We start from the raw sequence: 57,671 nt of genomic DNA, 5'->3' as shown, positions 1-57,671 counted from the left end.
GCGACGCGCTCGCGCTGCAGCACGCGGGCGCGCAACTGCTCGTGATCGAAGCGGTGCCGACGCTCGTGGCGCGCGAGGTCACGCAACAACTCGCGATTCCGACCATCGGCATCGGCGCGGGCATCGACTGTTCGGGACAGGTGCTGGTGCTGCACGACATGCTCGGCATTTTCCCCGGCAAGCGTCCGCGCTTCGTCAAGGATTTCATGCAGGGCCAGCCGAGCATTTTCGCGGCGGTCGAAGCCTACGTGAACGCGGTGAAGGACGGCAGCTTTCCCGGTCCCGAGCACACGTTCTGATCGTTTTTTCGATTTTTGCTTTGCGCCGTACTGCCCGCCCGTAAGCGCTGTCACGAACAGACCGAACTGGCGAGCTTCTTGCACACTAGGGTGAACCGTCAGCCAGGAGCGAGAAAGACCATGTGGCACGTCCTTCCCGATGAAACCGTCCGCGCGCAGCTTGCTGTCGGCGCGTTCGTGGCGCTCGGCGTGGCGCGCGTGGTCGCGGCGGTGCTGGGCGCGCAGCACGGCTGGCGCATCTCGATGGTGACGCGCGGTTTCATCGTGCTCGCGGTGGCGTTCTGCTTGCCGCAGATCCTCGATGTGCTCTTCGTCGCGGATTCGCATACTGCATTCGTCGAGCTTCAGGGCAAAGCGGCCGGATGCGCGCTCGCGCTCTTCTGCGCGCCTATCGTGAGCCATAAGCTCGGTTACGAGTGAGACGGCGCTCAAACCGCCAACCCGCTCAACCGCCCATCGCGAAACCCGGCAAGCTGTGCGACAGCACCGACGCCGCCACGAATACGCCCACCATCAGCACCGCTTCGACGCGCACCAGGTTGATGACCGTATGCGCGTCCGTCGTCGATGCCGTGCGTTGCAGGCGCGGTAGCGCCGACCAGCGGTTGAGCGCGCCGAGCAAGAGCGCCGCCGCAACGAACGCGAGTTTCACGATCAGCGCGTGACCCCAGCCGCTTTGCGTCAACGCCGCAGCCGCGCCGCCGGTGCCGCGCCATGCGTTGAAGAGACCCGTCGCGATGACGACCGCCACCGCGACCGTCGCCACGCTCGACATGCGCGCGACGACGCGCAATAACGCAGCGCGCGCAGCCGACGCGTCGAGCGCGGGCAGGACGACCGCGCCCGCGATCACGACGCCGCCCCACACGCCTGTCGCGAGCAAATGCAGCCACTGCACGCCTTCCGCGATGGAGAACGCACCCGCATCGGCGGCATGGCCGATCGCCGCTTTCCCCGATGCCGCGATCAACGCGCCGAGCACGGCGACGGCCACGCGGGCAGGACCGAAAGGACGGCTCGTCGCCATGGCGAGCGCGAGCAACACGCCGCCCGCGACCGACACCGCCCAGCCGATGCCCGCGTGCGTCGCGCTGGCGACGAGCCAGAGCGACGAACCCGCATCGACGATCGACGCACCGCTCATCGCGGCCGACTCCAACCACAGCGAAACGAAGCCGCACAGCACGAACGCGAGCGCCGCCGCGATGCCCACAAGCGACGCGCGCCGCCAGCCGCGCTGCGCCGGCGACACCGCCGCAGCCACGCGTTCGCGATGCAGCCACGCGCCGAGCAGCATCCCGCCGAGCGCGCACGCGAACGCCACATCCGATAGCGCGGCGAACGCCATCAGCAGAAACGACAACGAATCGCCGGTCATGATGCGGCGGTCATCGAGGCGTGAACGGGAATTGCTGTAAGGAGATCCGGGCGGGTCATCGGTGCGTCGGCAAGGGAAGCGGCTCGCGAAGTCTAAACGAACGCACGCAAACCGGAGCGCGCATCGCATCGGGCGCTACAGACTTCGGCGCAACGCGTATGACGGCGGTGTCGACTCTTTGTTGATAAGCAACGAATTCAATGCAATGTCAAAGTTCTCGTCTGTCGCGCGGCATTTTGTCGCGATTCCGCCTCAGAGCGCCCGAAAAGTTGTGTCAAATAGTCACCATCAGGCATCGATGATAGAATTCCGCGTCGCATCAGAGGCTCATCGAGCCGCTGTGGCTGTGGTCCGCCACCCTCCGCCACCCTACGCGTGGCCGTGGTTCGCCACCTTCGCACCGAGCCGCACGAAGCTCGGCAGGTCCCCGAATTTCATGGAGTGTCGCGTGTTTTCAAGACGCATTTTCCGTCCGCTGCTCGCCTTGGCACTGATCGGCAGCGCCGGCGTTCTCAGCGCGGGCCAGGCGCTCGCCCAGGCGCAAAACCAGCCTATCGCGCCGGATACCATGGCGGCCCGCGTGCAAGGCTGCACCGCATGTCACGGCGTGCACGGCGAAGGCACGGACAATGACTATTTCCCGCGTCTTGCCGGCAAGCCCGCCGACTACCTGTACAACCAGCTCCAGAACTTCCGCGAAGGGCGTCGCAAGTACCCGCCGATGAACTACCTCGTCACGTATCTCTCGGACGACTACCTTCATCAGATCGCGAATTACTTCTCGCAGCAGCGTCCGCCGTATCCGCCGCCCGCGAAGACGAACGTCTCGGGCACGACGCTCGCGCGCGGCTCGCAGATCGTGCTGAACGGCGATCCGTCGAAGAACATTCCCGCCTGCGCGGCTTGTCACGGCAAGGCGCTGACCGGCATGCAGCCGGCCATCCCGGGTCTCGTCGGCCTGCATTCGGACTACATCAGCGCGCAGGTCGGCGCATGGAAGTCGGGCACGCGCCACGCGAAGGCGCCCGACTGCATGCAGCAGATCGCTTCGCGCCTGTCGGATGACGACGTGACCGCCGTCGCCGCATGGCTCTCCACGCAAACCGCACCCGCCAACCCGGTGCCCGCGCCCGCTGGCTCGTTGAAGATGCCGCTCGTCTGCGGCAGCGAACCGCAATAAGGCGTCTGGAGCGACAACACAATGAAACGCAAGTCCCTGTTCGCACTTTCCTCGGCTGTCGTGGTGGCAGCCGTCGCAGCCGGCGCCGTCCTCTGGTCGGGCGGCGACAACCTCCATTCGGGCGGCGCGGTCGCGGCGACTCCGGCGGATCAGGCCGCGCTCGTCAAGCACGGTGAATATCTCGCCCGCGCCGGCGACTGTATCGCGTGCCACACGGTTCGCGGCGGCAAGCAGTTCGCGGGCGGCCTGCCCATGGCGACGCCCTTCGGCACCATGTTCACGCCGAACATCACGCCGGACGACAAGTACGGCATCGGCAAGTGGACCTCCGACGACTTCTATCGCGCAATGCACACCGGCCGCTCGAAGGACGGCAGCCTGCTGTACCCCGGCTTCCCGTTCACGAGCTACACGAAGGTGACGCGCGCCGACTCGGACGCGATCTACGCCTACCTGCGTTCGGTCCCGCCGGTTTCCGAGCCGAGCCGTCCGCATGAACTGCGCTTTCCGTTCAACAACCGCAATCTGCTGATCGGCTGGCGCACGCTGTTCTTCAGCGAAGGCGAGTACAAGCCGGACCCGACCAAATCGGTCGAATGGAACCGCGGCGCGTATCTCGTCGAAGGTCTCGGTCACTGCGGCATGTGCCATACGTCGATCAACGCAATGGGCGGCCCGGTCAACTCCGCGGCGTTCGCGGGCGGCCTGATTCCGCTGCAGAACTGGTACGCGCCGTCGCTCACGTCGAACAAGGAAGCCGGTCTCGGCGACTGGGACATCAAGGACATCAACGACCTGTTGAAGACCGGCGTGTCGCAGCGCGGCGCGGTGTTCGGCCCGATGGCCGAAGTGGTCCACAACAGCCTGCAGTACATGACCGACGCGGACATCAACGCGATCTCGACGTATCTCAAGTCGATCCCGCAGAAGAAGGAAGCGCCGGAACCGCTGCAGCTGGAAACGTCCGAGAAGTTCGGCGGCGAGCTTCTGACCATGGGCAAGAAGGTCTACACCGAGAACTGCGCGAAGTGTCACGCGGAGAACGGTCTCGGCAAGCCGCCCGCTTACCCGCCGCTCGCGAACAATCAGTCGATCCAGATGCCGTCGGCCGTCAACCCGATCCGCATGACGCTCAACGGCGGCTATCCGCCGAGCACGGACGGCAATCCGATGCCGCACGGCATGCCGCCGTTCGCGCAGTCGCTGTCGGATACGGAAGTGGCTGCGGTCGTGACGTACATCCGTATGTCGTGGGGCAACCACGGCACGCCGGTGTCGCCGCAACAGGTGAGCAACCTGCGTTCGGCGCCGCTCGACTGACATTCGCGCGAGACAGTACAATACGCAGTGGGCGCAGCCTTCATGTTGGGGCTGCGCCTTTTGTCTTTGGTGGACCAGTCATGCACGCAGGCGAGCGTTTCAACAGCATCAGCCATCTGATCGGCGTCGTTCTGTCCGTCGCGGGACTCGCGACGCTCGTCACGATGGGCGCGCTCGATGGCGACGCCTACAAGGTCGTGAGCTTCGCGATCTACGGCGCCATGCTGTGCACGCTGTACCTGATCTCGACGCTGTACCACTGTGCGCGCACGCCGCGCATGAAAGCGGTCTTGCAAAAGTGCGACCACTCGGCCATCTACTTGTTGATAGCCGGCAGCTACACACCCTATACACTGGTGACCTTGCGCGGCCCGTGGGGCTGGTCGCTGTTTGGCGTGAGCTGGGGGCTTGCTGTGCTCGGCATCACGCAGGAACTCACGCTCGGGCGAAGAACCCGCAGCGTTTCGATGGTGCTGTACGTGTTGATGGGCTGGCTCGCGCTCGTAGCCGTTCATCCGCTCTTGACGGCGCTGCCGCCCGCAGGCACTGCGTGGCTGGTGGCAGGCGGTCTGATCTACACCGCCGGCATCTGGTTTTTCATCAACGACGAGCGCATCCGGCACGGCCACGGTATCTGGCATCTGTTCGTGCTGGCGGGCAGTCTGTGTCAGTTCGTGAGCGTCGCGCGATATGTCGCGTGAGCCTTGAACGGGGCAAAGCGCCCGCATCGCGAAGCAACGCGATGCAACTTACAGCCAGCCGGCGTGTCTTGATAGCGCGTCGAACCTTGCGGCACAGCCAGGCGGTCCGAGACCGCGCACCAAGGCCGCCGCCCGATTCATTGCGAGCGTCGTACATCATCGCCGCTGATATCAGCCGCCTGCGCGCCGTTCGCCACAACGATTCGAACATCTATTTATGTCTTTTGATTCACTCGGTCTGTCAGAACCTCTCCTTCGCGCAGTCAACGAACTCGGCTACACGAATCCCACTCCTATCCAGCTTCAGGCCATTCCGGCCGTCCTGAAGGGCGGCGATCTGCTCGCCGGCGCGCAAACGGGCACCGGCAAGACGGCGGGCTTCACGCTGCCGATCCTGCAACGTCTCTCGCAAATGACACCGTCCGCGGCCGGCAGCAAGCGCCCGGTGCGCGCGCTGATTCTCACGCCGACGCGCGAACTCGCGGCGCAGGTCGAAGAAAGCGTGCGCGCTTACGGCAAGTATCTGAAGCTGCGCTCGACCGTGATGTTCGGCGGCGTCGGCATCAATCCGCAAATCGACGCGCTGCGCCGTGGCGTCGATATCGTCGTCGCGACGCCGGGCCGTTTGCTCGATCACATGCAGCAGAAGACCATCGACGTTTCGCAGCTCGAAATTCTCGTGCTCGACGAAGCCGACCGCATGCTCGACATGGGCTTCATCCACGACATCAAGCGCGTGCTGGCGCGTCTGCCGCAGAAGCGCCAGAACCTGCTGTTCTCGGCCACGTTCTCGGACGAAATCAAGGCGCTCGCCGACAGCCTGCTCGATTCGCCCGCGCTGATCGAAGTCGCGCGCCGCAATACGACGGCCGAGCGCATCGAACAGAAGATCCACCCGGTCGACCGTGATCGCAAGCGCGAACTGCTCACCCATCTGATTCGCCAGCACGACTGGTTTCAGGTGCTCGTCTTCACGCGCACGAAGCACGGCGCGAACCGTCTTGCCGAGCAACTGACGAAGGACGGCATCAGCGCGCTCGCCATCCACGGCAACAAGAGCCAGTCCGCGCGCACGCGGGCGCTCGCCGAATTCAAGGATCAGACGCTGCAGGTGCTCGTCGCGACCGATATCGCGGCGCGCGGCATCGACATCGACCAGTTGCCGCACGTCGTGAACTTCGACCTGCCGAACGTGCCGGAAGACTATGTGCACCGCATCGGCCGCACGGGCCGCGCGGGCGCGGAAGGCGAAGCGGTGTCGCTCGTGTGCGTCGACGAACTGCAATTGCTGAAGGACATCGAGCGCCTCATCAAGCGGCCGATTCCGCAGGAAGTGATTGCCGGTTTCGAGCCCGACCCGAACGCGAAACCCGAGCCGATTCAACGCCGCAGCCAGGGGCGCGGCGGTCCGCGCGAAGGCGGCCGCGCGCATGGCGGGTCGCAGGATCAGGCGCGCGCGCCGAAAGCGGGCAACGGCGGCGGTCAGGGTCAGCGCGACGGCCGCGGCTCGAAGCCGGCCAGCGCCAAACCGGCCGGCCACGCCAACGCGGGCGTCAAGGCGGCGCCGCGCCGTCCCGAAGCCGCGCACGCAGCCGGCCACGCGCCGGCCCCGCGCGCCAAAGCCGGCAATCCCGGCGCGCTGCTCGGCGGGAAGTCGCGGAACGATAACGGCGGCGCGCGCCGCGACGGCATGCGCACGGGCGGACGCGGGCGCTGAGCGTCGGCGACGTCATGTCGAAAGCGAGCCGCCAACGCGAGCGGCTCGCGAAAGAAACAAGCAATTAGGCAGCGGCGCTCGCCGCCTGCTTCAGCCAGTCCAGTTGCTCGCGCCAGCGCGCGATAACTTGCTCGGTGTCCGTCAGTTCGAACGTGATGCCGCCTGTCAGCCGCGCATACGGCACGCGCTGAATCTCCCCGCTTTCAATGGTCCCGACGAAGCACGCGAGCGGCACGTCGTCCAGCGCGACGCGGCGCGCGTCGATCTGCACCTGATGGAACGCCTCGTCGAATACGAAAGCGAGCGTTGCGCTCGCGCCCGACGCGATCGCCCGCGCGGTTCGCGACGACGGCCACAGCGCAAAACACAGCGTACGCGCGTCCGGGGCAAGCAGTTCGCCCGCGCTCAAGAGAGCGGTGCGGATGCGCCCGGCCTCATCCACGGCGGACAGCGACGCCGTGAAGCCGCTCGGCGCGCCCGTCAGCGTACCGTCGAACAACGCGCGCAGATCGGAGGGCCATTCGTCGAAGACGGTCTGCAAAGACAGCGTCTTCGCTGCGGTGGAGTCGGTCATTGACGTAGGCTCGGTGCGTGAAACGGCGTGACGCCGCTGCACGCATTGAGGGTTAGCGGAAGAAGAGTTGCGTGATTTTGGCGAGCGGATAGTGAACGCCCGGCTGGATGCGCGCCGGCAAATCGAGCGGCTTCAGAAGCATCTTGATGCACTGATCAGCCGACAAGTTCCGCCGAACCAGCGCATTGACCTGCGCGAAGAGTTCGCGATTGTAGGTCGAATCCTTGACGCGCTCGGGGTATCGAATGGCGAAGACGTGCCGCAGCGCGATCTCCGAGTCCTCGCTCTTCAACTCGGCCACGCGGCGCACCAGCGCGCCGAGCACGGCCAGGCGGCCGTTGCCTTCGATCTTGTTCCACTTCTTGAAGAAGCGGAAGAAATGCTTGTAGTGGCGCACTTCGTCGATCCGGATATTGTCCGTGATCTCCTTGAGCACCGGCTCGTCCGAGCATTCGTTGATGGCCCGATACAGCGTGGCCGTTCCTGTCTCGATGACACAGCGCGCCACCATCTCCAGCGCGCGCTTTTTCTCGAACTGCTCGTACGAACACGTGAGCGAATATTCGGCGAAGAAGTTCTTGAACGCCGTGTCCCAGTCGAACTCCGGCCAGACGTGGTTGATGTACGTCTTGAGCGCGCGCCCGTGCTGCATTTCCTCCGGCTCCCACTCGTTGTTGAGCCACGCCGCGATTTCCGGATCGTCGCGAAAGTAGGTGCTGAGGTTGCTCGTATAAAGATCCGTGCCGCTCTCGATGAACGAGCAGGCACAGAGCAACAAGAGCAGATGTTCGTTGGACGCCGCCTTCTGTCGGTCGATCCGATTCAGATCGATATCTTCAATGCGCCACGGCATCACGTGTGTGCTATCTGTATGCATGTATCGCGCTCCCTGGCTGAACTGAACGCGCCACCGGCCAAAAAAGACGGTCGAGGTTCGTACGACGCTGTGAACGCCGTCCCAGCGTCTTCAAATCAAAGTGATAGCGGCTTGTGCTTTTTTATCTTAGCCGTCCTGCAACGAGTTTGCAGACATGGGGACAGACTTGCGCCGCGCTTCGCGGTTCCGTGCGCGCTTTGCCATGCGTCAATTTTCTACGTCTCGATGCCCGGCTGGGGTGGCGCAGCACTGAGCAGGAAGTGTGCCGAAAACGACGGATGCGTGGAAGTGCCGCGTCAAAATGCACAACGGCGACCGAAGCCGCCGTCGTTCGCATATCGAGAAAAGCGGTCGCTATGCCGCAGCCTGTCGCGCGCCGCCGCGCATGCGCCACGCGACGATCGCGAGCGAAATGCCCGACAGCATTGCCGCGAGCAGCACGTAGTAGCTGGGCGCGAGCTTGTCGCCGGTGACGTGAATGAACGCCTCGACGATGGTCGGCGCGAATCCGCCGAAAAGCGTCACGCCGAGCGCATAGCCGATGGACAAGCCGGTCGATCGCACGCGCGTGGGAAAGATCTCGGACATGAGCGCAGGCATGGGACCGGAATACGCGGCTTTCAGGATGCCTGCTGCCGACTGAAGCACCACGAGCGAGAGGACCGTAGGCGATGCCTGAAGCCACGCGAACATCGGATAGATGGCGACGCCCATGACGATCGAGGTGCCGAGCATGATCCGAATGCGCCCGAGCCGGTCGGAGAGCGCACCCATGATCGGCGAGAAGATGAACTGCAGCCCGCCGTTGAGCACGACCACGGCAAACGACGCCGTGGCGGGAAGATGCAGTTGCTTGACCGCGTACATCGGCATGTAGAGTTGCAGCACGTACACGCCGACCGTCGATTGCGCGACGATACCGACCGCGAGCAGCAAATTGATCCACTGATTCGAGAACGAGACGCCCGGCGCGCGAGCGTCGGTGCGCGCCGGCCGGGACGCGAGGAACTCCGGAGTCTCGTCGAGGTGCGAGCGGATGTAATAGCCGACCGGCCCGATCAGCAGGCCGAACACGAACGGAATGCGCCAGCCCCACGACTCGAGCTGCGGTTGCGGCAGCCACGCGGTCAGAAGCGACCCGAACGCGGCGGCCATGATCGCGGCGAGCCCCTGACTCGCGAACTGCCAGCTCGCGTAATAGCCGCGACGCGCTTCGCTATGCTCCACCATGAACGCCGTCGCGCTACCGAACTCACCGCCCACGGCGAAGCCCTGAATCAGCCGCGCGAGCAGGATCAGGAGCGGCGCGGCAATGCCGATGTGCTGATACGACGGCATCGCCGCCATGGTCAGCGTGCCGATCATCATCAGCAGAATCGCGAGCGTCAGCGCGGCCTTGCGGCCGTTGCGATCGGCGTAGATGCCGAGCACGATCGCGCCCAGCGGACGCATCAGAAACGAGATGCCGAAGGTGCCGATGGCGAGCATCGTGGAAAGCCATTCGTCATGCGATGGGAAGAACGCCTTCGCGATGATCGCCGCGAAATAGCCGTAGACGAGGAAATCGAACCATTCGAGCGCATTGCCGACCGACGACGAGAACACGATGCGGCGAACCATCGCCTTCGACAGCGTGGCGGCAGGCGCGCGCGAAACGTCGACGCCATGGGCAGAGGCAGGACGGCCTGCAACCGGTGTTTCGTGCACCGCTTCGTTCAAGATCTTTCCGTGTTGCGTCATCTCGTGCTCTCGGCTCAATGCAGCAATGCTGCGGACGTGCGCCACCGTTCGCACGGCGCTTGACGCAGTGCGAGGGCGAAAACTCAGGGAAGGGCCGGCTGTTTCGCGCGTGAGCGCAGGCAGCCGTAAGCGTTGCTAGAAGCCGGCAGCGAGGCCGTCGCGGCGGCTGTCGCTCGCGGCAACGTAACCGCGGTCCGGATCGTCGCGGTCCAGCTTCCAGATGTACTGGCCGGAACCGAAGTCCATGTACGGATCGTCGACGGACTTGATCGTGTGGCCCATGCCCTCCAGCGCGCGAGCCGTCTCGAGATCGAGCGTAGCCTCGATGTCGATGGTGAAATCGCGGTTCACCTTCCAGCGCGGCGCGTCGCAAGCTGCCTGCGGCTGCTGACCGTAGTCGAGCATGCGCACGATGGATTGCAAATGCCCTTGCGGCTGCATGTCGCCGCCCATGACGCCGAAGCTCATCACCGCGTCGCGACGGCCATCGATTTCCTGCGTGAGGAATGCCGGAATGATCGTATGGAACGGGCGCTTGCCGCCCTCGACGACGTTCGCCGATTTGGGGTCCATCGAAAAGCCGCAGCCACGGTTCTGGAGCGAAATGCCAGTATTCGGCACGACCACGCCCGAGCCGAACCCCATGTAGTTCGACTGGATGAAGCTCACCATCATGCCCCGCTCGTCGGCCACCGACATATAGATGGTGCCGCCCGCCTTCGGCATGCCGAAGTCGAACTGCGTGGCTCGCGCCGGGTCGATGAGCTTGGCGCGCTCGGTGAGGTAGGCGTCATCCAGCATCTGCTCGGGCGTGACTTCCATCGAGCGCGGATCGGCGACGTAGCGATAGACGTCGGCGAACGCGAGCTTCATCGCTTCGATCTGCAGATGCTGCGATTCGATCCGATCGACCGTCAGCGCGCTGACATCGAACTTGTCGAGGATGCCGAGCGCGATCAGCGCCGCGATACCCTGCCCGTTCGGCGGAATCTCATGGACCGTGTAGCCGCGATAATCCTTGCTGATCGGCTCCACCCACTCCGCGCGATAGTTTCGGAGGTCGTCCAGCGTCATTGCGCCGCCGCCCTCGCGAGCGAACGCCGCGATGCGTTCGGCGACTTCGCCCTCGTAGAACGCGCGCGGGCCGTGTTCTGCGAGCGCGCGCAACGTATTCGCGTGACCCGGCATGCGCACGAGTTCGCTGACTTCGGGCGCGCGGCCGTGCGGCATGAAGACATCCGCGAAGCCGGGTTGATCTTTCATTTCAGGGACAGCAGCCGCCCACTTGTAGGCGACGATGCTCGCCACCGCATGACCGCGCTCCGCGATTTCTATGGCCGGCTCCATGAGATCGGCGAACGGCAGCGACCCGAATTTTGCGTGCAACGCTTCCCAGCCGGCGATGACGCCGGGGACCGTCACGGTGTCCCATCCGCGCTTGGGCTGGCGTGCCAGGCCGTCTTCTTCGCCGTACTTGCGGCGGAAATAGTCGACGTTCCACGCCGCCGGCGCCACGCCGGACGCGTTAAGCCCGTGCAGCTTGCTGCCGTCCCAGACCAGCGCGAACGCATCCCCGCCCAGACCGTTCGATACCGGTTCCACGATAGTGATGGCGGCCGCCGCCGCGATGGCCGCGTCGACGGCATTGCCGCCTTTCCACAGCATGCGCAGACCGGCTTGCGCGGCGAGCGGATGCGAGGTCGAAACGATGTTGCGCGCAAACACCGGAAGGCGCGGAGTGGGATACGGGTTCTGCCAATTGAAGCGGTTCATGAATGGAATCCGAGTTACGGGCGGCTATACGCGTGCAAGGCACGCCAGAAGTCAATTCGTTGATGCGGCAAAAGAAGCATATTGCATTGCCACTGTAAGTCGGAACAAATTCATTTGTCGTATAGATTAATGAAACAATGGCATGAGTCGGTGCCGCGCTCTTTCAGTGTGCAGTGCAGCGCAATCCTCACCTAGATTCTGTAAGTCGGCGTCTCTGACCAACCGCTTGCGCAGCTGCCAAAAGTCAAAGCCGAAATTTTCACCGGTATGATTGGCACTCCTCAGACGCTTGCCTACAATCCGAATTCCCGGCAGCGCATTGAAGAAATACACGGGCTGCCCGGCAGTTGCAGTTTTCCCGCGCAACGTTTCGAAGGCAGGAGCCGGTCGCCGTTGGCCGTCTTGCGTTTCGGTCGTCATGGAGAACACGATGCTGAGTCCGCACGAATTTGCCACGCTGCTTTTGGTTCAGGAAGCGCCCAATCAGGTCGACATGGAACGCGAAGAACTCGACGCCCTGCTCGAACGCCAGCTCGTCCAGCTCGAACAACTCGCCTCCGGCAGACAGCAATGGCGGCTGACCGCAACCGGCGATTCCACCATCAAGGCCTTCAAGCGGTTCTCGTAGCAGCGCCCGGGACGCGTGCCGCCGGCCGCGTCCCTTCCCCAGGTTTTCTATCCTCCTCGCAACGTCGGATCGACGGCCGCTCGCCAACTCAGCGCCTGCGCGCGCTGATCCAGCAGAAAATTGGCCCATGCGCTCTGGGCTGTCGGACCCGGGTTCGCGACATACACGCGATGCCGTTCGCCGATCCCCGCCTGAAACGCACAGAAGCGATCTTTCGACAGCGCGCCGCGCCGCTCGGCGACGTATGCGTCGAAGAAAGCCGAGTACACGGACTGCGCGTCGGCGCCCCAATCGGTGGACGCCATCCCGCACATGTCCTGAAGCGCGCCGAAGGACGGCGCGCCGAACGAACCCTCCAGACTGGGCGTCGTTACGCAGCCGGCCAGTACGGCTGCCGCAACCGTGCCCGTCGCGATCCACTTTCGCATTGCAGTCACCCATCGCTCGATTGAGCCGCCAGTATCGGACGATCGCCGCGTCCTTGCCACTCGTCCGAACGGCATAGGCCGAATCACGGCCAGCATGGACCGTCCAATTCGCCTATGCCGTTCGGCCAGGTTGTCCGCGTGCCGCGCCTCCTATAGATTGCGCATGCGGACTTCGCATGGCCGATGCCCGCTCAACCTCGGAGATGACCATGCAGGATCAAATCGTCCTTGCGCTCGACCAGGGCACGACGAGCTCGCGCGCCATGCTGTTCGACAGGAGCGGGAATATCGTGTCCGTCGCTCAGAAAGAGTTTCAGCAGATCTATCCTCGTGCCGGCTGGGTCGAGCACGATCCGCAGGAAATCTGGTCGACCCAGGCAGGCGTCGCGGCCGAAGCCGTGACGCGCGCGGGACTAAGCGCATCGTCGATCGCGGCGCTGGGTATCACCAACCAGCGTGAGACGACCATCGTGTGGGATCGCGAGACCGGCAAACCGGTGTACAACGCGATCGTCTGGCAGGACCGCCGCACCGCCGCGCTCTGCGACGAACTCAAGGCGCGCGGCCTCGAGCCAATGGTTCGCGCGAAGACCGGCCTGCCTATCGACGCCTATTTCTCCGCGACGAAAATCCGCTGGATCCTGGATAACGTCGAAGGCGCGCGGGACAAAGCCCGGCAGGGACGGCTCGCGTTCGGGACCGTGGACAGCTGGCTCGTCTGGAACTTCACGCGCCGGGGCATGCACATCACCGATATCACGAACGCGTCGCGCACCATGCTCTTCGACATACACGCGCGCCTCTGGGACGACGAACTGCTCGACGCCTTCGACATTCCGCGCAGCATGCTTCCCGAAGTGCGCGCCTCATCGGAGGTGTACGGAACGACGCACGGCAGTTTTCTCGCCGCCGAAATCCCGATTGCGTCCATCGCGGGGGATCAGCACGCCGCGCTCTTCGGCCAGATGTGCACCGAAAGCGGCATGGTGAAGAACACGTACGGCACGGGCTGCTTCCTCGTCATGAATACGGGCGACAAACCGATCGAGTCGCGCAACAACCTCGTGACGACGATTGCGTGGCAGATCGGGGATCGCGTCGACTACGCGCTCGAAGGCAGCATCTTTATCGCCGGCGCAGTCGTGCAATGGCTGCGCGACGGACTCGGGCTCATCCGACACGCGAGCGAGGTCGAAGCGCTGGCGCGCGCCGTGCCCGACAGCGACGGCGTGTATCTCGTCCCGGCCTTCGCCGGGCTCGGTGCGCCCCACTGGAACGCGCGTGCGCGCGGAACGTTGTTCGGCGTCACGCGGGGCACCACATCAAGCCACATCGCGCGGGCGGCGCTCGAATCCATCGCGTATCAGTCGCTCGACGTGTTGCGGGCCATGGAAGCGGACTCGGGCATGCCCATCGCGCAGTTACGTGTGGACGGGGGCGCGTGCGCGAACGATTTGCTGATGCAATTTCAAGCCGACATGCTGGGTGTCGACACGGTGCGCCCGCGCGTCGCGGAAACCACCGCGCTCGGCGCAGCCTATCTCGCCGGGCTCGCGGTGGGCTACTGGAAGGATGTCGATGAACTGAAAGCGCAATGGCAGTTGGACCGGCGGTTCACGCGGTCCATGCCGGCGTCCGACGTCGAGCCGCGTCTTGCCGGATGGCGGCGCGCGGTAGCCGCGGCCAAGGCTTGGGCGGATGCCTGATGGAAGCCGACCGCCCAACCGCAGTGCGGCACCGCTCTACCGGCCGGCGAGCGCCCGAAGGCGCTGCGGGCTATAATATGCGGCTAACGTCAAGCGAAAGTAGCGCAGTTTCGCGCAAAACCGCTCAATTCCATCCGTTCTCACTACGCCCCCAGGTTAACCACTGCGACCGGCGACCATACATGACCAAGAAAGTTTACGTAAAGACCTTCGGCTGCCAGATGAACGAGTACGACTCCGACAAAATGGTCGACGTGCTCGGTGCCGCTGAAGGCCTCGTCAAGACCGACACCCCCGAAGACGCGGACGTCATTCTCTTCAATACGTGCTCCGTGCGCGAGAAGGCGCAGGAGAAAGTGTTCTCTGACCTCGGCCGCGTGCGCGAACTGAAGGAAGCGAATCCGAACCTGCTGATCGGCGTCGGCGGTTGTGTCGCGAGCCAGGAAGGCGCGTCGATCGTGGCGCGTGCGCCTTACGTCGACATCGTCTTCGGACCGCAAACGCTGCATCGCTTGCCGGCCATGATCGACAAGCGGCGCGCCACGGGCCGCGCACAGGTCGACATCAGCTTTCCGGAGATCGAAAAGTTCGATCATCTGCCGCCGGCGCGCGTCGAGGGCCCGAGCGCGTTCGTGTCGATCATGGAAGGGTGCAGCAAATACTGCAGCTATTGCGTCGTGCCTTACACGCGAGGCGAGGAAGTGTCGCGCCCGCTCGACGACGTCCTGACCGAAATCGCCGGCCTCGCCGATCAAGGCGTGCGCGAAGTGACGCTCCTCGGCCAGAACGTGAACGCCTACCGGGGAGCATTGACGGCCGGCGCGCACGAAATCGCGGACTTCGCGACGCTCATCGAGTACGTCGCGGAAGTGCCGGGCATCGAACGCATTCGGTACACGACTTCGCACCCGAAGGAATTCACGCAGCGCCTCATCGACACGTACGCGAAGGTGCCGAAGCTCGTCTCGCATCTGCATTTGCCGGTGCAGCACGGCTCCGACCGCATTCTGATGGCCATGAAACGCGGCTACACGGTGCTCGAATACAAGTCGGTCATTCGCCGGCTGCGGGCAATTCGCCCGGATTTGTCGCTGTCTACGGACTTTATCGTCGGATTCCCCGGCGAAACCGAGGACGATTTTGCGAAGATGATGGCGCTCGTCGAGGAAATGAGCTACGACACGAGCTTCTCGTTCATCTACAGCCCGCGACCAGGCACGCCGGCTGCAAACCTACATGACGACACGCCCCGCGAAGTCAAGCTCAGGCGCTTGCAGCATTTGCAGGCGACGATCGAGGAAAACGTCGTGAGAATCAGCAATTCGATGGTCGGCACGGTGCAGCGCATTCTGGTGGAAGGCCCGTCGCGCAAGGATCCGAGCGAACTCGCCGGACGCACGGCGAACAATCGCGTCGTGAATTTCCCGGCGCCGCTCGCTTCGCATGCGCGACTCATCGGCCAGATGATCGATGTCGAGATCAATCACGCGTATCCGCATTCGCTGCGCGGCGCGCTCGTGCTCGCACCCGAGACGGCCGCCCCCGAGCTTGCCAATTAATCCTACGAGACCGGACAGGACACCCACCCCGCCTTGAAGAACGCTCCCCAGCAGCATCTCGAATTCACCGCTCCGCGCGAAGACAACGCGCGGCTCGCGAACCTCTGCGGCCCGCTCGACGAAAATCTGAGACAGATCGAACAGGCGCTCGACGTGACGCTGTCGCGACGCGGGCACAAGATTTCGATTCGTGGCCGGGGCGCCAAAGTCGCGCTCGCGGCGCTCGAAAACTTCTACAACCGCGCCCGCGATCCGATTTCCGTCGACGATATTCAGCTCGCGCTCGTCGAGGCAAGCCATGCCGCGCGGCTAGCGAAAGAAGCCGGCCAGAACGGCGAAGACGACGGGCAGAACGACCCGCGTTTTCGCGGCGACCCCGATCACCCGTTCGACGAGCCGAGCGCCACGATGGATCTCGGCGAGGACGAAGACCACGGCCCGACGCTGTACACGCGCCGCGCCGACCTGCGTGGCCGAACGCCCATGCAGCGCCAGTATCTGAAGCAGATCGTCGCGCACGACGTGACGTTCGGCATCGGACCGGCAGGCACGGGCAAGACCTATCTCGCCGTCGCCTGCGCCGTGGATGCGCTGGAGCGCGATCAGGTCAAGCGCATCGTGCTGACGCGCCCGGCCGTCGAGGCGGGCGAGCGGCTCGGCTTTCTGCCCGGCGATCTCGCGCAGAAGGTCGATCCGTACCTGCGCCCGCTCTACGACGCGCTGTACGATCTGCTCGGCTTCGACAAGACCGCGAAGATGTTCGAGCGCCAGATGATCGAAATCGCGCCGCTCGCGTACATGCGCGGCCGCACGCTGAACCACGCGTTCATCATTCTCGACGAGGCGCAGAACACCACGCCCGAGCAGATGAAGATGTTCCTCACGCGTATCGGCTTCGGCTCGAAGGCGGTCGTGACCGGCGACACGACGCAGGTCGACCTGCCGCGCGGCCACAAGAGCGGGCTGATCGAAGCGCAGCACGTGCTGTCGGAAGTGCGCGGCATCGCCATTACGCATTTCACGTCGGCGGACGTGGTGCGGCATCCGCTCGTCGCGCGCATCGTCGAGGCTTACGACGCGCAGTCGCAGAAAGACGCCGCCCTCGCCGAGGCAGCGCGCGCGGCGCAGCAGTCGCAAAAACCTGCATGAAGCCGAGCCTCACGCTGAACCTGCAGTTCCCGGCTGCAAAGGCGTTTCCGTCGCACAAGGCGCTGTTGCCGCGCGCGACGGTCGCCCGCTGGATCAAGGCGTCGCTCTTTGCGGACGCCGAATTGACGGTGCGCTTCGTCGACGAAGAAGAAGGCCGCATGCTGAATCGCACGTATCGGCAGAAGGATTACGCGACCAACGTGCTGACTTTCGCGTATGCGGAATCCGAAGACGATCCCGTCTCCGGCGATCTGATTCTGTGCTGTCCGGTGGTCGAACGCGAGGCGAGCGAGCAAGGCAAGCCGCTCGCCGCGCACTACGCGCATCTGATCGTGCACGGCACGCTGCATGCGCAGGGCTACGACCACGAGGTCGAAAGCGAAGCGCAAGAGATGGAATCCATCGAGACGGATATCATGCAGTCTCTCGGCTTCCCCGATCCCTACGTGCCATTGGTCTGACTTTCGCCGATCCGCTGCCCCGTCCGCACCGTGAACGACAAGACACCCGAGTCCACGCCCGCTATCGAGAGCCCGCCGCTCGATCCGCCGCAGCCTCGCCCGGACTATCCGCCCGCGCTACTTGAGACGCCGCTTCTCACCGATGAGGAACTCGCCGCATCGCGCGAAGCGGCGCTTTCGCATTGGGACCGCGCGTCGGACCTGTGGCTCTTCGGCTATGGCTCGCTCATCTGGAATCCCGGGCTGCCGACGCTCGAAGCGGTGCGCGGCAAAGTGCATGGCTATCATCGCGGGCTGTATCTGTGGTCGCGCGTCAATCGCGGCACGCCGGAGCAGCCGGGCCTCGTGCTCGCGCTCGATCGCGGCGGCTCCTGCACCGGCATGGCGTTCCGGCTCGGCGGGCCGGACACGGAGGAGCATCTGGACGTCCTGTGGCGACGCGAAATGGCCATGGCCTCATATCGCCCGGCATGGCTGCCGTGCACGCTGATCGACGGGCGACGCGTGCAGGCGCTCGCGTTCGTCATGCGCCGCGATGCGACGTCGTACACGGGCAAGCTGGCCGATCCGGTCATCCGCACGGTGTTCGGCTGCGCGAGCGGTCGATACGGCACCACGCTCGATTACGTGAGCCGCACGGTAGAAGCCTTGCGGGAAAGCGGCATGCCGGACCGCGCGCTCGAGGCGCTGCTGCGACGTTGCCAGGGCAGCGAGTGAGCTTCTCGCCGAATGAAAAAGGGGTCGGCCGATCGGCTAACGATGCGCGCCTGACACCTATTTTGCATATCGATCGGCTAGCATCGTGGAGCGTTTCGCTAAGCGCGCCGCACCACGCAGGCCGCGTTTTACCTTGGTGTATGCTTAAGTTTCTGTGAATTCGCGCCCGGGTCTTCCCGGGCGCTCCGCTATGAACGAACCCTATCCCAGTCGACGCCACGCCGACAAACCGCAGGAAAAACGCTCGCTGCTCGAGCGTCTGACCGATTTCATCTCGCACGAACCCGAGTCGCGCGACGAGCTTCTCGAAGTGCTGCAGGACGCCCACGAGCGCAACCTGCTCGACGCCGATTCGCTTTCGATGATCGAAGGCGTCTTTCAGGTGTCCGATCTCTGCGCGCGCGACATCATGATTCCGCGCGCCCAGATGGACGCCATCAACATCGCGGAAACGCCCGCCGAATTCATTCCATTCGTGCTGGAAAAAGCGCACTCGCGCTATCCGGTGTACGAGGGCAACCGCGACAACGTCATCGGCGTGCTGCTCGCGAAAGACCTGCTGCGCTATTACGCCGAGGAAGAGTTCGACGTGCGCGGCATGCTGCGCCCCGCCGTGTTCATCCCCGAGTCGAAGCGTCTCAACGTGCTGCTGCACGACTTCCGCGTGAACCGCAATCACATTGCGATCGTCGTCGATGAATACGGCGGCGTCGCGGGCCTCATCACCATCGAGGACGTGCTGGAGCAGATCGTCGGCGACATCGAGGACGAATACGACTTCGACGAGGAAACCGGCAATATCATCGCGTCGCCGGACGGCAAGTTCCGCGTGCGCGCGTTGACGGGCATTCAACAGTTCAACGAAGAATTCGGCACCGACTTCTCCGACGAGGAAGTGGACACCATCGGCGGGCTCGTCACGCACCGCTTCGGGCGCGTGCCGCATCGCGGCGAGAAGGTGCGCATCGACGACTTCGCGTTCGAGATTCTTCGCGGCGACGCCCGCCAGGTTCACGTGCTGCTCGTGCGGCGCGTGCCCAATCTCACGCAGCAGCCGCGTCAGCCCGGCGACGACGAGAGCGAGCTGCGCGACTGACCTGCGGCGCGCGCCGTCCACCGCTTCACGAATACCTTTCGCTTTCGCCGACCTAGCAATCCATGGCCGATTCACCGTTTCGCTCCCTTTCGCGTCAATGCGACGCGTCCGCTTCGGCTGCGCCGCGTGCCCTCCCGTTCTGGCATTACCTCGTCGCGGCCGTGCTCGGCGCGGCGAACACGCTGTCGTTCGCGCCGACGCCGCACGGCGGCTGGATCGAACTCGTCATCTTCGCGTGCTTCTTTGCGTGGCTGTCGCGCACGAACGGCTGGAAAACCGCGGCGGCAACCGGCTGGGCCTTCGGCTTCGGCAACTTCGTCACGGGCGTCTGGTGGCTGTATGTGAGCATGCACGACTACGGCGGCATGGCCGCGCCGCTCGCCGCCGCCGCGGTCGCGCTGTTTTCGCTTTATCTCGCGGTGTATCCGGCGTTGTCGAGCCTCGTCTGGTCGCTCGTTGCGGGACGCGCCCGCTTCGGCGACGAAGACGCCGCCACCGCCCGCGAGATGGACGCATCGCCGCGCTTTGCACCCACCTGGCACGGCGCGTTCGCGTTCGCAAGCGCCTGGGCGCTCGGCGAATGGCTGCGCGGACTCGTGTTCACGGGCTTTCCGTGGCTCGCGAGCGGCTATGCGCAAGTGGACGGCCCGCTCGCCGGCTTCGGCGCGATCGCCGGCGTGTATGGCGTCGCATGGGTGCTCGCGCTCGTGGCTGCATGCATCGTGCAGGCGGTGGTCGCGTTTCGCGGGATGCGGCGGCGCGCGCTCACGCCCGCATTGACGGCGCTTGCGCTGATCGTCGCCGGCATGCTGCTCTCGCTCGTGCAATGGACGACGCCTGCGAACGCGCCGCTCGACGTGCGTCTGCTTCAAGGCAATGTGAAGCAGGAGATGAAGTTCGAGCAGGCGGGCGTCGACGAATCGCTTGCGCTGTACAAGCGGCTCATCACCGAGAAGCCGGCCGATCTGATCGTCACGCCGGAGACCGCGCTGCCTGTGCTGGCCGTTCAGGTGCCGCCGGCATTCGCAAGCGCGATCCGCAGTTTCGCCGACAGCACGCATTCGTCGATTCTCTTCGGCGCGATCGGCGTCACCATCCAGCCGGACGGACGCCCGACCGATTTCACGAACAGCCTCTTCGGCATCACGCCGGGCGTGAACGATGTGTATCGCTACGACAAGCATCATCTCGTGCCGTTCGGCGAATTCGTGCCGCTCGGCTTTCACTGGTTCGTGAACCTGATGGGCATTCCACTCGGCGATCTCGCGCGCGGCCCAGTCACGCAGAAGCCGTTCTTCGTGCATAACCAGCCGGTCGCCGTCGACGTTTGCTACGAGGACATCTTCGGCGAAGAGATCGCACGCACGCTGCGCGAACAGGAAACGCCCGCCGGCATTCTCGTCAACTCGACGAATCTCGCGTGGTTCGGCAATACCATCGCGCTCGATCAGCATTTGCAGATCGCGCGCATGCGTTCGATCGAAACCGGCCGGCCGACGCTCCGGGCGACGAACACGGGCATGACCGCCGTGATCGCGGCAAACGGCGATGTCGTGTCGCGTCTGCCGACATTTACGACCGGCGTGCTCGAAGCGCGCGTGCAGGGCACCTCGGGACGCACGCCGTATGTGACGAGCGGGAATGCGACGGTGATCGTCGTGTCGCTGCTGTTGCTGGCGGTCGGCTTTGCGTTTGCGCCGAGGAAGAAGCGCCGGGTCTGACGCGTGTATCGCAACGCGGCTCTTGCGCGCAACACGGGCTGCAATGACGCACAGGCGCTCAGCCCGGTCAAGCGCCCTCGCTCCCAAAAAGTCCCGCCGGTCCCGCGTTCCAGCTAAAATTCAAGGTTTTAGCACTTCGGCCGAGCCTCGGAGCCGCGCGTTTTATCGGCGCGCGCCCGGTCCGTATCAAAGGCAACCATGCTCACCTTTCAGCAAATCATCCTGACGCTGCAGTCCTATTGGAACGACAAGGGCTGCGCGCTTCTCCAGCCCATCGACATGGAAGTCGGCGCGGGCACCTCGCACGTGCACACCTTCCTGCGCGCGATCGGTCCCGAGCCGTGGCGCGCGGCCTACGTGCAGCCGTCGCGCCGCCCGAAGGACGGCCGCTATGGCGAGAACCCCAACCGCCTGCAGCACTACTATCAGTATCAGGTCGTGCTCAAGCCCGCGCCTGAAAACATCCTCGATCTTTATCTCGGCTCGCTCGAAGCACTGGGCTTCGATCTGAAGCAGAACGACGTGCGCTTCGTCGAGGACGACTGGGAGAACCCGACGCTCGGCGCATGGGGACTCGGCTGGGAAGTGTGGCTCAACGGCATGGAAGTGACGCAGTTCACGTACTTCCAGCAGGTAGGCGGCCTCGACTGCAAGCCAGTGCTCGGCGAGATCACGTATGGTCTCGAACGCCTCGCCATGTATTTGCAGAAAGTCGAGAACGTGTACGACCTCGTCTGGACCGAATGGGAAGAAGACGGCCCGAACGGCAAGGTGCTGCGCCGCCTGACTTACGGCGACGTGTATCACCAGAACGAAGTCGAGCAGTCCACCTACAACTTCGAGCACGCGAACGTCGATCTGCTCTTCAACTTCTTCAACAGCTACGAAGCCGAAGCCAAGAAGATGATCGAGGCGAAGCTCGCGTTGCCTGCGTATGAACTCGTGCTGAAGGCCGGCCATACGTTCAATCTGCTCGATGCGCGCGGCGCGATTTCCGTGACCGAGCGCGCGGCGTATATCGGCCGCATTCGTGCGTTGTCGCGTCTCGTCGCGCAGGCCTACTACGATTCCCGCGAAAGTCTCGGCTTTCCGATGCTCGGCAATCCCGTGCACGCCGCCGCGGAGCTCGTCACCGATCAGCAGGAAGCCGCGCGTCCGGCCTGGGCGCCGCCGCTCAAGGTGGAAAGCGCGCCGCCGGGCGAAACGCGCAACAACGATCAGGTTTGACGAGGCAAGACAGAACAATGACGCAATCCAATCACGCTTCCCTGCTCGTCGAGCTGCTCACCGAAGAACTTCCGCCGAAAGCCCTCGCGCGTCTCGGCACCGCGTTCGCTGAAGGCATCGTCGAGCGGCTCGCCGCCCGCGATCTGATCGAAGGCGCCGTATCGTTCGAACAGTACGCAACGCCGCGCCGCCTCGCCGTGTTGATCCGAAACGTGCGCGATGTCGCGCCCGAGAAGCAGGTCCGCGAAAAGGTGCTGCCGGTCTCGGTCGCGCTCGACAAGGAAGGCAATCCCACGCCGCCGCTCGCGAAGAAACTCGCTGCGCTCGGTTTCCCCGACTTTCCGCTCGCCGAACTCGAACGCGCGCAGGACGGCAAGGCCGAAGCGTTCTTCCTGCGCTATGCCGCGCCCGGCGCGACGCTCGCCGACGGACTGCAAGCCGCGCTCGACGAAACGCTGACCAAGCTGCCGATCCCGAAGGTCATGACGTATCAGCGCCCGGACGGCACCAACGTGCAGTTCGTGCGTCCGGTGCAGCGCCTCGTCGCCATGCACGGCCGCAATGTCGTGCCGGTGAGCGCGCTCGGCGTCGATGCGGGCGATACGACTATCGGCCATCGCTTTCTGTCGCACGGCTTCGTCGCGATTCCGAGCGCCGACGACTACTCGGAAACGCTGCGCACGAAGGCGCATGTCGTCGCGAATTTCGATGACCGCCGCGAATCCATCCGCACGCAATTGCAGGCGTTCGCAGGCGAAGACCGCGTCGTGATGCCGGAGTCGCTGCTCGACGAAGTGAACGCGCTCGTCGAATGGCCGGTCGTGTATCAGTGCCGCTTCGACGAGGAGTTCCTGCAAGTGCCGCAGGAATGTCTCATCCTCACGATGCAGACGAACCAGAAGTATTTCGCGCTCACGGACCAGAACGGCAAGCTGCGCTCGCGTTTTCTGATCGTGTCGAACATCGATACGCAAACGCCCGCCGAGATCATCGAAGGCAACGAGCGCGTGGTGCGTCCGCGTCTCGCGGATGCGAAGTTCTTCTTCACGCAGGACAAGAAGAAGCGCCTCGAAGAGCGCGTGCCGCTGCTGGCCAACGTGGTCTATCACAACAAGCTCGGCTCGACGCTCGAACGCGTGCAGCGTCTCGAAGCGCTCGCGGGCGAGATCGCGCCGATGGTCGGCGTCGATGCCGCGCTCACGCGCCGCGCGGCGCGTCTTGCGAAGGCCGACTTGCTCACCGACATGGTCGGCGAATTCCCCGAGCTGCAAGGCACGATGGGCACCTACTACGCGCGCCACGACGGCGAGCCGGAAGAAGTCGCGCTCGCGTGCTCGGAGCACTATCAGCCGCGCTTCTCCGGCGACGACACGCCGTCCACGGGCGTCGGCTCGGCGGTCGCGCTCGCGGACAAGCTCGAAACCATCGTCGGCATCTGGGGCATCGGTCTCGCGCCGACGGGCGAAAAGGACCCGTTCGCGCTGCGCCGTCATGCGCTCGGCGTGCTGCGCATCCTGCTCGAAAAGAAGCTGCCGGTGGACCTGCGCAATCTCGTCGCCGCCGCGCAGCGCCAGTTCGCCGGCATGCCGCAAGTCGCGGATTCGACGGAAGCCGTGTATGCGTTCTTCCTGGATCGTCTGCGTGGCCTCTTGCGCGAACGCGGCTTCGAAGCCAATGACATCGAGGCCGTTCTCAGCCTGAATCCGACGCGTCTCGACGATATCGTCGCGCGGCTGGACGCCGTGCGCGAATTCGCGGCGCTGCCGGAAGCGGCATCGCTCGCGGCGGCCAACAAGCGCATCACGAACATCCTCAAGAAGTCGGAGCAAGGCGCGCCTTCGTCGGTGAATCCGGAACTGCTCGTGGAACCGGCCGAGAAGAATCTGTACGCGCAGATTCAGAGCGTGACGCCGCGCGTGCAAAGCCAGCTCGCCGCGCGCAACTACACCGAAGCCTTGAGCGCGCTTGCCGCACTGCGCGAGAGCGTCGATACGTTCTTCAACGACGTGATGGTGAACGCGGAAGACGCCGCGCTCAGAAACAACCGCCTCGGCCTGCTCGGCGCGCTGCATCAGCAGATGAACTGCGTGGCCGACATCTCCAAGCTCGCGGCGTAAGTCATGAACAGACGACTCGTGATTCTGGACCGCGACGGCGTCATCAACGTCGATTCGGACGCGTTCATCAAGTCACCGGACGAATGGGTCGCCATTCCCGGCAGTCTCGAAGCCATCGCGCGGCTGAATCAGGCGGGCTACCGCGTGGCGATCGCGTCGAACCAGTCGGGCATCGGGCGCGGTCTTTTCGACATGGCCGCGCTCAACGCCATGCATCAGAAGATGAACCGCGCGGCGGCGGCGGTCGGCGGACGCATCGACGCGATCTTCTTCTGTCCGCATACGGCCGAAGACGAGTGCGATTGCAGAAAGCCGAAGCCCGGCATGCTGCAGCAGATCATCGACCGTTTCGAGATCGATCCGGAAGACACGCCCGTCGTCGGCGATGCCCTGCGCGATCTTCAGGCGGGCGCGGCGCTAGGCTTTCCGGTGCATCTCGTGCTGACCGGCAAGGGCGAAAAAACGCTCGCGCAAGGCAACCTGCCCGAAGGCACGCAGGTTCACAAGGACCTGCGCGCCTTCGCGCTCGACTTTCTCGCGCGGCACCACGACTGACCGCTCTTACGCTCTGCCACGTACCGCCAGGACTTCATGCGCTTCATCCGTTCTCTGCTGCTGATGCTGTACTTCGTCGTGTACACGGTGCCGTACGCGACCGCCTGCTTCATCGCGTTTCCGTTCATGCGCGCGCACAACCGCTACTGGATGGCGGCAGGCTGGTGCAAATCGACCATCGTCGTGCTGCGGTATCTCGTCGGCATTCGCTACACCATAGAAGGCATGGAGAACCTGCCGAATGGTCCCGCCGTGCTGCTGTCGAAGCATCAATCCGCATGGGAAACGCTCGCGTTTCCGGCGCTGATGCCGCGCCCGCTCTGCTATGTGTTCAAGCGCGAGTTGCTGTACGTGCCGTTTTTCGGCTGGGCGCTCGGTCTCCTGAAGATGGTGCACATCGACCGCTCGCAGGGCCGCGACGCATTCGCATCGGTCACGCGCCAAGGCCGCGCGCGCATGGACGAAGGCGCGTGGGTCATCATGTTTCCGGAAGGCACGCGCACGCGCGTCGGCGCGCAAGGCAAGTACAAGACCGGCGGCGCGCGCTTCGCGGTGGCCACGGGCGCGCCTGTCGTGCCGATCGCGCATAACGCCGGGCACGTCTGGCCGCGCAATTCGTTCATGAAATATCCGGGTATAGTCACGGTGTCGATCGGCAAGCCCATCGATACCGCCGGTCTCTCGCCCGAAGAAGTGAATGCGCGCGTCGAGAGCTGGATCGAAACGGAGATGCGCCGTATCGATCCGCTCGCTTATGCCGCGCCGGGCAGTGAGCCGCATCGGGCCGGCGCTGCGGGCGCGGGCCGCTGACGCGGCCTCGCACTGGAAAGTCAGAGCCGCGGCGTGCCTTATTCGTTCCTGTCGTCATTCCTGCGCCGCGAGCGCAAAGCCGAGCCGATGCAGAAGACTCCCTCGCGACAGCGCCCCGCCGTCGCGCTCGATACACTGCAACTCGATCTTCCGTTCGAGCATGCGCCCGCCGCCGCGCCCGCGCCGCTGCGCGGCGAGCTTCCCTCTTCCGAGCCGACCGCGAAGCCTGCGCCGCTGCCCGAAGGCGTGCGGCTGCGGCGCATTGTGCTCGGCGCGCGCGCGCTGGATTACCGCTTCAAACGCTCGGCGCGCCGCACCATCGGCTTTTGCATCGACGCGACCGGACTCACGATCACCGCGCCGCGCTGGGTGACGATCGCGGATATCGAAAGCGCCATCGTCGACAAGCAGAGCTGGATTCTGCGCAAGCTGGCCGAATGGCAAACGCGCGTCGAGGAACGCGCGCTGCCGCGCATCGAATGGAAGGACGGCGCGGAGTTTCCGTTTCTCGGCAAGACGATTCGCGTGTCGCTGAACGCGGCCGCGAGCGCGCTTTCCTTCGATGCCGAAACCAACGTGCTGGCGCTCGCCCTGCCCGCGCTCGCCGACGCGCAGCAGATCAAGGACCGCGTGCAGAACTGGCTGCAAAGCGAAGCGAAGCGCATCTTCGGCGAGCGGCTCGCGGTGTATGCGCAGAAGCTGGGCGTCGAATTTCGCGCGTACGCGTTGTCGTCGGCTGCGACGCGCTGGGGCAGTTGTTCGAGCGACGGCAAGATTCGCCTCAACTGGCGGCTCATTCACTTTCCGATGTGGATCATCGATTACGTGGTCGCGCACGAGCTTGCGCACTTGCGCGAGATGAACCACAGCCCGCGTTTCTGGCGCACGGTCGAATCCATCTTTCCGGAGTTCCGCGAGGCGCGGCATACGCTGAAGCACCATCCGCCGGACCTGTTGCCGACGCTGTAAGCACGCGTTCGGGGCGAACGGTACAATTTCGCATACCCCGCAATCGCGGCTTTGCGCCGCCGTTCATCACAACAGGACCCCCACCATGCGACTCCTCCACACGATGCTGCGCGTCGGCGACCTGCAGCGTTCCATCGATTTCTATACGCGTATTCTCGGCATGAAAGTGCTGCGCCAGAGCGAGAACCCGGAGTACAAGTACACGCTCGCGTTCGTCGGCTACGGCGACGAGAGCGAGAACAGCGTGCTGGAACTGACGTACAACTGGGGCGTCGAGAAGTACGAGATGGGCACGGCTTACGGCCATATCGCGCTCGAAGTGGATAACGCGGCCGAGGCGTGCGACCGCATCCGCGAAGCGGGCGGCAAGGTCACGCGCGAAGCCGGTCCCGTGAAGGGCGGCAAGACGGTGATCGCGTTCGTCGAAGATCCGGACGGCTACAAGGTCGAGCTGATCGAAAAGCATTCCTGATCGCCGGTTCATCCGACAAAGCAAGCGCGCTGCGATTCTCGTCGCCGCGCGCTTTTTTTTCGCCTGCCGTCAGCCTTCGATACGGTCGCGCGTCACGCCGAGCAGATCGGCCATCGCGCGCCGCGCGGCAGCGGCGTCGCGAGCGGCGATGGCATCGAACACCGCCGTGTGTTCGGCCAGCGACGCGTTGAACACATCCGCGCGCTTCGCATTCAGGCGCAACTGGCCTTCGAGCGTGCGCGCGATCAACGCGCCCAGCGGCACCAGCAACTCGTTGCTGCACGCGGCCAGCACGCATAAGTGAAAGTCGAGGTCGGCGCGGACCCATTCGTCGACGTTGCGCGCTTCCTTCATCGCGCGATGCGCGCGTTCCAGCCGTTCCAGCGTGCTCGGCTCGTGGTTGCCGGCGGCGAGCGCGGCCGCATACGGCTCGATCATCTCGCGCATCTCCTGGAGCTTCAGCGCAAAGAGCATGGGCGGCGCGACGCGCGAATACCAGTCGAGCATGTCGGCGTCGAGCAGATTCCACGCGTCCTTCGGGCGCACCCGCGTGCCCACCTTCGGCCGCGATTCGACGAGCCCTTTCGATGTCAGCGTGCGCAGCGCCTCGCGCAGCACGGTGCGGCTCACGCCGAAGCGTTCGATCAAATCCGCTTCGCGCGGCAACGGCGAGCCGGGCGGGAAGTCGCCCCGCAGAATAGCCATGCCCAGTTCGTGCGCCACGCGGCCATGCAAATCGCGGTGAATGATCCACTCCTCGTCGGTCTCGTTGATTCGGGCGTGATTATGCTCGAACACCTGCGACGCCCAAAGAGCGCCTGCCGCCAATAGTACTATTAATACGACCAGACGCGCCGCTTTTTGCTACTATGGAGACCCTTGCAGGAGACGCTCACATGAAAATCACGAAACTCGAAACCTTTATCGTTCCGCCGCGCTGGTGCTTCCTCAAGATCGAAACCGACGAAGGCATCACCGGTTGGGGCGAGCCCGTCGTCGAAGGCCGCGCGCACACGGTGGCCGCCGCCGTCGACGAACTCGCGGACTATCTGATCGGCAAGGACCCGCGCCATATCGAAGACTTGTGGCAAGTGATGTATCGCGCGGGCTTCTATCGCGGCGGCGCGATCGGCATGAGCGCGATCGCGGGCGTCGATCAGGCGCTGTGGGACATTCTCGGCAAGCATCACGGCGTGCCGATTCACGCGCTGCTCGGCGGCCAGGTGCGCGACAAGATCAAGGTGTATTCGTGGATCGGCGGCGATCGTCCGAGCGATGTCGCGAACAACGCGCGCGCGGTCGTCGAACGCGGCTTCAAGGCCGTTAAGATGAACGGCTCCGAAGAACTTCAGATGATCGACACGTTCGACAAGGTGCAAGGCGTGATCGACAACGTGCGCGCCGTGCGCGAGGCGGTCGGCCCGAACGTCGGCATCGGCGTGGACTTCCATGGCCGCGTGCACAAGCCGATGGCGAAGGTGCTGGCGAGAGAACTCGATCCGTTCAAGCTGATGTTCATCGAGGAGCCGGTGCTCTCCGAGAACGTCGAGGCGCTGCGCGATATCGTCAATCAGACGAGCACGCCGATTGCGCTCGGCGAGCGGCTGTATTCGCGCTGGGACTTCAAGCACATTCTCGCGGGCGGCTATGTCGATATCATCCAGCCGGACGCGTCGCACGCGGGCGGGCTGACGGAGTGCCGCAAGATCGCGTCGATGGCCGAAGCCTACGATGTCGCGCTCGCGCTGCATTGCCCGCTCGGGCCGATTGCGCTCGCCACGTGTCTGCAAATCGATGCCGTCAGCTACAACGCGTTCATTCAGGAACAGAGTCTCGGCATCCACTACAACACGGGCAACGATCTGCTCGACTACATCAAGAATCCCGAGGTCTTCAAGTACGACGACGGCATGGTGTCGATCCCGCAAGGGCCGGGACTCGGCATTGAAGTCAACGAGGAGAAGGTGCGCGAGATGGCGAAGGTGGGCCACCGCTGGCGCAATCCGGTGTGGCGTCACGCGGATGGCAGCGTCGCGGAGTGGTGATTTGGATTAGCGTTTGAGCTTTGCGTTGACCGCGCCGCGTAGCGCATTGCTGAGAAGCAAACCTTCGGCGCGGTCGATGTCTCGCACGGTCAGCGTGCGTTCCGACGCGCCGAGTTCGTCCATCAGCACCGCCCGCATGACGCCCGGCAGCACGCCGGCGCTCAAGGGCGGCGTCCACCACTTTCCGTCCAGCTTCACGAACACGCTCGAACGGCCGCCTTCGGTCAGTTCGCCGCGCTCGTTCGTGAACAGCATGTCGAACGCGCCTTCGGCTTCGGCGGCTTTCCACGCGCGGTCGTAGTCGGCGCGGCGCGTCGTTTTGTGGCGAAGCAATACATCGGCGGATGATTGCGGCGCAAAGCCGCGCTCTGCGGCGAGCAGCACATCCACCGTATCCGACGACAATGGCGCAAGCGGCGCACTCGTCAGCGTAAGGCGTCCGCTCTTGTCGAGCGCGATGCGCAAGCGATACGGCTTGCCCGCTTCGAAGCTCGCGCATTTTTCGGCGACTTGCTCGTCCAGACTGCGCTTGGCGAAGGGGAAGCCCAAATACGCTGCGCTCGCTTCGAGTCGCGCAACGTGACGCGGGTAGTGGCGCACGCCTTCGTCCCGCGTGGCGTACGTCGTCTCGAAGAGTTCGAAGCCAGGGTCCGCGCCGGTCAGGAAGCGCGCCTTCAGAAGACACTCCTCGTACTCGCTCTCGGCGATGCTATCCAGCACGATGCCCGCGCCGATGCCAAGCAGGCCGCGCTGCTGGTCTGCGTCGATCACCAGCGTACGGATGGCGACGGAGAGGCAGAAATCGCCGCTCTTATCGAGCCAGCCGATTGCGCCGGTATAAAGCCCGCGCGGCGTGCTTTCGATCTGATCGATGAGTTGCATCGTGCGGTACTTCGGCGCGCCGGTAATCGACCCGCACGGAAAGAGCGCCCGCACGATCGCCGCGAACGGCGCGTCACGGGCGACGCGAGCCTCGACGGTCGAGGTCATTTGCCACACCGACGCATACGGCTCCACGGAAAAAAGCGCCGGCACATGCACGGAGCCCGTCGCCGCAACACGCGAGAGGTCGTTGCGCAGCAAGTCGACGATCATCACGTTCTCCGCGCGATTCTTCGGATCGCAGCGCAGCGCAGCGGGGTCCGACTCGCGCGGCGCGGTGCCTTTCATCGGCTTTGCGCGCAGCACGTCGCCATGCTTCTCGACGAAAAGCTCCGGCGAGCACGACACAACCGCGCGCCCATCCGGCAACGCGATGAAAGCGCCGTACCTGACGGGCTGCCGCTCCCGCAGCCGTCGATACAGCGCGAGCGGCGAGCCGAACACATCGAAATTCAGCCGGAACGTGTAGTTGACCTGATACGACTCGCCTTCTTCCAGCGCCTGCTTGATGGCAGCAATCGCGCGGTCGAATTCGTCACGCGTGATGCTCGGCTCGATACCGCCCACGCCCGCGACCAAAGGCTCGGCGCTTTCCGCGTCCTGCAACGCGAGCCATTCGCTCGCCTCATCGCGTGACAGCAGCGCGCACGAGCGGAACATGAGCACACGCAGCGCGTGATCGCCGCCGCGCTCAATGGTGCCGAACTGAAGGTTGCGCCCGAACTCGTAATCCGCGACGACGACTGCATGCAGTCCGCTTGTCAGATCGCGTTCGACGGCGGCGCAGACCGCATCGAGTTCGCGCCCGTCCTCGCACACATGCTCGTGCGAAAAGTCCGCGTACAAACGACTCGACCGCCTTTCGGCGGTCGCGTCGCAATCGTCGAGCAGCGCGAACACCGCGCTGCGTGCTTCGATCTTCATGGCAATGCTCGTAACGACTGCATCAGTCGAAGAAGCTCTTCACCCGGTCGAACCAGCTTTTGCTCTGCGGGCTATGCCGCGCGCCGCCTTCCGTCAGCGACTTCTCGAACTGCTTCAGCAGATCGCGCTGCTGATCGGTGAGCTTGACCGGCGTTTCCACCTGCACGTGCACGTAGAGATCGCCCGCAATGCTCGAACGCAAGCCCTTGATGCCCTTGCCGCGCAGGCGGAACGTCTTGCCCGACTGCGTGCCTTCGGGCACGGTGAAGCTCGCGCGTCCCGCCAGCGTCGGCACTTCGATCTCGCCGCCCAGCGCCGCCGTGGTGAACGGAATCGGCATCTGGCAATGCAGGTCGTCGCCGTCGCGCTCGAACACCGGGTGCTGCTTGATGTGGATTTCCACGTACAAGTCGCCGCTCGGCCCGCCGTTGATGCCCGGCTCGCCGTTGCCAGCCGAACGGATGCGCATGCCGTCGTCGATGCCCGCCGGAATCTTCACTTCCAGCGTCTTCGTTTCCTTCACCTTTCCCGCGCCGTGGCAGTTGCCGCACGGGTCGGGAACGTAGGTGCCGCTGCCGTGACACTTCGGGCACGTCTGCTGGATGCTGAAGAAGCCCTGCGACATCCGAACCTGGCCCTGGCCGTGACACGTCGGGCAGGTTTCCGGCTTGGTGCCCGGCTTCGCGCCCGAGCCATGGCAGACGTTACAGTTGACCCAGCTCGGCACGCGGATCTGCGTGTCGTAACCATGCGCGGCCTGCTCCAGCGTGATCTCCATGCTGTAGCGCAAGTCGGCGCCGCGATACACCTGCGGACCGCCGCGGCCGCCGCGCGCAGCACCGCCCGCCGCCTGCCCGAAGATGTCGCCGAAGATATCGCCGAACGCATCGGCAAAGCCGCCGAAGCCTTGCGCGCCCGCGCCCGCCATGTTCGGATCGACGCCCGCGTGACCGTACTGGTCGTACGCGGCGCGCTTTTGCTGGTCGGAGAGCATCTCGTAGGCTTCCTTCGCCTCCTTGAAGTTCTCTTCCGCCTTCTTGTTGTCCGGGTTGCGGTCAGGGTGATACTTCATCGCGAGCTTGCGATACGCCTTCTTGATCTCGTCGTCGCTCGCGTTCTTCGCAACGCCCAGAACGTCGTAGTAATCCCGTTTCGCCATGTCGGTTCCATGCCGCCGCGGAGTGACCGCGACGGTTCCTCTCGAATGCTTCGGACCAAACGGCCCGCGCGTAACCTCTGACGCCTCGCTGCAAAAACCCGCCTTCAGCAAGACGCCCCAAAAAAACAATGTGCCCGGTCGAGCCGTGTGGCTCGCCAGGCGCGTTTCACGTCAGACGCTCAACGCGTCCTGCCGCGGTCTTTTCGCGCGATACCGCCCGCGAAAAGACCGCGAGCGCGTGAACGTTGCCATCCACGCGCTCTGCGGCTTAGTCCTTCTTCACTTCCTTGAAGTCGGCGTCGACGACATCGTCATGCTGCTGGCTCGCACCAGCCGATGCCGCTTCCGCGCCGGCCGCACCGGCAGCCGCGCCCGCCGCGCCTTGCTGCGCCTGCATGTCGGCGTACATCTTCTCGCCGAGCTTCTGCGATGCCGTAGCCAGCGCCTCGATCTTCGCTTCGATCGTCGCCTTGTCGCTCGACGTGTTCTTCAGCGCCTCTTCGAGGTCCTTCAGCGCGGCTTCGATCTTTTCCTTCTCCGAAGCGTCGACCTTGTCGCCGTACTCGGCAACCGCCTTCTTCGTGCTGTGGACCAGCGCGTCGCCCTGGTTACGGGCATCGGCCAGCTCGCGCAGCTTGTGATCTTCCTCGGCGTTGGCTTCGGCGTCCTTCACCATCTTGTCGATTTCGGCGTCCGTCAGACCCGAGTTCGCCTTGATGGTGATCTTGTTTTCCTTGCCAGTCGCCTTGTCCTTCGCGCCGACGTGCAGAATGCCGTTCGCGTCGATGTCGAAGGTCACTTCGATCTGCGGCACGCCGCGCGGTGCGGGCGGAATGCCTTCGAGGTTGAACTCGCCGAGCAGCTTGTTGCCTGCGGCCATTTCGCGCTCGCCCTGGAACACCTTGATCGTCACGGCGCTCTGGTTGTCGTCCGCCGTCGAATACACCTGCGAGTGCTTCGTCGGGATCGTGGTGTTCTTGTTGATCATCTTCGTCATCACGCCGCCGAGCGTCTCGATGCCGAGCGAGAGCGGAGTCACGTCGAGCAGCAGCACGTCCTTGCGGTCGCCCGACAGAACCTGACCTTGAATCGCGGCGCCCACGGCCACGGCTTCGTCCGGGTTCACGTCACGGCGCGGTTCCTTGCCGAAGAACTCCTTCACCTTCTCCTGCACCTTCGGCATGCGCGTCATGCCGCCGACGAGAATCACGTCGTCGATTTCACCGACCTTCACGCCCGCGTCCTTGATGGCGATGCGGCACGGTTCGATCGTGCGCTCGATCAGGTCTTCCACGAGCGCTTCGAGCTTCGCGCGGGTGATCTTAAGGTTCAGGTGCTTCGGACCGGACGCGTCCGCCGTGATGTACGGCAGGTTGATTTCGGTCTGCGCCGTGGACGACAGTTCGATCTTCGCCTTCTCAGCGGCTTCCTTCAGGCGTTGCAGCGCGAGCACGTCCTTCGACAGGTCGACGCCCTGCTCCTTCTTGAACTCGCCGATGATGTAATCGATGATGCGCTGGTCGAAGTCTTCGCCGCCGAGGAACGTGTCGCCGTTCGTCGACAGCACTTCGAACTGCATTTCGCCGTCCACATCCGCGATTTCGATGATCGAGATGTCGAACGTGCCGCCGCCCAGGTCGAACACGGCGATCTTGCGGTCGCCCTTTTCAGCCTTGTCTAGGCCGAACGCGAGCGCGGCTGCCGTCGGTTCGTTGATGATGCGCTTGACTTCCAGACCGGCGATGCGGCCCGCGTCCTTGGTTGCCTGACGCTGGCTGTCGTTGAAGTACGCCGGAACCGTGATGACGGCTTCCGTCACCGGCTCGCCGAGGTAGTCTTCAGCGGTCTTCTTCATCTTGCGCAGCACTTCCGCCGAGATTTGCGGCGGCGCGAGCTTCTGGCCGTGCGCTTCGACCCATGCGTCGCCATTGTCGGCCTTGACGATCTTGTAGGGCATCAGGCCGATGTCCTTCTGCACTTCCTTCTCTTCGAAGCGGCGGCCGATCAGGCGCTTGACTGCGTACAGCGTGTTGCGCGGATTCGTGACCGACTGACGCTTGGCAGGCGCGCCGACGAGGATCTCGTTGTCATCCATGTACGCGATGATCGACGGCGTGGTGCGCGCGCCTTCCGAGTTCTCGATGACCTTGACCTGATTGCCTTCCATCAGCGCCACGCACGAGTTCGTGGTGCCGAGGTCGATGCCGATGATTTTGCCCATTTTTATACTCTCCTAGCTTTGATCGCTTTGGCGCTGCGGCCGGGGAACGCCGGCTTTTGCGGCCGATTCAACGGGCCGAACGCCCAAAATTCATACCTGTACGCAAGATAAGAGCGCCGGTTTCGTTTTCAAGACCCTGAATGCAATGCGGTCTATAACTTTTCGCGCTCCGGCTCGCGTCATTCCTTTGCTGCCGCCGCGCGGATTTTCTCGCGCGCCGCCGCGACCGCCGCCTCGAACTGCGCGAGACCGTGCCAGCCGGTCGCGCGGCCGAGCCGCTTGCCGCGGTGAAAGAAGAACCACGTCGGCACGCCGTGCAACATGAACCGGCGGCCTAGCTCGCGATGCTCGTACACATTGCTGTGAAACCACTTCAGTCCGAGCGCCCGAATGGCGTCGGGCTGGGCGAGCATCGCTTTCTTCGCGATCTCGCAGTTGAAGCAGTCGAGGCCCCAGAAGAACACGACGGCCAGTTCGTCGCCCGCCGAAGCCAGGCCGGCGTCGAAGCCGGCGGCGTCCAGTTCCTGCATGTCGAAGACGGAGAAAGCGGTCGAATCGACGGGCACGTTGGCCATGATCGCGAACCTCGCGGGCTTACTTCGGCGCAGCGACGGTGACGAGCGCCGGACGCAGCACGCGGTCGGCGATGATGTAGCCCTTCTGCAGCACTGCAACGATGGTGTTCGGCTCCTGATCCGCCGGCACCATGGAGATGGCCTGATGACGATGCGGGTCGAACTTCTCGCCGACCGGATTCAGTGCGACGACGCGGCCCTTTTCCAGCGCGCCGGTCAACTGGCGCAGCGTCAGTTCGACGCCTTCGCGCACCTTGGCGAGATCGGTGGACTGATCCGCCAGCGCGGCTTCGAGGCTGTCGAGCACCGGCAGCAGATTTTCGGCGAAGCTTTCGATGGCGAACTTGTGCGCCTTCGCCACATCTTCCTGGCCGCGGCGGCGTACGTTTTCCGTTTCCGCCTTCGCCCGCAGGAACTCTTCCTGCAGCGCGGCCACGCGGGCTTGCGCTTCGGCCAGTGCGGTTTCGGTGGCGTTCGTGCTGTTCGCGGCGGCTTCCGGCGCAGCGGCGCCCTCTGCCGAGGCGGCCTGCGTTGCTGCCTGATTGGAGTCGGCGGCCTGGCGCGCGTTTTCGTCGGCGGGCGTGGGGTTCTGGCTCGCTGAATTCTCTTGCGTGTTTTCCATGTCGCTGAGTGTCATTACCGTGATTGGATGGATCGGGAATGCCGCCGGCCATCGACGGCCGGCGCGCTTCCTCGCGCTAGCTGCCGAAATTGGGGCAGCGGAAAAGTTTTCAAGGCTTTGTCAGATCAAAATTGAACGCCAGTGTGCCAGTACGGCCGCGCGCACAATAAGCGGTAACGGACGTTTCGCCGCATCGCGTAAATTGAGATTGAGGGAATGCAGCGGCTCACCTACACTTCGATCAAGCACCGCAGGACGCACGTTAACCCTAATCCTACGATTGCTACAAACCGCTTAAGCGTCGCCAATTTCCTGATTCTCGCGCGGCCGTCCAGCCGCCGTTCCCGCTTCCCGGGGGTACCATGAAACTGACCTTAGCCATCGCGGTGGTCGCCCTGGTACTCGTCGCGGGGACCACGACCATCTGCATGTCCGGCGCCCTGACCGCCCGCACCACCGAGTACGGCGGCGTTCACGCGACGGTCGAAGAATTCTTCAATCCGAACCTGAAAATCTGTCGATGATGCGGCGGTCGCGCTTCGTCGGCCTGCCCTGCATGCCGGCGGCCGGCTCGCGAAAAGTCTTGCGCCGTTCCGCTTCCGCCAGCCGCTTGGTCCGGCCTTCGTCCGTCTCGGCGTAGAGCGTCTGCGCGACCGGCGCGGGGCCGCGCACGTCGCACAGGCCAAGCACCTGCACCTGCCACACGATCCGCTCGATATCGATCTCGACGATATCGCCCACGCGCACGTCCTTCGACGGCTTCACGTTCGCGCCGCCGATCCTCACGCGGCCTTTCTCCACTGCGTCGCTCGCGAGCGAGCGCGTCTTGAAGAAACGCGCGGCCCACAGCCATTTGTCGATGCGCAGGCGCGCGCCCGGTTCCGTCGTGATCTTGTGATTCATGGTGATTCTCGTGCGATGAGCGGTTTCAGGCCGCCACCGTCACCGGTTGCGTGGCCTGTACAGGCCATCCTTGCAGATGTTGTGCCGCGATCTCGCCTAACGCCTTGATCCACGCAGGCGACGCGTTCAGGCAGGCAATGCGATGGAACTCCTTGCCGCCCGCCTGCAGAAACTCGTCGCGTACTTCGATGCCGATTTCCTCGATGGTTTCGAGGCAGTCCGCCGTGAAGCCGGGGCAGAACACGTCCACGCGCTTCACGCCGGCCGCGCCCAGTTCCGCGAGCGTCGGCGCGGTGTACGGCTGCAGCCACTCCGCGCGGCCGAAGCGCGACTGGAACGTCACGCGGCATTCCACCGGCGTGAGTCCCAGCGCGGAGGCGAGCAGCGAGCCGGTCGACTGGCATTGGTCGTGGTACGGGTCGCCGAGGTCCATGGTCCGCTTGGGCACGCCGTGAAAACTCAGCACGAGCTTGTCGCCCGAGGCGAAGTCCGGCTGGCCGTGCAGCCGCCAGTAGTCACGCACCTGCTCGGCGAGCGCCGCGATATACGCCGGATGGTCCGCGTAATGGCGAATGGTGCGGATCTCCGGCTGATTGCGCACGCGCTTGAGCGCGGTAAAGGCGTCATCGAAAGCGGTGGCCGTGGTCGACGACGAATACTGCGGATACATGGGCACGAGCAGAATGCGATCGGCGCCTTCCAGCTTCAGCTGGTTGAGCATGGCGCCGATGCCCGGCGTGCCGTAGCGCATCGCGTAATCGACGATAACGTGATAATCGTTCGCCGCAAAAAGCCGCCGCAAGCCTTCGACCTGCCGCTCCGTATAGACGCGTAACGGCGAGCCTTCGGGCATCCACACCTGCGCGTATTTCTTGGCCGATGCGCGCCCGCGAAACGGCAGGATGATGCCGCGCAGAATGATTTGCCAGATGAACGACGGAATCTCGACGACGCGCGGATCGCTCAGAAACTGCGCGAGATATTTGCGCACTGCTCGCGGCGTGGGCGCGTCCGGCGTGCCGAGATTGATCAGCAGCACCGCGACGCGATGCGAGGCGCTGGGCTGCGAGGGCAACTCGAGGTCGAAACGCATAGGGCAAGGCGGCCGAAAGTCATCGAAAGGTGACGGCCATTATAGCGGCGCGCTCCAGCACGCTGCATCGGCCGAACGGCCTAGTGGCGGCGCATCTGGCGGCGCGGCATTATGCCCGCAAAGGGGCGCTATTGCTGGCTGAGCGACATCGACAGCAGGCGCGCCGTGATATCGACGATGGGAATCACGCGGTTGTAGGCCATGCGCGTCGGGCCGATCACGCCGAGCGTGCCGACGATCTTGCCGTTCACTTCGTACGGCGCGGTCACGACGCTCATCTCCTCGATCGGCACGAGATTCGATTCCCCGCCGATGAAAATCTGCACGCCCTGTGCGTGACTCGATACATCCAGCAATTGCAGGAGGCTCGTCTTTTGGTCGAAGAGGTCGAAGAGTTTGCGCAGCCGCGCCATGTCGGACGAAAGGTCCGCGACTTCGAGCAGGTTGCGCTCGCCGGAAATCAGAACGGTCTCGCCGGGATCGGTCTCGGCCGTGCTCGCGACGACCGCCGCTTGCATCAGCGTCGTCATGTCGCCGCGCAACTGGTCGATTTCCTCGCGCAGCCGGCGGCGCACTTCGTCGAAGGACAGGCCCGCGAAATGCGCGTTGATGTAATTGGAGGCTTCCGTGAGTTGCGAGGGCGAGTAGTCGCGCTGCGTGGCCATCATGCGGTTCTGCACGTCGCCTTCCGGCGTCACGATGATGAGCAGAATGCGCTTGTCCGACAGCCGCATGAACTCGATCTGCTTGAACATGTGGCTGCGGCGCGGCGTGAGGATCACGCCTGCGAACGAGGACAGACTGGACAGCACGCTCGCCGCCGCCGCGACGATCTTCTGCGGCTCCTCGCCTTGCAGGCGGGTCTTGACGGCCGTGGTCATCGCCTCGTCCTGCGGGGCTTCGACCGTGAGCATGGTGTCGACGAACAGGCGATAGCCGCGCGGCGTGGGAATGCGCCCCGCGGACGTATGCGGACTGGCGACGAGGCCGAGGTCCTCGAGGTCCGACATCACGTTGCGGATGGTGGCGGGACTCAGTTCCAGGCCGGAGTGACGTGATAACGTGCGCGAACCGACCGGCTGACCTTCGGCGATGTAACGCTCGATCAACGTTTTCAGGAGGGTTTGTGCACGTGGGTCTAGCATGGGCAAATTTTAACGCAACGTGTCAAAGCGCGGCGACGGCTGCCGCCGCGGGCCCGCGCCGTTCCGGGCCGCGTTCGGCGGCGCGCCGATCGTTCAATGTCCGCTCCATTCTAGCGACAAACCGGACGCGTCAGAGACCGCGCGGCCCCGGTTCTTTTCGCCTTCGACCTATGGTGTAATGCCGGCATGGAAATTGGCCAATTCAAGACGGTCGCCCTTGTCGGGCGAACCAACACACCCGGCATCGAGGCGCCGTTGCGATCGCTCGCGGAGCACATTGCGAACCAGGGCTTCGACGTGGTGTTCGAAGCCGGCACCGCGAAGGATGTCGGCGTGACCGACTATCCCGCGCTGTCCATCGCGGAGATCGGCGCGCGGGCGGATGTGGCCGTCGTTCTCGGCGGCGACGGCACCATGCTCGGCGTGGGTCGTCAACTCGCGCCGTACAGAACGCCGCTCATCGGCGTGAATCACGGGCGGCTCGGCTTCATCACGGACATTCCTCTCAAGGAAATGCACGAACGCGTGCCGCAAATGCTCGCCGGGCAGTTCGAGCGCGAGGAGCGCAGCCTGCTGGAAGCGCGAATCGTCCGCAACGACAAGCCCATTTACCACGCGCTCGCGTTCAACGACGTGGTCGTGAATCGCAGCGGCTTCTCGGGCATGGCGGAACTGCGCGTGTCGGTGGACGGCCACTTCATGTACAACCAGCGCTCCGACGGCCTGATCGTCGCGACGCCGACCGGCTCCACGGCGTACGCGCTCTCTTCCGCCGGGCCCATTCTGCATCCGCAACTGCAAGGCTTCGTGCTCGTGCCGATCGCCCCGCACTCGCTTTCGAATCGTCCGATCGTGCTGCCGGACGACTCGAAGGTCACCATTCAGATCATCGGCGGGCGCGACGTGAACGTGAACTTCGACATGCAGTCGTTCACCGCCGTCGAACTGAACGACGCCATCGAGGTGCGGCGCTCCCGGCATACCGTGCCGGTGCTGCATCCGGTCGGCTACAGCACGTACGCCACGCTGCGCAAGAAACTGCACTGGAACGAGCATCCCTCGCAGGACTCGTCTGTCTGACCGCACATCTTTGCCGAACCCTTCCCGAAGCGTCCATGCTCCGTCATCTCTCCATTCGAGACTTCGTCATCGTCGCCGCCCTCGACATCGAATTCGATTCGGGCTTCACGGTTTTTTCGGGTGAAACCGGCGCGGGCAAGTCGATCCTGATCGACGCCCTCGCGCTCACGCTCGGCGCGCGCGCCGATGCCAGCGTCGTGCGCACCGGCGAGCCGCGCGCGGACATCACCGCCGAGTTCGGCACGCACGCCCAGGTGATTCGCTGGCTCGACGAGCACGCGCTCTCGCAAGACGGCGACACGGTGATGCTGCGCCGCGTGATCGATTCGAGCGGCCGCTCGCGCGCATTCATCAACGGCACGCCGGCGACGCTCACGCAATTGCGCGAAGTCGGCGAAATGCTCGTGGATATTCACGGCCAGCACGCGCATCAGTTATTGATGCGGCCCGACGCGCAGCGCGAGCTGTTCGACACGCACGCCGGTCTGGTCGATACGGCCGCCGCCGTGAATCGCGCGTGGCGGGCTTGGCGCGAAGCGCAGCAGGCCGTCGATGCCGCGCAAAGCCGCGACCGCGAACTGCAACTGGAGCGCGAACGCCTTGCCTGGCAACTCAGCGAGTTCGACAAGCTCGCGCCCCAGCCGGGTGAATGGGAGGAAGTGAGCGCGGAGCATCATCGGCTGTCGCATTCGGCGAGTCTGATCGACGGCGTGCAGAATGCGCTCGGCGCGCTGTCCGAATCCGATGACGCGATGATCTCCCAGCTCGGCGCCATCATGTCGAAGCTGCGCGGTCTGGCCGACATCGACCCGGCGCTCAACGACGTGCTCGCTTCACTGGAGCCGGCCGAGATCCAGTTGCAGGAAGCGGCCTACTCGCTGTCGCACTATGCGCAGCGGCTGGAGCTCGACCCGGACCGGCTCGCGCAAGTCGAAAAACGCATGGATCAGCTTCATTCGACGGCGCGCAAGTTCCGCCTTCAGCCCGAAGCGCTGCCGGAAGAACACGAAACGCGCCGCCGTCAGCTTGCCGAACTCGACGCCGCCGCGGATCTCGACGCGCTGAACGCCGCCGCCGCGAAAGCGAAAGATGCGTATCTCGCCGAAGCGAACGTGCTTTCGAAGGCGCGCGCGAAGGCCGCGAAGTCGCTCTCGAAAGCGGTCACCGAAGGCATGCAGGAGTTGTCGATGGCGGGCGGCAGCTTCGAAGTCGCGCTCGTGCCGCTTGCGGAAGGCGGCGCCAACGGGCTGGAGCAGATCGAGTTTCGCGTCGCCGGTCACGCTGGCGTCGCGTTGCGGCCGCTCGCGAAGGTCGCCTCGGGCGGCGAACTGGCGCGTATCAGCCTCGCGCTCGCGGTGATCGCGAGCACCGCGAGCCCGACACCCACGCTCATTTTCGACGAAGTGGACACGGGCATCGGCGGCGGCGTCGCGGAAGTCGTCGGGCGGCTCTTGCATCAACTCGGGCGCGACCGTCAGGTGCTGTGCGTCACGCACTTGCCGCAAGTGGCCGCGCGCGGGGATCAGCATTTCCAGGTCGCCAAATCATCCGATGATGCTGGCGGCACCGTCAGCACCGTGACGCCGCTCGACAAGGCGAAGCGCATCGAGGAAGTGGCGCGGATGCTCGGCGGTATCGAAATCACCGCGACGACGCGCAAGCACGCGAAGGAAATGCTGGCGGCGTGAGCGCGGCGGGCGGGGCGCCGCCCTTCCCGCGCAATGCGCCGCTCACATCCCATCCCCAAACACGCGCCGCCACAGCCCCGTCACCGCTTCGCGCTCCACGCGCACGACAGCCGGATCGACGCGCGCCTTCTCCATGCCGTCGAGCCGCAGCGTGTGCTGGAGCTTCCGGTAATACCGGTACGCCGCGCCGATCGTCTCCGCATCCGGCTCCGAAATGAGGCCGCTCTGCGCCGCGATCTTCAAGAGCGTGATATTCCCCGCGTTGCGCAAGAACGCGCGATGCGTCCGCGTGTGCAGCAGCACCCAGTACTGCACGATGAACTCGATATCGACCATGCCGCCGCGATCATGCTTCAGATCGAACAGATCGCTGCGATTGGGATGCCCCGCCGCCACGCGCTCGCGCATCGCGACGATCTCGAGCGCGAGCGCCGCCGCATCACGCTCCATCACGAGCACGTCGGCGCGGATCGCTTCGAACTGAGCGCCGATGTCGGCATCGCCCGCGCTGAACCGCGCCCGCGACAGCGCCTGATGCTCCCACACCCACGCGGTATTGGCCGCGTCGCCCTCGCGTAGCTGATAGCGGCGAAACGAATCGAGGCTCGTGACCAACAGCCCGGACTCGCCGTTCGGCCGCAGCCGCAGGTCCACGTCGAATAGCGTGCCCGCGCCCGTCGCCGCCGTGAGCCACGTAATCAAGCGGCGCGCGAACATCGCGTAGATGTCGGAGGCGGCATCGTCGGGGTCGTCGTAGAGAAAGATCAGATCGAGATCCGACGCGTAGCCCAGTTCCTTGCCGCCCAGCTTCCCGTACGCGATGACCGAGAACTTCGGCGTCTCGCGATGCCGCTTCGGGAACTGCTTCCAGACAGTTTCGACGGTCACGTCGAGCACCGCGTCCGCGAGTTCGGACAGGCGGTCGCTCACGTGCTCGACCGTCAGCCGCCCGGCCAGATCCAGCAGCAGAATGCGGAACACTTCGGCCTGATGCGCGTGGCGCAGCAAGTCCATCTGATGCTCGGCGTCCTCGGCGGCGGCGAGACGCGCATTCAGCGCGCGCCGGAATTCGGGCCAGTCGAACGGGCTGGAAATCGCCTCGTCGTCGAGCAATTCGTCGAGCAATTGCGGATGGCGGATCAGATAGCCCGCCGCCCAGCGCGACCCCGACAGCACCGAGAGCACGCGGTCGAGCGCCGCCGGATATTCGGTGAGCAACGCGAGGTACGCGCCGCGCTTTGCCGTGGCTTCGAGCAGATCGAAGAGACGCGCGATGGTGTCCACGCGGCGCGCCGCTTCGATGGACTGCACGGCTTCCAGCGCGCGCTGCACGACGATGTCGAACCGGCCACGGCTTTGTTCCGGCAGCCCGGCATAGCGCGACGAGTTCCACACGCCCGTCAGCCGCGCGAGCACCGGCGCCGGGTCCGCGAAGCCCAGTTCCATGAGACGCGCGGTGAGTTCGTCCTGCGCGGATTCGTCGGCGAGCGCGCCGCTCCAGATCCACGACGCAGCCGAATCTTCCGCCACGCCGCAGCCATGCTCGCCGCTCACCTTGTCGGCGAAGATCGCGTCGAACTGCTGCTCGACGAATTCGCGGTGCGCGTCGAGCTTCTTCATCAACGCGGCGTAATCCGCGAAGCCGAGCGACGACGCGAGCAGCGCGCGCTCCTCGTCGGCCACGGGCATGGCGTGCGTCTGCGCGTCGTTGCGATATTGCAGACGATGCTCGACCGTGCGCAGAAAGAGATACGCGTCGGTGAGCGCATCGCGCACATGTGGCGCGATGAGCCCGTTGGCCGCCGCGCGTTCGAGCACGGCGAGCGTCGGCCGGATACGAAAATCCGCTGCCTGCCCGCCGCGAATCAACTGAAACACTTGCGCGCTGAACTCGATCTCGCGGATGCCGCCGCGCCCGAGCTTGATGTCGTCGGCCTTGTCGGGGCGCATGGACGCGCGCCGTCGCGCTTCTTGCCGAATCTGCTGATGCAGCGAGCGGATCGCCGCGATCACGCCGTAATCGAGATAGCGGCGGTAGACGAACGGCGTGGCGATCGCGTCGAGTTGCTTCGCGAGCCGCTGCGCGGACTCGCTTTCGCGCTCGGACACGAGCCTCGCCTTGATCCACGCGTAGCGCTCCCACTCGCGGCCCTGCACGTAGAAGTACTCTTCCAGCATGCCGAGGCTGCACACGAGCGGTCCGGAATCGCCGTTTGGACGCAGCCGCATGTCGACGCGAAACACGTAGCCGTCCTGCGTGATTTCCGCGAGCGCGCCGATCAGCCGCCGACCGAGCCGCGTGAAGAATTCCTGCGTCGCGAGCGGCGCGCGCGTGCCGCCAGCGGTTTCGCCGTCGTCTTCGTAGACAAAGATCAGATCGATATCCGACGACGCGTTCAACTCGCGCCCGCCGAGCTTGCCCATGCCGACGACGCCGAGCGTGAGCCGCTCGCCGTTCGGCCCACGCGGTTCGCCGAACAGCGTTTCGAGGTCCGCCGTCAGCACGGAGAGCGCGCGCTGAATGGTGACTTCGGCGAGATCGGTCATTGCGCCGGTGACTTCGGCGACATCGGCCGCGCCGCGCAGATCGCGCTCCATCACCGTGCAGAACACGTCCACGCGAAGGCGCCGCAGCGCGGTTTTGAGCGCGGCTTCGTCGAGCGCGCCGTTAGACGAAGCGCGCGCGCAGTGCGCGTCGAGACGCGCTTCGATCCACTCGCGCGTGACGGGCGATTGCGCCCACTCCGCTACGTTTGACGCCAGTTCGGCGCGCGCCGCATACGCGCGGGCTGCATAAGTGGAGTAGCCGGAACTGCGCAGAGTCACATCGGTCATGAAGGGTTAGGCTCGCAGGTTGCTTTGCGTCGAGTGTTTCGGTGCGCGGGCGGGCGTCGGCGGCACCGCCCGGAAGGCTTGCGCAGCGGGCCTTTGCGGGCGGTCCGGCGCGCGCACGCCGCAGATGTCCGCGCCTTGCCCTGTGATACATTGCAGCGTCGAACACGCAAAACTACCATATCGCCGAACAGCCGCAGCATGTCCGACAGCAGACGATCCGTCGACCCGACCGAAGTTGGACAAGCCGAGCCCAGCGGCAACGCCGAGCGCGTTCTGTCGCGCGTTCTCAAAGTCGTTCTCGTCATCGCGGCCGTGCTGTATTTCGCGGTCGCGTGCATCTATCTCGGCCTGCGCTATGTCGTGCTGCCGCAGATCGATTCGTTCAGGCCGCGCATCGAAGAAGCCGTCTCCACGCGCATGCACGCGCAGTTGCGCATCGGCCGGCTGTCCGCGCGATGGTCGGGCATGCAGCCGACCATCGACATCGACAATCTTCGCATCGACGCCGCCGACGGCTCGCCGGGGCTCGCGGTGCCGCACGCGAGCGCGAGTATCGCGTGGCGCTCGCTCGTGCAGCTCAAGCCGAAACTGGCGGATCTGACCGTCGATGGCCCCGACGTAATCGCCGCGCGCAACGCGAAAGGCGAAGTCACGGTCGCGGGCGTTCCGATTCCGACGCATCGCACGGGCTCCAACGCGTTCACCACATGGCTGCTCGGCCAACAGCACATTCTGCTGCGCGACGGCACGCTGCGTTGGCGCGACGCCCAGCGCGGCGCGCCCGAGATCGCGTTCAAGCGGCTGCGGCTCACCGTGCTGAACGACGGCGTGCGTCATCGCGTGGCGCTCGCCGCGCCGCCCGACGGCGACGTGCTGCACGGTCCGCTCGACCTGCGCGCGGACTTCCGCCACGAGCCGTTCAGCGCGATGGGCGCGCCCGCGAACTGGACGGGCCGCGTGTACGTGTCGACCGGTCCGCTCGATCTGCCGACGCTCGCGCGCTACGTGAAGATGCCGTTCGCCATCTACGACGGCCGCGTGGAGAACCGCATCTGGGTCAACTTCGCGCGCGGGGAGTTGCAGAGCGCGAACGGCGACCTCGCGGGCGGCAACATCGCGCTGCGCGTGCGGGCAATGCAGCCGCGCCTCGATCTTCCGGTGGCGCGCTTCGGCTGGACCGTCGACAAGAAGGACGGCGCGTACACGCTGAATCTGTCCGACCTGCGCGCCGAACTCGGCCAGCCCGCGCTCGAAGACGGCACGCCGGTCGCGCGCCTTCTGACCTCGCGCACGCTCAGCGCGACGTATCGCCCGGCGGCGGTCAACGTCGGCCTGCTTTTCCGTATAACGGGCGACGAAGCCGATCTCGGCATCCTCGCCGAATTCACGCGCGCGCTGCCGGTGCCGGCGCGCGTGCTGAACGAACTCGTGCGCTTCAATCCGCGCGGGCAGATCGCCAATTTCACGATCTACACCGAACGCGCGCCGCCGCGCAGCGAAGAAGAAGTCAAGCGCCAGCGCGAAAAAGGCGACGCGAAGCTGCTGCACTATGCGTTCAAGGGCGAGTTGCAGGGCATCAGCGTGCAGGCGCAGGAGCCGCCGCCGGGACTCACCGCGAACAATCACCCGCGCGCCGGCATTCCGGGCATCGAAAACCTGTGGGGCGCGGTCGACGCGAACGAGTCGCAAGGCAGCATCAGCATCGATACGAAGAACGCGGCCGTGACGATTCCCGGCGCGTTCGACGACCCGCGCCTCATCTTCGATTCGCTGCAAGGCCACGCGACCTGGACCGTCGCGGATGCCATCGCGCCGGGCGAGCTGCGCCGCGCGTTCACCATTCATCTGGACACGCTGCGGGTGAAAAACGCCGACGCCGAAGGCGAAGTCACCGCCGCGTACTGGAATCAGGGGCACGGCCGCGGCAATCTCGACCTGAAGGCGAAGGTCGCGCATCTGAACGCGACGCACCTCGTGCGCTATCTGCCGACGAGCCTGAACGAGCGCGTGCGCGTCTACCTCGGCCATGCGTTGCAGGCGGGCGTCGCGCGCAACGCGACGCTCGAAGTGCACGGCGATCTCACGCGCTTTCCGTACGCCAAGTTTCCCGATGCCGGCGTGTTTCGCATCGAAGCGCCGTTCACCGGCGGCAAGTTCGATCCGACGCCGTTCCCGCCGCGCAAGATGGCCAACGGCCTGCCGAATTTCTGGCCGGCGTTCGAGGGTATCGACGGCACGTTCACGCTCGCGCAGAACAAGCTCGGCTTCGACATTCATCGCGGGCATTACAAGGGCGTCGCGGTGTCGCGCGTGACCGGATGTATCGACGATACGGGCAACCGCGAGACGAAGCTGTGGATCGACGGCCAGGCGCGCGGCCCGCTCGCCGACATGCTGCAATACGTCGATAACAGCTCGCTCGGCCTGATGGCGAAGCACGCGACGCGCAAGCTCGACGCGAAGGGCAACGCGTCGCTCGCGCTCACGCTCGGCATTCCGCGCTTCCGCCCGCCGCCGCCGCTCCCTCCGCTGCGCACGGAGTACAAAGGCTCGCTGACCTTTGCCGACAATGAAGTCGCGTATGCCAATCTGCCGCCGCTCACGCATTTGCGCGGCCGCGCGGACTTCGCGGCGAAGACCGTCACGCTCGATTCGCTCACGGCGCAACTGCTCGGCGGCGACGTGCGCGCGGCAGGCGGCGTGCGGCCCGACGGCAGCTATGCGTTCGATGTGAACGGGCGCATCGGCACCGACGCCGCCGCGCGCTTCAACGGACGCATGACGCCGCAGGTCACGCAGCTTCTGACGCGCATCGACGGCGCCGCGCCGTATGAACTGCACGTGCGCGGCGCGAAGAACGCGCTGCCCGACGTGCAGGCGAAAGCGGATCTCACGGGCGTCGGCATCGACTTGCCCGCGCCGTTCGGCAAGGCGAAGGGCGCGCCGATGCCCTTCGCGTTCAGCTTTGCGCCCGCGCCGGGCGCGGCGTCGGATCTGCACGACGCGCGGCTCACGCTCGGGCCGCTCGCGGCGCATTACCAGTTGCGGCGGATAGGTCGGGCGGAAGTGAAGATCGACACCGAAAACCCGGCCGCGCCGATGAACATGCGCGCGACCCTGCAGGCCGTGCGCGGCGCGATCGCCGTGAACAAGCCCGCCGACTTGCCGGCAGAAGGCGTGGCCGCCGACGTGGACCTGAAGACGCTCGACGCCGACGCGTGGCGCAAGGTGTTCGCGGACGCCAACGCGAACGCCTCGCCTTCTGCGCCCTCCCCGCCCGCTTCGCCCATGAGCGACACCGCCCGCCAGTTCGTGCCGACGCGCGCCGCGCTGCACATCGGCACGCTGAAGCTCCTCGACCGGCGCTGGGAGAACATCGCCATCGACGCGCGCGAGGAATCAAGCGATCGCAAGTGGCTCGCGAACATCGCATCGGATCAGGTGACGGGCAGCGTCGCGTTCACGCCCGGCGCGGTCAAAGGCGGCCCCGGCGCGGTGCAGGCGCGGCTCGACAAAGTGGCGATTCCCGACAAGGCGGACAACGCGCCGGCCGAGAAAGCGATGAGCAGGCCGCCGCGCAACATGCCGTCCATCGATGTCATCGTGAATCAGCTTCTTCTGCGAGGCCGCGATCTCGGCCGGCTCGAAGTGGATGCGCACAACGAAGTCGTCGCCGATGAGCCGATCTGGACGCTTGACAAGTTGCAGCTCGCCAACCCGGACGCGACGTTCACCGCGAACGCCATCTGGCGCGCGCTGCCGGGCGCTGGGCCGCCACGCGACGGCGACGCCACGCCCCGCCGCACTTCGGTGGATTTCAGGCTGGACGTGAGCAACGGCGGGCAGTTTCTGGACCGCTTCGGTCTGCCGCATTCGGTCAATGGCGCCACCGGTTCGGTATCCGGTCACGCGGGCTGGAACGGCGGTCCGACCGCGGTCGATCTGCCCACGCTCGACGGCACGGTGGCCGTCGATCTGCGGCACGGGCAGATTCTGCGCGCGCCGGCCGCCGCGAAGTGGCTCGGCATTCTGAGCCTGCGCAGCCTCGCCAACCTGCTCACGCTGCATTTCGAGGATGTGGTCGGCAAGGGGCTGCCGTTCGAGAAGCTCACGGGCAATGCGCGCATCGCGGACGGCATCGGCCGCACCGACGATCTTTCGATGATCACGCCGCCCGCCCGCGTGCAGGCGCACGGCTCAGTCGATCTGCCGAAGAAGACGCAGGATCTTCGCGTCAAGGTGATTCCGACGGTCGGCGCGGGCGCGGTGGCGCTCGGCGCGGCGGTCATCAATCCGCTGCTCGGTCTCGGCGCGCTCGCGGCCGACCTCGCGCTGTCGCAGTCCATCAAGAAAGCCTTCGCGGTCGACTACTCGATCACCGGATCGTGGACCAAGCCGGTCATTCAGCGCCTGCATGGCGATCAGGGTAAGATCGAATCACCCGCTGCCGTCGCGCGTCCGTCAGCCGCTCAATAAAAGCGAGTTTTACTCGCAAGGCGCGCGGGCGGCGTCCATTTTCGACCAACCCAGCGCCACGAACATGACCGAACAATCGAGCGAAAGCACCGTGCGGCCGTTCCCGGTCGCCGCGCTGCAAATGGTGAGCACGCCGGATCGCGACCGCAATCTGGCCGAGGCCGGGCGGCTCATCGCCGAGGCGGCGCAAGGCGGCGCGCACCTGGTGCTGCTGCCCGAGTACTTCTGCTTCATGGGTTTCAAGGACACGGACAAGCTCGCGATCCGCGAGACGCCCGGCGACGGCCCCATCCAGCAGTTTCTCTCGGACGCCGCGCGCAAGCATGGCGTGTGGGTCATCGGCGGGACGCTGCCGCTGAGGTCGCCCGAAGCGTCGCGCGTGCTGAATACGTCGCTCGTCTTCGGTCCAGACGGCGAGCAGGTCGCGCGCTACGACAAGATTCATCTGTTCAATTTCGAAAAGGGCGAGGAATCGTTCGACGAAGCGCGCAGCATCGTGCCCGGCGCGGACGTGCGCACCTTCGAAGCGCCGTTCGGGCGCGTGGGCCTCTCCGTCTGCTACGACCTGCGCTTTCCCGAGCTGTATCGGAAGATGGGCGATTGCGCGCTGATCGTCGTGCCGTCCGCGTTCACCTACACGACCGGCCGTGCGCACTGGGAGACCCTGCTCAAGGCGCGGGCGATCGAGAACCAGTGCTACGTGCTCGCCGCCGCGCAAGGCGGCAAGCACGAAAACGGCCGCCGCACGTGGGGGCATAGCATGCTGATCGACCCGTGGGGCGAAATCGTCGCCGTGCGCGAGGAAGGCCCGGGCGTCGTCGCGGGCGCGATCGATCCCGAGCGCATCGCGAGCGTGCGGCAGAGTTTGCCGGCGTATCGGCATCGGGTGATCGCGTAAAGCGTTCCTACGCGATGTCCCGACGTCGCGCTGACGCGCCGCATCTCGAAAATAGGCTTTTTAACGGCCTTGAACGCGCGGAAGTGGTCCCGCACATGGCCTGAACGACGCGGACAGTAGAATTGTCCGAAAACTCACCGAACACGCTGCATCAACGCAATAGGCACCGCATGAACATCATCGAACCCGGCATCCGCAACCTGGCCACGGCGAAGGACGTTCTCCTGACGCCGTACGGCCTCGACGAGGGTCTCATCACGCGCACGCTCGCGGAGATTTTCACGCATCGCGTCGATTACGCGGATTTGTACTTCCAGTCCACGCGCAGCGAAGCGTGGAGTCTGGAGGAAGGCATCGTCAAATCGGGCAGCTTCAGCATCGATCAGGGCGTCGGCGTGCGCGCCGTCTCGGGCGAGCGCACGGCGTTCGCCTATTCCGACGATCTTTCGCCCGATTCCATCCGCCAGGCCGCGCTCGCCACGCGCGCGATCGCGAAGGCGGGCGGCGGCAAGCACAAGATCAAGCCGGCGAGCACGCTCACCGGCGTCTCGGGCCGCGACCTGTACGTGCCCGCCGATCCGCTCCATTCGCTCGATGCGAACGCCAAGGTCAGGCTGCTCGAGCGCGTCGAACAGATGGCGCGCGGCCGCGATCCGCGCATCACGCAAGTGATGGCCGGACTCGCGGGCGAATACGACGTCGTGCTCGTCGCGCGCAGCGACGGCGCGCTGGCGGCGGACGTGCGCCCGCTCGTGCGCGTCTCGGTGACGGTGATCGCCGAGCAGAACGGCCGGCGCGAGATCGGCACGGGCGGCGGCGGCGGACGCTTCGACTACGGCTATTTCACGGACGATATCTTGTCGAAGTACGTCGATGACGCCGTGCATGCGGCGCTCGTCAACCTCGAAGCGCGCCCTGCCCCGGCCGGCGCGATGACGGTCGTGCTCGGGCCGGGCTGGCCGGGCGTGCTGCTGCACGAGGCGGTCGGACACGGTCTGGAGGGCGATTTCAACCGCAAGGGATCGTCGGCGTTCGCGGGCCGCATCGGCGAGCAGGTGGCGGCGAAGGGCGTGACGGTGGTGGATGACGGCACGCTGCCGAATCGCCGCGGCTCGCTCAACATCGACGACGAAGGCAACCCGACGCAGTGCACGACGCTGATCGAAGACGGCATTCTCAAGGGCTACATTCAGGATTCGCTCAACGCGCGCCTGATGAAGATGCCGGTGACGGGCAACGCGCGCCGCGAGTCGTACGCCGCGCTGCCGATGCCGCGCATGACGAACACCTACATGCTCAACGGCGACAAGGACCCGCAGGAAATTCTCGCGTCGGTGAAGAACGGCCTGTATGCGGTGAATTTCGGCGGCGGCCAGGTGGATATCACCAACGGCAAGTTCGTGTTCTCGGCGTCCGAGGCGTACATGATCGAAAACGGCAAGATCACGTACCCGGTGAAGGGCGCGACGCTGATCGGCAGCGGTCCGGAATCGCTCAAATACGTGACGATGATCGGCAACGACATGTCGCTCGACAGCGGCGTGGGCGTGTGCGGCAAGGAAGGTCAGAGCGTGCCGGTGGGCGTCGGTCAGCCGACTTTGCGCATCGAAAAAATGACGGTGGGCGGCACGATCTGATGCAGTTTTGCCGCATCGGCGGCGGCGCGATCGGAATCGTTCGCACCCGCCGATGCGGATTTCCCGCGTTCGACGCGCGGCCGCTTGTCAGCGCCGCCCGTTTGAGGTTATAAAGACGGTCACCCTTTTTGCAATGCGCCCTGTGCTCACCATGTCCGCCAAGTTTTATTTTTATTTCTTTTGGCATCTCAAGCCGCTGGCGGATCGAGAGGGGTGAGTCGTAGGTTGCAGATACGCAGAACCGAATTCCCGAAAAACCGCCAGCCAAGTCTGGCGGTTTTTTTTCGCCTTCCATTTTTCGCTCAGAACATTGCCGTTGGAGAATCGCCATGCCCCCGCACAATACCGATGACGTTCGTATCCGTGAGTTGAAGGAGCTCGTCCCGCCCGCGCATTTGATCCGCGAATTTCCGTGCACGGAGCCGGTGTCCGATCTCATCTTCAACGCGCGGCAATCGATGCATCGGATTCTGCACGGCATGGATGACCGGTTGATCGTCATCATCGGGCCGTGTTCGATTCACGATCCGAAGGCGGCGCTGGAATATGCGGGGCGCTTGATCGAGCAGCGCAAGCGGTTCGCGGGCGAACTGGAAATCGTGATGCGCGTGTATTTCGAAAAACCGCGTACGACGGTCGGCTGGAAAGGGCTGATCAACGATCCGTACATGGACAACAGCTTCAAGATCAACGACGGATTGCGCGCCGCGCGCGAATTGCTCATGCATGTCAACGAGCTCGGGCTGCCGGCGGGGACGGAATATCTCGACATGATCAGCCCGCAATACATCGCGGATTTGATTTCGTGGGGCGCGATCGGCGCGCGGACGACCGAATCACAAGTGCATCGGGAACTGGCTTCTGGGCTTTCGTGTCCGGTCGGATTCAAGAACGGCACGGACGGCAACGTGAAAATCGCGGTGGATGCGATCAAGGCCGCTTCGCAGCCGCATCATTTTCTTTCTGTGACGAAGGGCGGGCATTCGGCGATTGTTTCGACTGCTGGCAATGAGGACTGCCATATCATTTTGCGCGGCGGTAAAACGCCGAACTTCGATGCGGCTTCGGTCGATGCCGCGTGCAGCGATATCGGCAAGGCGGGATTAGCGGCCCGATTGATGATCGATGCGAGCCATGCGAATAGCTCGAAGAAGCATGAGAATCAGATTCCGGTTTGCGCGGATATCGGGCGTCAGTTGGCGGCTGGCGATGAGCGGATCGTCGGCGTGATGGTGGAATCGCATCTTGTCGCGGGGCGGCAGGATTTGAAGGAAGGGTGTGAGCTTACCTACGGGCAGAGCGTTACTGATGCTTGTATCGGGTGGGAGGAAAGCGTCGGCGTGCTCGAAGGATTGGCGGAAGCGGTCAAACAGCGGCGGATGAAGAGAGTTGGCGGCAATTGATAACTAGCAGAGTCGACACCACTTCTCGATCGGTGCCGACTCTGCCGAGGTCCTAAGCCAGCCTCGCTCGAACGATTTCAATCTCGTGCGTGATTCCAGAGAATATCCTGCCCACCGTCGGCGCGATTCAAAACCCGCGCCAACACAAACAGCAAATCCGACAGCCGATTAACATACCTTCGAGGCGCGTCATTAACCGCATCGGCTTCGCTACGTCCTAAAGCAACAATCGCCCGCTCCGCCCTTCGACACACCGTGCGGCAAACATGCGCCAAAGCCGCCGCCCTCGACCCGCCCGGCAAAATGAACTCCTTAAGCGGCGGCAAAGTCGAGTTGTAATCCGCCAGCCACGCATCCAACCGCTCTAAATGCAAATCCGAAACCATCGAATGCCCCGGAATCGACAATTCTCCGCCAAGATCGAATAAATCGTTCTGAATCTGCGTCAGCGCATTGCGCACATCCGGCGGTAAAGCCTCGCACAACAACACGCCCAACGAAGAATTCAGTTCATCCACATCGCCGATCGCCGCAATGCGCGCATCGTCTTTCAAAACGCGGCGGCCATCGCCGAGTCCGGTGGTGCCATCGTCGCCGGTGCGCGTCGCGATCTTGCTGAGGCGGTTACCCATCACTGCTCCTGTGTCATCCAGAACCCAAAATGCGCCGAAAAGCGCCCGAAGCATTATAGGCAGCGCCCCTCGCTTACCCGCGACGCCGCGCGCCGCGAGCGTCCCGCGCGTAAAATAAGACGGCGCCCTGCGTGCGACCGTCGAACAGCACGCATGCCGCCCGAAGCACGAAATCGACAAAAATCCGCTGGAGACGCCCGTGAACCACCCCGCCTTGCCGCATGCCATCCGCCGGCCGTTTCCCGCCGACCTGCTCGACGCGCTCAAGCAACACTTCGCCGAGCGTGTCAGCACGAGCCAGGCCGTGCGCGAACATCACGGCCGCGACGAATCCCCGTTCGATCCGCAATTGCCCGACGCCGTCGTGTTCGCGCGCAGCACGCAAGAGGTCCAGGCAATCGTCCGGCTGTGCGCCGAGCACGACGTGCCGATCATCCCGTACGGCAACGGATCGTCGCTCGAAGGGCATCTGCTCGCGGTGCAGGGCGGCGTCTCGATCGACTTGTCCGAGATGAACAGCGTCGTCTCGATCAACGCCGAAGACCTGACCGCCACCGTGCAGCCCGGCATTTCCCGCAAGCAGCTGAACGAAGCGCTGAAGGACACCGGCCTCTTCTTTCCGATCGATCCCGGCGCGGACGCGAGCATCGGCGGCATGTCGGCGACGCGCGCCTCGGGCACCAACGCCGTGCGCTACGGCTCGATGCGCGAAAACGTCCTCGCGCTGACCGTCGTGCTGGCCGACGGCCGCGTCACCCATACCGGCACGCGCGCGCGCAAATCGTCGGCGGGCTACGACCTGACGCGGCTCTTCGTCGGCTCGGAAGGCACGCTCGGCGTCATCACCGAAATCACGGTGCGGCTCTACCCGCAGCCCGAAGCCATCTCGGCGGCCGTCTGCGCGTTCCCGTCGATGGGCGACGCCGTGCGCGCCGTCATCGAAACGATCCAGATGGGCGTGCCGATTGCCCGCGTCGAGTTCGTCGATAAGCTCGCCGTGCGCGCCATCAATCGCCATTCGAACCTGACGCTGCGCGAATCGCCGATGCTGTTCTTCGAATTCCACGGCACGGAAGCGGGCGTGAAGGAACAGGCGCAGACCGTGCAGGAGATCACCGCGCAGAACCACGGCACAGATTTCGAATGGGCGACGCGTCCCGAAGACCGCAGCCGCCTCTGGACCGCGCGCCACAACGCCTATTTCGCGATGCTGCAACTGAAGCCCGGCTGCCGCGCCGTGACCACCGACGTCTGCGTGCCGATTTCGCGTCTGGCCGAATGCGTCGAAGAGACGGAGAAGGACCTGCTCGGCTCGTCGCTGCCCTGCCCGATCGTCGGACATGTGGGCGACGGCAATTTCCACGTCGCGATGCTGCTCGATCCCGCGAAGCCCGAGGAACGCGATGAAGCGGAGCGCCTGAACCGGCGCATCGTCGAGCGCGCGCTGAAAGTCGGCGGCACGTGCACCGGCGAGCACGGCGTCGGGCTGCACAAGATGGACTTCATGCTCGACGAGCACGGCGAAGACGGCATCGACGTGATGCGGTCCATCAAGCACGCGCTCGATCCGAAGAATCTGATGAATCCGGGCAAGATCTTCGCGTTCACGCGGTAGGCGCGCCGCTCTATCCCGCGCGCCCGGTGGACGAAGAAGCCACGAGCGCGCAACATGGGGTGTCGCCGCGTCAGAGACTTTTATCGAATACGCGCCGCCACGTGCAGGCGCCGGGAGGAGACATGAACGCACCCGACGAACTCAAGCCCGAGTTCTCCGACGCCGCCGCGCCGGAATTCTCGCCGAATCTGCCGCACGAAGACGCACCCGCGCTCACGGAAGAACAACTGGCCGAGCGTCAGCGCGAAGTCGTGCAGGCGCTCATGGCCGTGCTGCCCACGCATTGCCTGCTGTTTCGCGACGAGGACACGTCCGTCTACGAATGCGACGGTCTTGCCGCCTACCGGCGTCTGCCGCTCGCGGTCGTGCTGCCCGAAACGGAAGCGCAGGTACAGCGCGTCGTGCAGATCTGCGCGCGGCTCGGCGTGCCGATCGTGCCGCGCGGCGCGGGCACCGGGCTCTCCGGCGGGGCGATGCCGATTCGCCACGGCATCGTGCTGTCGCTCGCGCGCTTTCGGCGGATCATCGAGGTGGATTCGTACGCGCGCACGGCCACCGTGCAGCCCGGCGTGCGCAATCTCGCCATCTCGGAAGCCGCCGCGCCCTACGGGCTGTACTACGCGCCGGACCCGTCGTCGCAGATCGCCTGCACCATCGGCGGCAACGTCTCCGAGAATTCGGGCGGCGTGCACTGCCTGAAATACGGCCTCACCGTGCATAACGTGCTGCGCGTGCGCGCCGTGACCATGGAAGGCGATATCGTGGAATTCGGCTCGCTCGCGCCGGATGCGCCGGGGCTCGATCTGCTCGCAGTGCTGATCGGCAGCGAAGGCATGTTCGCCGTCGTCACCGAAGTCACCGTCAAGCTCATTCCGAAGCCGCAGACCGCGCAAGTCATCATGGCGAGCTTCGACGACGTGGTGAAAGGCGGCAATGCGGTCGCGGCGATCATCGCGGCGGGCATCATACCGGCGGGCCTCGAAATGATGGACAAGCCCGCGACGCGCGCCGTCGAGGAGTTCGTGAACGCCGGCTACGATCTCGACGCGGCCGCCATTCTGCTGTGCGAATCCGACGGCACGTACGACGAAGTCGCCGAGGAAATCGCGCGCATGACCGCCGTGCTGCGCGAGCACGGCGCGACGCGCATCCAGATATCGCGTTCGGAAGCCGAGCGGCTCAAGTTCTGGTCCGGCCGCAAGAACGCGTTTCCCGCCGCGGGCCGCATTTCGCCGGACTATTACTGCATGGACGGCACGGTGCCGCGCCGCGCCATCGGGCCGCTGCTCGCGCGCATCGAAGAGATGGAGAAGAAGTACGCGCTTCGCTGTATCAACGTGTTCCATGCGGGCGACGGCAACATGCATCCGCTGATTCTCTTCAACGGCAACGATCTCGACGAATGGCATCGCGCGGAAGCGTTCGGTTCCGACATTCTCGAAACGTGCGTGGAGCTGGGCGGCACGGTGACGGGCGAACATGGCGTGGGCATCGAGAAGATCAATTCGATGTGCGTGCAGTTTTCGCCGGAAGAGCGCGACGCGTTTCACGCGGTCAAACGCGCGTTCGATCCGCTGCGCCTGCTCAATCCCGACAAGGCGATTCCAACGCGCGCGCGCTGCGCCGAGTACGGGAAGATGCACATTCGCGGCGGCCTCCTGCCGCATCCCGAACTGCCGCGCTTCTGACCCGCCGCCGCGCTCGCCGCGCTCGCCGCGCGTTCCGCTATCCACGTTTGTCCGGGTACGGCTGCGTTAAGCGGCCGGTACAATCGACCGGACAGGCGCAGCAAGCCAAACGAAAAGCCGATTACAAGAGCGGGACACCATGGAACAGGACGACATCGTCGCCGCCTGGTCGGAGCGGATCGCCCGGGCCAGCGAGACCGGCGCGCCGCTGCGCATTCGCGGCGGCGGCACGAAAGACTGGTACGGCCAGACGCTCCAGGGAGAAATACTCGACACGCGCGCCTATCGTGGGATCATTTCGTACGATCCGGCGGAACTGGTCATCACTGCGAAAAGCGGAACGCCCCTTGCTGAAATCGAGGCTGCGTTAAGAGAACATGGCCAGATGCTGCCTTTCGAGCCTCCTCACTTCGGTCGCAATGCAACGTTCGGCGGCTGCATCGCGGCGGGCCTTGCCGGACCGCGCCGCGCGTGGACCGGCGCGGCGCGCGATTTCGTGCTCGGCGCGGCCGTGATGAACGGGCGCGGGCAAGTGCTGCGCTTCGGCGGGCAAGTGGTGAAGAACGTCGCGGGCTACGACGTCGCGCGGCTGCTCGCGGGATCGCTCGGCACGCTCGGACTGATTCTCGAACTCTCGGTGAAGGTGCTGCCGCGACCCGTCGCCGAAGCCACGCTCAAGTTCGACATGCACGCCACTGACGGCGTGCGCAAGCTCAACGAATGGGGCGGCCATCCGCTGCCGATCAGCGGCAGCGCGTGGCGCGACGGCACGCTCGCGCTGCGTCTCGCGGGCGCTGAAGCGGCCGTCAAGACCGCGCGCAATTCGCTCGGCGGCGAAGTGGTGGACGCGGTCGAAGCCGACCGCTTCTGGGTCGGCCTGCGCGAACAGACGGACCCGTTTTTCGCCGTGATCGAACCGCGCTCGGCGCTCTGGCGGCTCGCGCTGCCGTCGATTGCGGAGCCGCTGCATCTGCCG

Annotated in this window: 49 protein-coding genes (2 of these 49 running past the window's edge); 31 read left to right on the top strand and 18 right to left on the bottom strand. The window is 64.9% G+C overall.

The window, feature by feature from the left end:
* Together panB and NCR35_RS03545 are read left to right on the top strand one after the other, a co-directional pair.
* Nucleotides 1–299: the 3' portion of a 3-methyl-2-oxobutanoate hydroxymethyltransferase gene (panB, locus tag NCR35_RS03550; protein ID WP_250533111.1), read on the top strand. It extends 517 nt beyond the left edge of the window; 299 of the gene's 816 nt are visible here — the last part of the coding sequence; its start codon lies beyond the left edge, outside the window; its stop codon occupies nucleotides 297–299.
* Nucleotides 300–419: 120 nt separating this feature from the next.
* Nucleotides 420–719, top strand: coding sequence for a hypothetical protein (locus NCR35_RS03545; RefSeq protein ID WP_244847949.1), 300 nt, complete (start codon nucleotides 420–422; stop codon nucleotides 717–719).
* A gap of 25 nt (nucleotides 720–744) precedes the next feature.
* Here the strand turns inward: NCR35_RS03545 and NCR35_RS03540 are convergent, their stop codons facing one another.
* On the bottom strand, nucleotides 745–1,677 hold the full coding sequence (locus NCR35_RS03540) for a CopD family protein (protein ID WP_250533103.1): 933 nt from the start codon (nucleotides 1,675–1,677) through the stop codon (nucleotides 745–747).
* 436 nt (nucleotides 1,678–2,113) lie between these two features.
* On the opposite strand from NCR35_RS03540, the gene NCR35_RS03535 reads away from it, so the two are divergent.
* The 4 genes from NCR35_RS03535 (at nucleotide 2,114) to NCR35_RS03520 (ending at nucleotide 6,595) form a co-directional block, all read left to right on the top strand.
* Nucleotides 2,114–2,857 carry a c-type cytochrome gene (locus NCR35_RS03535; protein ID WP_175940592.1) on the top strand — a complete coding sequence of 248 codons (744 nt, stop codon included), beginning with the start codon at nucleotides 2,114–2,116 and terminating at the stop codon, nucleotides 2,855–2,857.
* A gap of 21 nt (nucleotides 2,858–2,878) precedes the next feature.
* On the top strand, nucleotides 2,879–4,177 hold the full coding sequence (locus NCR35_RS03530; RefSeq protein WP_244847947.1) for a c-type cytochrome: 1,299 nt from the start codon (nucleotides 2,879–2,881) through the stop codon (nucleotides 4,175–4,177).
* Nucleotides 4,178–4,257: 80 nt separating this feature from the next.
* Nucleotides 4,258–4,878 carry a PAQR family membrane homeostasis protein TrhA gene (trhA, locus tag NCR35_RS03525; RefSeq protein ID WP_244847946.1) on the top strand — a complete coding sequence of 207 codons (621 nt, stop codon included), beginning with the start codon at nucleotides 4,258–4,260 and terminating at the stop codon, nucleotides 4,876–4,878.
* Between the two features lie 217 nt (nucleotides 4,879–5,095).
* The gene (locus NCR35_RS03520) at nucleotides 5,096–6,595 is read left to right on the top strand and encodes a DEAD/DEAH box helicase (RefSeq protein WP_250533100.1); all 1,500 of its coding nucleotides are present in this window, start codon (nucleotides 5,096–5,098) and stop codon (nucleotides 6,593–6,595) included.
* 64 nt (nucleotides 6,596–6,659) lie between these two features.
* Here NCR35_RS03520 and NCR35_RS03515 read toward each other — a convergent pair whose 3' ends face one another.
* The 5 genes from NCR35_RS03515 to NCR35_RS03495 all read right to left on the bottom strand — a co-directional run bounded on the left by NCR35_RS03515 (nucleotide 6,660) and on the right by NCR35_RS03495 (nucleotide 11,979).
* The gene (locus NCR35_RS03515) at nucleotides 6,660–7,169 is read right to left on the bottom strand and encodes a hypothetical protein (protein WP_250533099.1); all 510 of its coding nucleotides are present in this window, start codon (nucleotides 7,167–7,169) and stop codon (nucleotides 6,660–6,662) included.
* Between the two features lie 52 nt (nucleotides 7,170–7,221).
* Nucleotides 7,222–8,046: a ferritin-like domain-containing protein gene (locus tag NCR35_RS03510; protein WP_250533096.1), complete on the bottom strand. Its 825-nt coding sequence runs from the start codon at nucleotides 8,044–8,046 to the stop codon at nucleotides 7,222–7,224.
* A 354-nt stretch (nucleotides 8,047–8,400) separates the two neighbouring features.
* Entirely contained in the window at nucleotides 8,401–9,786 is a 1,386-nt protein-coding gene (locus NCR35_RS03505; RefSeq protein ID WP_502801640.1) for an MFS transporter, read from the bottom strand.
* A 135-nt stretch (nucleotides 9,787–9,921) separates the two neighbouring features.
* Nucleotides 9,922–11,559 (bottom strand): gamma-glutamyltransferase, encoded by a 1,638-nt coding sequence (gene ggt / locus NCR35_RS03500; RefSeq protein ID WP_250533093.1) that lies wholly within the window; start codon nucleotides 11,557–11,559, stop codon nucleotides 9,922–9,924.
* Between the two features lie 126 nt (nucleotides 11,560–11,685).
* Nucleotides 11,686–11,979 (bottom strand): hypothetical protein, encoded by a 294-nt coding sequence (locus NCR35_RS03495; protein WP_250533091.1) that lies wholly within the window; start codon nucleotides 11,977–11,979, stop codon nucleotides 11,686–11,688.
* 10 nt (nucleotides 11,980–11,989) lie between these two features.
* Between NCR35_RS03495 and NCR35_RS03490 the strand changes: the two genes are divergently transcribed.
* Nucleotides 11,990–12,187 carry a hypothetical protein gene (locus tag NCR35_RS03490; RefSeq protein ID WP_175940590.1) on the top strand — a complete coding sequence of 66 codons (198 nt, stop codon included), beginning with the start codon at nucleotides 11,990–11,992 and terminating at the stop codon, nucleotides 12,185–12,187.
* Nucleotides 12,188–12,234: 47 nt separating this feature from the next.
* On the opposite strand, the gene NCR35_RS03485 is transcribed toward NCR35_RS03490, so the two are convergent.
* Nucleotides 12,235–12,615: a hypothetical protein gene (locus tag NCR35_RS03485; protein WP_250533125.1), complete on the bottom strand. Its 381-nt coding sequence runs from the start codon at nucleotides 12,613–12,615 to the stop codon at nucleotides 12,235–12,237.
* Between the two features lie 209 nt (nucleotides 12,616–12,824).
* Here NCR35_RS03485 and glpK point away from each other — a divergent pair, with 209 nt between their 5' ends.
* From glpK to gloA, 13 genes are all read left to right on the top strand, one after another.
* On the top strand, nucleotides 12,825–14,321 hold the full coding sequence (gene glpK, locus NCR35_RS03480) for a glycerol kinase GlpK (RefSeq protein WP_250533086.1): 1,497 nt from the start codon (nucleotides 12,825–12,827) through the stop codon (nucleotides 14,319–14,321).
* 182 nt (nucleotides 14,322–14,503) lie between these two features.
* A complete protein-coding gene (gene miaB / locus NCR35_RS03475) occupies nucleotides 14,504–15,880 on the top strand; it encodes a tRNA (N6-isopentenyl adenosine(37)-C2)-methylthiotransferase MiaB (RefSeq protein WP_250533084.1) in 1,377 nt (458 codons plus the stop codon).
* Between the two features lie 33 nt (nucleotides 15,881–15,913).
* Nucleotides 15,914–17,029, top strand: a complete 1,116-nt coding sequence (locus tag NCR35_RS03470) for a PhoH family protein (RefSeq protein WP_175939519.1) — start codon at nucleotides 15,914–15,916, stop codon at nucleotides 17,027–17,029.
* Complete coding sequence (gene ybeY / locus NCR35_RS03465; RefSeq protein ID WP_244847937.1) at nucleotides 17,026–17,490, top strand: rRNA maturation RNase YbeY; 465 nt, start codon at nucleotides 17,026–17,028, stop codon at nucleotides 17,488–17,490. Before NCR35_RS03470 ends, ybeY begins: the two co-directional genes overlap by 4 nt.
* 30 nt (nucleotides 17,491–17,520) lie before the next feature.
* On the top strand, nucleotides 17,521–18,207 hold the full coding sequence (locus NCR35_RS03460; protein ID WP_502801639.1) for a gamma-glutamylcyclotransferase: 687 nt from the start codon (nucleotides 17,521–17,523) through the stop codon (nucleotides 18,205–18,207).
* A gap of 190 nt (nucleotides 18,208–18,397) precedes the next feature.
* The gene (locus NCR35_RS03455) at nucleotides 18,398–19,303 is read left to right on the top strand and encodes a CorC family transporter (RefSeq protein ID WP_244847936.1); all 906 of its coding nucleotides are present in this window, start codon (nucleotides 18,398–18,400) and stop codon (nucleotides 19,301–19,303) included.
* A 62-nt stretch (nucleotides 19,304–19,365) separates the two neighbouring features.
* A complete protein-coding gene (gene lnt / locus NCR35_RS03450; protein WP_250533083.1) occupies nucleotides 19,366–21,024 on the top strand; it encodes an apolipoprotein N-acyltransferase in 1,659 nt (552 codons plus the stop codon).
* 198 nt (nucleotides 21,025–21,222) lie between these two features.
* The gene (gene glyQ, locus NCR35_RS03445) at nucleotides 21,223–22,251 is read left to right on the top strand and encodes a glycine--tRNA ligase subunit alpha (protein WP_175939512.1); all 1,029 of its coding nucleotides are present in this window, start codon (nucleotides 21,223–21,225) and stop codon (nucleotides 22,249–22,251) included.
* A 17-nt stretch (nucleotides 22,252–22,268) separates the two neighbouring features.
* Nucleotides 22,269–24,368, top strand: a complete 2,100-nt coding sequence (glyS, locus tag NCR35_RS03440; RefSeq protein ID WP_250533081.1) for a glycine--tRNA ligase subunit beta — start codon at nucleotides 22,269–22,271, stop codon at nucleotides 24,366–24,368.
* A gap of 3 nt (nucleotides 24,369–24,371) precedes the next feature.
* The gene (gene gmhB / locus NCR35_RS03435) at nucleotides 24,372–24,923 is read left to right on the top strand and encodes a D-glycero-beta-D-manno-heptose 1,7-bisphosphate 7-phosphatase (protein WP_250533080.1); all 552 of its coding nucleotides are present in this window, start codon (nucleotides 24,372–24,374) and stop codon (nucleotides 24,921–24,923) included.
* A 36-nt stretch (nucleotides 24,924–24,959) separates the two neighbouring features.
* A complete protein-coding gene (locus NCR35_RS03430; protein WP_244847932.1) occupies nucleotides 24,960–25,733 on the top strand; it encodes a lysophospholipid acyltransferase family protein in 774 nt (257 codons plus the stop codon).
* A gap of 87 nt (nucleotides 25,734–25,820) precedes the next feature.
* On the top strand, nucleotides 25,821–26,702 hold the full coding sequence (locus tag NCR35_RS03425) for a M48 family metallopeptidase (RefSeq protein WP_250533078.1): 882 nt from the start codon (nucleotides 25,821–25,823) through the stop codon (nucleotides 26,700–26,702).
* An 85-nt stretch (nucleotides 26,703–26,787) separates the two neighbouring features.
* A complete protein-coding gene (gene gloA / locus NCR35_RS03420; RefSeq protein WP_175939508.1) occupies nucleotides 26,788–27,174 on the top strand; it encodes a lactoylglutathione lyase in 387 nt (128 codons plus the stop codon).
* A gap of 69 nt (nucleotides 27,175–27,243) precedes the next feature.
* Here gloA and NCR35_RS03415 read toward each other — a convergent pair whose 3' ends face one another.
* Nucleotides 27,244–27,972, bottom strand: a complete 729-nt coding sequence (locus tag NCR35_RS03415; RefSeq protein WP_502801638.1) for a FadR/GntR family transcriptional regulator — start codon at nucleotides 27,970–27,972, stop codon at nucleotides 27,244–27,246.
* A 98-nt stretch (nucleotides 27,973–28,070) separates the two neighbouring features.
* Between NCR35_RS03415 and dgoD the strand changes: the two genes are divergently transcribed.
* The gene (gene dgoD / locus NCR35_RS03410; RefSeq protein ID WP_250533077.1) at nucleotides 28,071–29,219 is read left to right on the top strand and encodes a galactonate dehydratase; all 1,149 of its coding nucleotides are present in this window, start codon (nucleotides 28,071–28,073) and stop codon (nucleotides 29,217–29,219) included.
* 6 nt (nucleotides 29,220–29,225) lie between these two features.
* Here dgoD and pabB read toward each other — a convergent pair whose 3' ends face one another.
* The 5 genes from pabB to grpE form a co-directional block, all read right to left on the bottom strand.
* On the bottom strand, nucleotides 29,226–31,025 hold the full coding sequence (pabB, locus tag NCR35_RS03405) for an aminodeoxychorismate synthase component I (protein WP_250533075.1): 1,800 nt from the start codon (nucleotides 31,023–31,025) through the stop codon (nucleotides 29,226–29,228).
* A 22-nt stretch (nucleotides 31,026–31,047) separates the two neighbouring features.
* A complete protein-coding gene (gene dnaJ, locus NCR35_RS03400; RefSeq protein ID WP_244847928.1) occupies nucleotides 31,048–32,184 on the bottom strand; it encodes a molecular chaperone DnaJ in 1,137 nt (378 codons plus the stop codon).
* A gap of 268 nt (nucleotides 32,185–32,452) precedes the next feature.
* Nucleotides 32,453–34,405, bottom strand: a complete 1,953-nt coding sequence (dnaK, locus tag NCR35_RS03395) for a molecular chaperone DnaK (protein ID WP_175939504.1) — start codon at nucleotides 34,403–34,405, stop codon at nucleotides 32,453–32,455.
* 179 nt (nucleotides 34,406–34,584) lie between these two features.
* On the bottom strand, nucleotides 34,585–34,980 hold the full coding sequence (locus tag NCR35_RS03390; RefSeq protein ID WP_250471311.1) for a thioredoxin family protein: 396 nt from the start codon (nucleotides 34,978–34,980) through the stop codon (nucleotides 34,585–34,587).
* Nucleotides 34,981–34,999: 19 nt separating this feature from the next.
* Complete coding sequence (gene grpE, locus NCR35_RS03385; protein WP_250533073.1) at nucleotides 35,000–35,602, bottom strand: nucleotide exchange factor GrpE; 603 nt, start codon at nucleotides 35,600–35,602, stop codon at nucleotides 35,000–35,002.
* A 362-nt stretch (nucleotides 35,603–35,964) separates the two neighbouring features.
* On the opposite strand from grpE, the gene NCR35_RS03380 reads away from it, so the two are divergent.
* Nucleotides 35,965–36,126 (top strand): hypothetical protein, encoded by a 162-nt coding sequence (locus NCR35_RS03380; RefSeq protein ID WP_250533070.1) that lies wholly within the window; start codon nucleotides 35,965–35,967, stop codon nucleotides 36,124–36,126.
* Here the strand turns inward: NCR35_RS03380 and NCR35_RS03375 are convergent.
* The 3 genes from NCR35_RS03375 to hrcA form a co-directional block, all read right to left on the bottom strand.
* The gene (locus tag NCR35_RS03375) at nucleotides 36,098–36,505 is read right to left on the bottom strand and encodes an RNA-binding S4 domain-containing protein (protein ID WP_250533069.1); all 408 of its coding nucleotides are present in this window, start codon (nucleotides 36,503–36,505) and stop codon (nucleotides 36,098–36,100) included. The two genes, NCR35_RS03380 and NCR35_RS03375, sit on opposite strands and share 29 nt — an antisense overlap.
* A gap of 25 nt (nucleotides 36,506–36,530) precedes the next feature.
* Nucleotides 36,531–37,598 carry a ferrochelatase gene (gene hemH / locus NCR35_RS03370; protein ID WP_250533068.1) on the bottom strand — a complete coding sequence of 356 codons (1,068 nt, stop codon included), beginning with the start codon at nucleotides 37,596–37,598 and terminating at the stop codon, nucleotides 36,531–36,533.
* 128 nt (nucleotides 37,599–37,726) lie between these two features.
* Nucleotides 37,727–38,743 (bottom strand): heat-inducible transcriptional repressor HrcA, encoded by a 1,017-nt coding sequence (gene hrcA, locus NCR35_RS03365; protein WP_175939498.1) that lies wholly within the window; start codon nucleotides 38,741–38,743, stop codon nucleotides 37,727–37,729.
* Nucleotides 38,744–38,929: 186 nt separating this feature from the next.
* Between hrcA and NCR35_RS03360 the strand changes: the two genes are divergently transcribed.
* Complete coding sequence (locus NCR35_RS03360) at nucleotides 38,930–39,823, top strand: NAD kinase (protein WP_244847922.1); 894 nt, start codon at nucleotides 38,930–38,932, stop codon at nucleotides 39,821–39,823.
* A gap of 35 nt (nucleotides 39,824–39,858) precedes the next feature.
* Nucleotides 39,859–41,511: a DNA repair protein RecN gene (gene recN / locus NCR35_RS03355; protein ID WP_250533059.1), complete on the top strand. Its 1,653-nt coding sequence runs from the start codon at nucleotides 39,859–39,861 to the stop codon at nucleotides 41,509–41,511.
* 42 nt (nucleotides 41,512–41,553) lie between these two features.
* Here recN and glnE read toward each other — a convergent pair whose 3' ends face one another.
* Complete coding sequence (gene glnE, locus NCR35_RS03350; RefSeq protein ID WP_250533054.1) at nucleotides 41,554–44,346, bottom strand: bifunctional [glutamate--ammonia ligase]-adenylyl-L-tyrosine phosphorylase/[glutamate--ammonia-ligase] adenylyltransferase; 2,793 nt, start codon at nucleotides 44,344–44,346, stop codon at nucleotides 41,554–41,556.
* A 198-nt stretch (nucleotides 44,347–44,544) separates the two neighbouring features.
* Here glnE and NCR35_RS03345 point away from each other — a divergent pair, with 198 nt between their 5' ends.
* The 4 genes from NCR35_RS03345 (at nucleotide 44,545) to aroG (ending at nucleotide 52,760) form a co-directional block, all read left to right on the top strand.
* On the top strand, nucleotides 44,545–48,822 hold the full coding sequence (locus NCR35_RS03345; protein ID WP_250533051.1) for a YhdP family phospholipid transporter: 4,278 nt from the start codon (nucleotides 44,545–44,547) through the stop codon (nucleotides 48,820–48,822).
* Between the two features lie 64 nt (nucleotides 48,823–48,886).
* Nucleotides 48,887–49,720, top strand: coding sequence for a carbon-nitrogen hydrolase family protein (locus tag NCR35_RS03340; RefSeq protein ID WP_250533049.1), 834 nt, complete (start codon nucleotides 48,887–48,889; stop codon nucleotides 49,718–49,720).
* Nucleotides 49,721–49,890: 170 nt separating this feature from the next.
* Complete coding sequence (gene tldD, locus NCR35_RS03335) at nucleotides 49,891–51,357, top strand: metalloprotease TldD (RefSeq protein WP_250533048.1); 1,467 nt, start codon at nucleotides 49,891–49,893, stop codon at nucleotides 51,355–51,357.
* A gap of 329 nt (nucleotides 51,358–51,686) precedes the next feature.
* A complete protein-coding gene (gene aroG / locus NCR35_RS03330; protein ID WP_250533046.1) occupies nucleotides 51,687–52,760 on the top strand; it encodes a 3-deoxy-7-phosphoheptulonate synthase AroG in 1,074 nt (357 codons plus the stop codon).
* A 77-nt stretch (nucleotides 52,761–52,837) separates the two neighbouring features.
* Here aroG and NCR35_RS03325 read toward each other — a convergent pair whose 3' ends face one another.
* Nucleotides 52,838–53,392: a cob(I)yrinic acid a,c-diamide adenosyltransferase gene (locus NCR35_RS03325; protein WP_250533045.1), complete on the bottom strand. Its 555-nt coding sequence runs from the start codon at nucleotides 53,390–53,392 to the stop codon at nucleotides 52,838–52,840.
* Between the two features lie 199 nt (nucleotides 53,393–53,591).
* Here NCR35_RS03325 and NCR35_RS03320 point away from each other — a divergent pair, with 199 nt between their 5' ends.
* The 3 genes from NCR35_RS03320 to glcE form a co-directional block, all read left to right on the top strand.
* Nucleotides 53,592–55,007, top strand: a complete 1,416-nt coding sequence (locus tag NCR35_RS03320; RefSeq protein WP_250533044.1) for an FAD-binding oxidoreductase — start codon at nucleotides 53,592–53,594, stop codon at nucleotides 55,005–55,007.
* Between the two features lie 122 nt (nucleotides 55,008–55,129).
* Complete coding sequence (locus NCR35_RS03315) at nucleotides 55,130–56,695, top strand: FAD-linked oxidase C-terminal domain-containing protein (RefSeq protein WP_250533043.1); 1,566 nt, start codon at nucleotides 55,130–55,132, stop codon at nucleotides 56,693–56,695.
* A 139-nt stretch (nucleotides 56,696–56,834) separates the two neighbouring features.
* Nucleotides 56,835–57,671, top strand: the 5' portion of a protein-coding gene (gene glcE / locus NCR35_RS03310; protein ID WP_250533042.1) for a glycolate oxidase subunit GlcE. The gene runs 252 nt beyond the window's last position; 837 of the gene's 1,089 nt are visible here — the first part of the coding sequence; it begins with the start codon at nucleotides 56,835–56,837; its stop codon lies beyond the right edge, outside the window.

The sequence above is a fragment of the Caballeronia sp. AZ10_KS36 genome, assembly GCF_023631105.1.
Classification (GTDB): Bacteria; Pseudomonadota; Gammaproteobacteria; order Burkholderiales; family Burkholderiaceae; genus Caballeronia.
Note: the sequence above shows the minus strand (reverse complement) of the source record. Positions and strands in the feature narration are given on the sequence as shown.

Coding starts and splice junctions, on each gene's coding strand:
- NCR35_RS03545 (WP_244847949.1), top strand. CDS start 420: ATGTGGCACGTCCTTCCCGATGAAACCGTCCGCGCGCAGCTTGCTGTC.
- NCR35_RS03540 (WP_250533103.1), bottom strand. CDS start 1,677: ATGACCGGCGATTCGTTGTCGTTTCTGCTGATGGCGTTCGCCGCGCTA.
- NCR35_RS03535 (WP_175940592.1), top strand. CDS start 2,114: ATGGAGTGTCGCGTGTTTTCAAGACGCATTTTCCGTCCGCTGCTCGCC.
- NCR35_RS03530 (WP_244847947.1), top strand. CDS start 2,879: ATGAAACGCAAGTCCCTGTTCGCACTTTCCTCGGCTGTCGTGGTGGCA.
- trhA (WP_244847946.1), top strand. CDS start 4,258: ATGCACGCAGGCGAGCGTTTCAACAGCATCAGCCATCTGATCGGCGTC.
- NCR35_RS03520 (WP_250533100.1), top strand. CDS start 5,096: ATGTCTTTTGATTCACTCGGTCTGTCAGAACCTCTCCTTCGCGCAGTC.
- NCR35_RS03515 (WP_250533099.1), bottom strand. CDS start 7,169: ATGACCGACTCCACCGCAGCGAAGACGCTGTCTTTGCAGACCGTCTTC.
- NCR35_RS03510 (WP_250533096.1), bottom strand. CDS start 8,046: ATGCATACAGATAGCACACACGTGATGCCGTGGCGCATTGAAGATATC.
- NCR35_RS03505 (WP_502801640.1), bottom strand. CDS start 9,786: ATGACGCAACACGGAAAGATCTTGAACGAAGCGGTGCACGAAACACCG.
- ggt (WP_250533093.1), bottom strand. CDS start 11,559: ATGAACCGCTTCAATTGGCAGAACCCGTATCCCACTCCGCGCCTTCCG.
- NCR35_RS03495 (WP_250533091.1), bottom strand. CDS start 11,979: ATGACGACCGAAACGCAAGACGGCCAACGGCGACCGGCTCCTGCCTTC.
- NCR35_RS03490 (WP_175940590.1), top strand. CDS start 11,990: ATGCTGAGTCCGCACGAATTTGCCACGCTGCTTTTGGTTCAGGAAGCG.
- NCR35_RS03485 (WP_250533125.1), bottom strand. CDS start 12,615: ATGCGAAAGTGGATCGCGACGGGCACGGTTGCGGCAGCCGTACTGGCC.
- glpK (WP_250533086.1), top strand. CDS start 12,825: ATGCAGGATCAAATCGTCCTTGCGCTCGACCAGGGCACGACGAGCTCG.
- miaB (WP_250533084.1), top strand. CDS start 14,504: ATGACCAAGAAAGTTTACGTAAAGACCTTCGGCTGCCAGATGAACGAG.
- ybeY (WP_244847937.1), top strand. CDS start 17,026: ATGAAGCCGAGCCTCACGCTGAACCTGCAGTTCCCGGCTGCAAAGGCG.
- NCR35_RS03455 (WP_244847936.1), top strand. CDS start 18,398: ATGAACGAACCCTATCCCAGTCGACGCCACGCCGACAAACCGCAGGAA.
- lnt (WP_250533083.1), top strand. CDS start 19,366: ATGGCCGATTCACCGTTTCGCTCCCTTTCGCGTCAATGCGACGCGTCC.
- glyQ (WP_175939512.1), top strand. CDS start 21,223: ATGCTCACCTTTCAGCAAATCATCCTGACGCTGCAGTCCTATTGGAAC.
- glyS (WP_250533081.1), top strand. CDS start 22,269: ATGACGCAATCCAATCACGCTTCCCTGCTCGTCGAGCTGCTCACCGAA.
- gmhB (WP_250533080.1), top strand. CDS start 24,372: ATGAACAGACGACTCGTGATTCTGGACCGCGACGGCGTCATCAACGTC.
- NCR35_RS03430 (WP_244847932.1), top strand. CDS start 24,960: ATGCGCTTCATCCGTTCTCTGCTGCTGATGCTGTACTTCGTCGTGTAC.
- NCR35_RS03425 (WP_250533078.1), top strand. CDS start 25,821: ATGCAGAAGACTCCCTCGCGACAGCGCCCCGCCGTCGCGCTCGATACA.
- gloA (WP_175939508.1), top strand. CDS start 26,788: ATGCGACTCCTCCACACGATGCTGCGCGTCGGCGACCTGCAGCGTTCC.
- dgoD (WP_250533077.1), top strand. CDS start 28,071: ATGAAAATCACGAAACTCGAAACCTTTATCGTTCCGCCGCGCTGGTGC.
- pabB (WP_250533075.1), bottom strand. CDS start 31,025: ATGAAGATCGAAGCACGCAGCGCGGTGTTCGCGCTGCTCGACGATTGC.
- dnaJ (WP_244847928.1), bottom strand. CDS start 32,184: ATGGCGAAACGGGATTACTACGACGTTCTGGGCGTTGCGAAGAACGCG.
- dnaK (WP_175939504.1), bottom strand. CDS start 34,405: ATGGGCAAAATCATCGGCATCGACCTCGGCACCACGAACTCGTGCGTG.
- NCR35_RS03390 (WP_250471311.1), bottom strand. CDS start 34,980: ATGGCCAACGTGCCCGTCGATTCGACCGCTTTCTCCGTCTTCGACATG.
- grpE (WP_250533073.1), bottom strand. CDS start 35,602: ATGGAAAACACGCAAGAGAATTCAGCGAGCCAGAACCCCACGCCCGCC.
- NCR35_RS03380 (WP_250533070.1), top strand. CDS start 35,965: ATGAAACTGACCTTAGCCATCGCGGTGGTCGCCCTGGTACTCGTCGCG.
- NCR35_RS03375 (WP_250533069.1), bottom strand. CDS start 36,505: ATGAATCACAAGATCACGACGGAACCGGGCGCGCGCCTGCGCATCGAC.
- hemH (WP_250533068.1), bottom strand. CDS start 37,598: ATGCGTTTCGACCTCGAGTTGCCCTCGCAGCCCAGCGCCTCGCATCGC.
- hrcA (WP_175939498.1), bottom strand. CDS start 38,743: ATGCTAGACCCACGTGCACAAACCCTCCTGAAAACGTTGATCGAGCGT.
- NCR35_RS03360 (WP_244847922.1), top strand. CDS start 38,930: ATGGAAATTGGCCAATTCAAGACGGTCGCCCTTGTCGGGCGAACCAAC.
- recN (WP_250533059.1), top strand. CDS start 39,859: ATGCTCCGTCATCTCTCCATTCGAGACTTCGTCATCGTCGCCGCCCTC.
- glnE (WP_250533054.1), bottom strand. CDS start 44,346: ATGACCGATGTGACTCTGCGCAGTTCCGGCTACTCCACTTATGCAGCC.
- NCR35_RS03345 (WP_250533051.1), top strand. CDS start 44,545: ATGTCCGACAGCAGACGATCCGTCGACCCGACCGAAGTTGGACAAGCC.
- NCR35_RS03340 (WP_250533049.1), top strand. CDS start 48,887: ATGACCGAACAATCGAGCGAAAGCACCGTGCGGCCGTTCCCGGTCGCC.
- tldD (WP_250533048.1), top strand. CDS start 49,891: ATGAACATCATCGAACCCGGCATCCGCAACCTGGCCACGGCGAAGGAC.
- aroG (WP_250533046.1), top strand. CDS start 51,687: ATGCCCCCGCACAATACCGATGACGTTCGTATCCGTGAGTTGAAGGAG.
- NCR35_RS03325 (WP_250533045.1), bottom strand. CDS start 53,392: ATGGGTAACCGCCTCAGCAAGATCGCGACGCGCACCGGCGACGATGGC.
- NCR35_RS03315 (WP_250533043.1), top strand. CDS start 55,130: ATGAACGCACCCGACGAACTCAAGCCCGAGTTCTCCGACGCCGCCGCG.